At 73.3% G+C, this 55288-nt stretch carries 55 protein-coding genes (1 of these 55 cut by a window edge); 30 read left to right on the forward strand and 25 right to left on the reverse strand.

The window, feature by feature from the left end; all coding sequences use genetic code 11:
- The coding region (locus ACZ52R_RS36060) for an amidohydrolase family protein (protein ID WP_465754947.1) at window positions 1-564 on the forward strand (564 nt) is incomplete at its 5' end.
- A gap of 102 nt (window positions 565-666) precedes the next feature.
- On the opposite strand, the gene ACZ52R_RS36065 is transcribed toward ACZ52R_RS36060, so the two are convergent.
- From ACZ52R_RS36065 to ACZ52R_RS36085, 5 genes are all read right to left on the reverse strand, one after another.
- Window positions 667-2679 carry a hypothetical protein gene (locus ACZ52R_RS36065; protein WP_465626181.1) on the reverse strand — a complete coding sequence of 671 codons (2013 nt, stop codon included), beginning with the start codon at window positions 2677-2679 and terminating at the stop codon, window positions 667-669.
- 11 nt (window positions 2680-2690) lie between these two features.
- Window positions 2691-3557 carry a carbohydrate ABC transporter permease gene (locus tag ACZ52R_RS36070; protein ID WP_465626179.1) on the reverse strand — a complete coding sequence of 289 codons (867 nt, stop codon included), beginning with the start codon at window positions 3555-3557 and terminating at the stop codon, window positions 2691-2693.
- Window positions 3554-4507 (reverse strand): carbohydrate ABC transporter permease, encoded by a 954-nt coding sequence (locus tag ACZ52R_RS36075; RefSeq protein WP_465626177.1) that lies wholly within the window; start codon window positions 4505-4507, stop codon window positions 3554-3556. The genes ACZ52R_RS36070 and ACZ52R_RS36075 overlap by 4 nt, the downstream gene beginning before the upstream one ends.
- 93 nt (window positions 4508-4600) lie before the next feature.
- A complete protein-coding gene (locus tag ACZ52R_RS36080; protein WP_465754948.1) occupies window positions 4601-5038 on the reverse strand; it encodes a hypothetical protein in 438 nt (145 codons plus the stop codon).
- A gap of 98 nt (window positions 5039-5136) precedes the next feature.
- Window positions 5137-5907, reverse strand: coding sequence for an ABC transporter substrate-binding protein (locus ACZ52R_RS36085; protein ID WP_465754949.1), 771 nt, complete (start codon window positions 5905-5907; stop codon window positions 5137-5139).
- Between the two features lie 210 nt (window positions 5908-6117).
- On the opposite strand from ACZ52R_RS36085, the gene ACZ52R_RS36090 reads away from it, so the two are divergent.
- Entirely contained in the window at window positions 6118-7350 is a 1233-nt protein-coding gene (locus ACZ52R_RS36090) for an ROK family protein (RefSeq protein WP_465626173.1), read from the forward strand.
- 183 nt (window positions 7351-7533) lie between these two features.
- Here the strand turns inward: ACZ52R_RS36090 and ACZ52R_RS36095 are convergent, their stop codons facing one another.
- Entirely contained in the window at window positions 7534-9768 is a 2235-nt protein-coding gene (locus ACZ52R_RS36095) for an RICIN domain-containing protein (RefSeq protein WP_465754950.1), read from the reverse strand.
- A gap of 424 nt (window positions 9769-10192) precedes the next feature.
- Window positions 10193-11575, reverse strand: a complete 1383-nt coding sequence (locus ACZ52R_RS36100; RefSeq protein WP_465754951.1) for an MFS transporter — start codon at window positions 11573-11575, stop codon at window positions 10193-10195.
- Between the two features lie 217 nt (window positions 11576-11792).
- Between ACZ52R_RS36100 and ACZ52R_RS36105 the strand changes: the two genes are divergently transcribed.
- The 4 genes from ACZ52R_RS36105 to ACZ52R_RS36120 all read left to right on the forward strand — a co-directional run bounded on the left by ACZ52R_RS36105 (window position 11793) and on the right by ACZ52R_RS36120 (window position 15517).
- Window positions 11793-12374 (forward strand): hypothetical protein, encoded by a 582-nt coding sequence (locus tag ACZ52R_RS36105; RefSeq protein WP_465754952.1) that lies wholly within the window; start codon window positions 11793-11795, stop codon window positions 12372-12374.
- 34 nt (window positions 12375-12408) lie between these two features.
- Entirely contained in the window at window positions 12409-13521 is a 1113-nt protein-coding gene (locus tag ACZ52R_RS36110) for an alkene reductase (protein ID WP_465754953.1), read from the forward strand.
- A gap of 23 nt (window positions 13522-13544) precedes the next feature.
- Window positions 13545-14513, forward strand: a complete 969-nt coding sequence (locus tag ACZ52R_RS36115) for an NAD-dependent epimerase/dehydratase family protein (protein ID WP_465754954.1) — start codon at window positions 13545-13547, stop codon at window positions 14511-14513.
- A 161-nt stretch (window positions 14514-14674) separates the two neighbouring features.
- Complete coding sequence (locus ACZ52R_RS36120; protein ID WP_465626158.1) at window positions 14675-15517, forward strand: AAC(3) family N-acetyltransferase; 843 nt, start codon at window positions 14675-14677, stop codon at window positions 15515-15517.
- Between the two features lie 120 nt (window positions 15518-15637).
- On the opposite strand, the gene ACZ52R_RS36125 is transcribed toward ACZ52R_RS36120, so the two are convergent.
- The 5 genes from ACZ52R_RS36125 to ACZ52R_RS36145 form a co-directional block, all read right to left on the reverse strand.
- Window positions 15638-17164 (reverse strand): M1 family metallopeptidase, encoded by a 1527-nt coding sequence (locus ACZ52R_RS36125; RefSeq protein ID WP_465626156.1) that lies wholly within the window; start codon window positions 17162-17164, stop codon window positions 15638-15640.
- A gap of 186 nt (window positions 17165-17350) precedes the next feature.
- Window positions 17351-18223, reverse strand: a complete 873-nt coding sequence (locus ACZ52R_RS36130) for a sulfurtransferase (protein WP_360491608.1) — start codon at window positions 18221-18223, stop codon at window positions 17351-17353.
- A 189-nt stretch (window positions 18224-18412) separates the two neighbouring features.
- Window positions 18413-19492 (reverse strand): class I SAM-dependent methyltransferase, encoded by a 1080-nt coding sequence (locus tag ACZ52R_RS36135; protein ID WP_465754955.1) that lies wholly within the window; start codon window positions 19490-19492, stop codon window positions 18413-18415.
- A gap of 147 nt (window positions 19493-19639) precedes the next feature.
- Window positions 19640-19966 (reverse strand): hypothetical protein, encoded by a 327-nt coding sequence (locus tag ACZ52R_RS36140; RefSeq protein ID WP_360491614.1) that lies wholly within the window; start codon window positions 19964-19966, stop codon window positions 19640-19642.
- A gap of 177 nt (window positions 19967-20143) precedes the next feature.
- Window positions 20144-20761, reverse strand: coding sequence for a polysaccharide deacetylase family protein (locus ACZ52R_RS36145; RefSeq protein ID WP_465663312.1), 618 nt, complete (start codon window positions 20759-20761; stop codon window positions 20144-20146).
- On the opposite strand from ACZ52R_RS36145, the gene ACZ52R_RS36150 reads away from it, so the two are divergent.
- Both ACZ52R_RS36150 and ACZ52R_RS36155 read left to right on the forward strand, forming a co-directional pair.
- The gene (locus ACZ52R_RS36150; protein ID WP_465663311.1) at window positions 20745-21035 is read left to right on the forward strand and encodes a hypothetical protein; all 291 of its coding nucleotides are present in this window, start codon (window positions 20745-20747) and stop codon (window positions 21033-21035) included. The two genes, ACZ52R_RS36145 and ACZ52R_RS36150, sit on opposite strands and share 17 nt — an antisense overlap.
- 221 nt (window positions 21036-21256) lie before the next feature.
- Window positions 21257-22114, forward strand: coding sequence for an SAM-dependent methyltransferase (locus ACZ52R_RS36155; protein ID WP_465626149.1), 858 nt, complete (start codon window positions 21257-21259; stop codon window positions 22112-22114).
- Window positions 22115-22170: 56 nt separating this feature from the next.
- Here the strand turns inward: ACZ52R_RS36155 and ACZ52R_RS36160 are convergent, their stop codons facing one another.
- Window positions 22171-23040: an Fpg/Nei family DNA glycosylase gene (locus ACZ52R_RS36160; protein WP_465626147.1), complete on the reverse strand. Its 870-nt coding sequence runs from the start codon at window positions 23038-23040 to the stop codon at window positions 22171-22173.
- Window positions 23041-23172: 132 nt separating this feature from the next.
- Between ACZ52R_RS36160 and ACZ52R_RS36165 the strand changes: the two genes are divergently transcribed.
- The 5 genes from ACZ52R_RS36165 (at window position 23173) to ACZ52R_RS36185 (ending at window position 26618) form a co-directional block, all read left to right on the forward strand.
- Window positions 23173-23634 carry an SRPBCC family protein gene (locus tag ACZ52R_RS36165; RefSeq protein ID WP_360491629.1) on the forward strand — a complete coding sequence of 154 codons (462 nt, stop codon included), beginning with the start codon at window positions 23173-23175 and terminating at the stop codon, window positions 23632-23634.
- A gap of 98 nt (window positions 23635-23732) precedes the next feature.
- Window positions 23733-24392 (forward strand): hypothetical protein, encoded by a 660-nt coding sequence (locus ACZ52R_RS36170; RefSeq protein ID WP_465626145.1) that lies wholly within the window; start codon window positions 23733-23735, stop codon window positions 24390-24392.
- Window positions 24393-24540: 148 nt separating this feature from the next.
- Window positions 24541-25335 carry a DsbA family protein gene (locus ACZ52R_RS36175; RefSeq protein WP_465626143.1) on the forward strand — a complete coding sequence of 265 codons (795 nt, stop codon included), beginning with the start codon at window positions 24541-24543 and terminating at the stop codon, window positions 25333-25335.
- Window positions 25332-25958 carry a vitamin K epoxide reductase family protein gene (locus ACZ52R_RS36180; RefSeq protein ID WP_465626141.1) on the forward strand — a complete coding sequence of 209 codons (627 nt, stop codon included), beginning with the start codon at window positions 25332-25334 and terminating at the stop codon, window positions 25956-25958. Before ACZ52R_RS36175 ends, ACZ52R_RS36180 begins: the two co-directional genes overlap by 4 nt.
- Before the next feature lie 72 nt (window positions 25959-26030).
- Window positions 26031-26618 (forward strand): dihydrofolate reductase family protein, encoded by a 588-nt coding sequence (locus tag ACZ52R_RS36185; protein ID WP_465754956.1) that lies wholly within the window; start codon window positions 26031-26033, stop codon window positions 26616-26618.
- A 132-nt stretch (window positions 26619-26750) separates the two neighbouring features.
- Here the strand turns inward: ACZ52R_RS36185 and ACZ52R_RS36190 are convergent, their stop codons facing one another.
- Window positions 26751-27749 carry an adenosine deaminase gene (locus tag ACZ52R_RS36190; RefSeq protein WP_465663305.1) on the reverse strand — a complete coding sequence of 333 codons (999 nt, stop codon included), beginning with the start codon at window positions 27747-27749 and terminating at the stop codon, window positions 26751-26753.
- A 184-nt stretch (window positions 27750-27933) separates the two neighbouring features.
- Between ACZ52R_RS36190 and ACZ52R_RS36195 the strand changes: the two genes are divergently transcribed.
- Together ACZ52R_RS36195 and ACZ52R_RS36200 are read left to right on the forward strand one after the other, a co-directional pair.
- On the forward strand, window positions 27934-28215 hold the full coding sequence (locus ACZ52R_RS36195) for a DUF6158 family protein (RefSeq protein WP_360491647.1): 282 nt from the start codon (window positions 27934-27936) through the stop codon (window positions 28213-28215).
- A 120-nt stretch (window positions 28216-28335) separates the two neighbouring features.
- Window positions 28336-29724 carry an NADP-dependent succinic semialdehyde dehydrogenase gene (locus ACZ52R_RS36200; protein WP_465663304.1) on the forward strand — a complete coding sequence of 463 codons (1389 nt, stop codon included), beginning with the start codon at window positions 28336-28338 and terminating at the stop codon, window positions 29722-29724.
- Between the two features lie 42 nt (window positions 29725-29766).
- Here ACZ52R_RS36200 and ACZ52R_RS36205 read toward each other — a convergent pair whose 3' ends face one another.
- Both ACZ52R_RS36205 and ku read right to left on the reverse strand, forming a co-directional pair.
- Entirely contained in the window at window positions 29767-30048 is a 282-nt protein-coding gene (locus ACZ52R_RS36205; RefSeq protein WP_360491653.1) for a hypothetical protein, read from the reverse strand.
- Window positions 30049-30096: 48 nt separating this feature from the next.
- Window positions 30097-31137, reverse strand: a complete 1041-nt coding sequence (gene ku, locus ACZ52R_RS36210; protein WP_465663303.1) for a non-homologous end joining protein Ku — start codon at window positions 31135-31137, stop codon at window positions 30097-30099.
- A gap of 456 nt (window positions 31138-31593) precedes the next feature.
- On the opposite strand from ku, the gene ACZ52R_RS36215 reads away from it, so the two are divergent.
- Window positions 31594-33033, forward strand: coding sequence for an amino acid permease (locus tag ACZ52R_RS36215; RefSeq protein ID WP_465626131.1), 1440 nt, complete (start codon window positions 31594-31596; stop codon window positions 33031-33033).
- A 224-nt stretch (window positions 33034-33257) separates the two neighbouring features.
- A complete protein-coding gene (locus ACZ52R_RS36220) occupies window positions 33258-34466 on the forward strand; it encodes a helix-turn-helix domain-containing protein (RefSeq protein WP_465663302.1) in 1209 nt (402 codons plus the stop codon).
- Between the two features lie 289 nt (window positions 34467-34755).
- On the opposite strand, the gene ACZ52R_RS36225 is transcribed toward ACZ52R_RS36220, so the two are convergent.
- Window positions 34756-35544, reverse strand: a complete 789-nt coding sequence (locus ACZ52R_RS36225) for a S1 family peptidase (RefSeq protein ID WP_465663301.1) — start codon at window positions 35542-35544, stop codon at window positions 34756-34758.
- A 141-nt stretch (window positions 35545-35685) separates the two neighbouring features.
- Here ACZ52R_RS36225 and ACZ52R_RS36230 point away from each other — a divergent pair, with 141 nt between their 5' ends.
- The 6 genes from ACZ52R_RS36230 to ACZ52R_RS36255 all read left to right on the forward strand — a co-directional run bounded on the left by ACZ52R_RS36230 (window position 35686) and on the right by ACZ52R_RS36255 (window position 42632).
- Window positions 35686-36516: an EI24 domain-containing protein gene (locus ACZ52R_RS36230; RefSeq protein WP_465663300.1), complete on the forward strand. Its 831-nt coding sequence runs from the start codon at window positions 35686-35688 to the stop codon at window positions 36514-36516.
- Between the two features lie 539 nt (window positions 36517-37055).
- Complete coding sequence (locus ACZ52R_RS36235; protein ID WP_465754957.1) at window positions 37056-37730, forward strand: aggregation-promoting factor C-terminal-like domain-containing protein; 675 nt, start codon at window positions 37056-37058, stop codon at window positions 37728-37730.
- A 228-nt stretch (window positions 37731-37958) separates the two neighbouring features.
- Entirely contained in the window at window positions 37959-38963 is a 1005-nt protein-coding gene (locus ACZ52R_RS36240; RefSeq protein ID WP_465624931.1) for a glycosyltransferase family 2 protein, read from the forward strand.
- Window positions 38964-39169: 206 nt separating this feature from the next.
- Window positions 39170-42061, forward strand: coding sequence for an FAD-binding and (Fe-S)-binding domain-containing protein (locus ACZ52R_RS36245; protein WP_465754958.1), 2892 nt, complete (start codon window positions 39170-39172; stop codon window positions 42059-42061).
- On the forward strand, window positions 42058-42180 hold the full coding sequence (locus ACZ52R_RS36250; RefSeq protein WP_465754959.1) for a hypothetical protein: 123 nt from the start codon (window positions 42058-42060) through the stop codon (window positions 42178-42180). Before ACZ52R_RS36245 ends, ACZ52R_RS36250 begins: the two co-directional genes overlap by 4 nt.
- 32 nt (window positions 42181-42212) lie before the next feature.
- Window positions 42213-42632 carry a PaaI family thioesterase gene (locus tag ACZ52R_RS36255; RefSeq protein WP_465624927.1) on the forward strand — a complete coding sequence of 140 codons (420 nt, stop codon included), beginning with the start codon at window positions 42213-42215 and terminating at the stop codon, window positions 42630-42632.
- 74 nt (window positions 42633-42706) lie between these two features.
- Here ACZ52R_RS36255 and ACZ52R_RS36260 read toward each other — a convergent pair whose 3' ends face one another.
- Both ACZ52R_RS36260 and ACZ52R_RS36265 read right to left on the reverse strand, forming a co-directional pair.
- Complete coding sequence (locus tag ACZ52R_RS36260; RefSeq protein WP_360491684.1) at window positions 42707-43156, reverse strand: CBS domain-containing protein; 450 nt, start codon at window positions 43154-43156, stop codon at window positions 42707-42709.
- Window positions 43157-43231: 75 nt separating this feature from the next.
- Window positions 43232-44224 (reverse strand): slipin family protein, encoded by a 993-nt coding sequence (locus ACZ52R_RS36265; RefSeq protein WP_465624925.1) that lies wholly within the window; start codon window positions 44222-44224, stop codon window positions 43232-43234.
- Window positions 44225-44454: 230 nt separating this feature from the next.
- On the opposite strand from ACZ52R_RS36265, the gene ACZ52R_RS36270 reads away from it, so the two are divergent.
- On the forward strand, window positions 44455-45243 hold the full coding sequence (locus ACZ52R_RS36270) for a uracil-DNA glycosylase (protein WP_465624923.1): 789 nt from the start codon (window positions 44455-44457) through the stop codon (window positions 45241-45243).
- 23 nt (window positions 45244-45266) lie between these two features.
- Here ACZ52R_RS36270 and ACZ52R_RS36275 read toward each other — a convergent pair whose 3' ends face one another.
- The gene (locus ACZ52R_RS36275; protein ID WP_465624921.1) at window positions 45267-46145 is read right to left on the reverse strand and encodes a CHAD domain-containing protein; all 879 of its coding nucleotides are present in this window, start codon (window positions 46143-46145) and stop codon (window positions 45267-45269) included.
- A 159-nt stretch (window positions 46146-46304) separates the two neighbouring features.
- Here ACZ52R_RS36275 and ACZ52R_RS36280 point away from each other — a divergent pair, with 159 nt between their 5' ends.
- The 3 genes from ACZ52R_RS36280 (at window position 46305) to ACZ52R_RS36290 (ending at window position 48762) form a co-directional block, all read left to right on the forward strand.
- Window positions 46305-46979, forward strand: coding sequence for a hypothetical protein (locus tag ACZ52R_RS36280; protein WP_465754960.1), 675 nt, complete (start codon window positions 46305-46307; stop codon window positions 46977-46979).
- 174 nt (window positions 46980-47153) lie between these two features.
- Window positions 47154-47966: a DsbA family protein gene (locus ACZ52R_RS36285; RefSeq protein WP_360491699.1), complete on the forward strand. Its 813-nt coding sequence runs from the start codon at window positions 47154-47156 to the stop codon at window positions 47964-47966.
- Window positions 47967-48111: 145 nt separating this feature from the next.
- Complete coding sequence (locus ACZ52R_RS36290; RefSeq protein WP_465754961.1) at window positions 48112-48762, forward strand: vitamin K epoxide reductase family protein; 651 nt, start codon at window positions 48112-48114, stop codon at window positions 48760-48762.
- A 27-nt stretch (window positions 48763-48789) separates the two neighbouring features.
- Here ACZ52R_RS36290 and ACZ52R_RS36295 read toward each other — a convergent pair whose 3' ends face one another.
- From ACZ52R_RS36295 to ACZ52R_RS36305, 3 genes are read right to left on the reverse strand one after another with little or no spacing between them, the layout of a single operon-like run.
- Window positions 48790-49863 (reverse strand): serine hydrolase domain-containing protein, encoded by a 1074-nt coding sequence (locus tag ACZ52R_RS36295; protein WP_465624917.1) that lies wholly within the window; start codon window positions 49861-49863, stop codon window positions 48790-48792.
- A gap of 57 nt (window positions 49864-49920) precedes the next feature.
- A complete protein-coding gene (locus ACZ52R_RS36300; RefSeq protein WP_360491708.1) occupies window positions 49921-50439 on the reverse strand; it encodes a GNAT family N-acetyltransferase in 519 nt (172 codons plus the stop codon).
- A gap of 24 nt (window positions 50440-50463) precedes the next feature.
- Entirely contained in the window at window positions 50464-50898 is a 435-nt protein-coding gene (locus ACZ52R_RS36305; protein WP_465754962.1) for an ankyrin repeat domain-containing protein, read from the reverse strand.
- Window positions 50899-51295: 397 nt separating this feature from the next.
- On the opposite strand from ACZ52R_RS36305, the gene ACZ52R_RS36310 reads away from it, so the two are divergent.
- The 3 genes from ACZ52R_RS36310 (at window position 51296) to ACZ52R_RS36320 (ending at window position 53907) form a co-directional block, all read left to right on the forward strand.
- Window positions 51296-51490, forward strand: coding sequence for a hypothetical protein (locus tag ACZ52R_RS36310; RefSeq protein WP_188300502.1), 195 nt, complete (start codon window positions 51296-51298; stop codon window positions 51488-51490).
- Window positions 51491-51621: 131 nt separating this feature from the next.
- Entirely contained in the window at window positions 51622-53238 is a 1617-nt protein-coding gene (locus ACZ52R_RS36315; RefSeq protein WP_465754963.1) for a hypothetical protein, read from the forward strand.
- Window positions 53239-53532: 294 nt separating this feature from the next.
- Entirely contained in the window at window positions 53533-53907 is a 375-nt protein-coding gene (locus ACZ52R_RS36320) for an RNA polymerase-binding protein RbpA (protein WP_188300504.1), read from the forward strand.
- A gap of 177 nt (window positions 53908-54084) precedes the next feature.
- Here the strand turns inward: ACZ52R_RS36320 and fxsA are convergent, their stop codons facing one another.
- Both fxsA and lnt read right to left on the reverse strand, forming a co-directional pair.
- Complete coding sequence (gene fxsA / locus ACZ52R_RS36325) at window positions 54085-54663, reverse strand: FxsA family membrane protein (RefSeq protein ID WP_465624910.1); 579 nt, start codon at window positions 54661-54663, stop codon at window positions 54085-54087.
- 55 nt (window positions 54664-54718) lie between these two features.
- Window positions 54719-55288, reverse strand: partial view of an apolipoprotein N-acyltransferase gene (lnt, locus tag ACZ52R_RS36330; protein WP_465624908.1) — the final stretch only. It continues 1077 nt past the right edge of the window; the window shows 570 of its 1647 coding nt (coding positions 1078-1647); the start codon falls outside the window, past its right edge; it ends in the stop codon at window positions 54719-54721.

Raw genomic sequence — 55288 nt, forward strand, 5'->3', positions numbered from 1 at the left:
GACGCCGGCGCCACCGTCGCCACCCACCTCTTCAACGCCATGCCCGGCATCGCCCACCGCGCCCCCGGCCCCATCGTCGCCCTCCTCGAGGACGAGCGGGTCACCGTCGAACTCATCAACGACGGCGTCCACCTGCACCCCTCCGTCCTCGACCTCGCCTACGGCACCGCCGGCCCCGCCCGCGTCGCCCTGATCACCGACGCCATGGGCGCCGCCGGCATGGGCGACGGCCTCTACCCCCTCGGCCCCCTCCAAGTCGAAGTCAAGGACGGCGTGGCGATGCTTCCGGACGGCAGCTCCATCGCGGGCTCCACCCTCACCCTCGACCGGGTGTTCCGAAGAGCGCTCACCCTGGGGAAGCTGACCCTCGGCCAGGCCGTCGAGTCGCTGTCCGCCACCCCGGCCCGGCTGCTCGGCCTGAGCGACTCCATCGGCACCCTCGAAGCAGGCAAGCTCGCCGACCTCGTCGTGGTCGACTCCGACAGCTTCGACCTGGTCGCCGTCATGCGCCGCGGCCGCTGGATCCTCGGCGGGGAAAGGTTCCGCACGGTGACATCCGTCTGAGCCGCCCGTCTGAGCCGCCCGTCTGACCGTCCGTCTGAGTCATCCGTCTGATCAGGCCGTCCGAGCCATCCGTCCGACAGGCCGTCGGCACGTACTCCGCCGCTACCGCCAGTCGACGAGCAGCCAACCGCGGTGCGGCAGGTCCCCGTCGATGTCGACGGTGCGGCCGGTCGCGGTGGCGGCGACGCCCTCCGGAGCGGCCAGCGGGCGGAGCAGGGTGGTCTCGGTGCGGACGGGGTCGCCGGGCAGGTGCACCCGGACCCGGGCCGGGTCCGCGCTGCCGTTGGCCACGGCGAGGCGCCAGCCCTCGTCCGTCCGGGCCAGCTGCGGGATCAGGTGGGGGCCGCCGCTGACCAGTGGCAGGGTGGGGCGGTCGCCCTCCAGGTAGCGGACCATGGCGTGCAGCAGCCGCTGGCCGTCGTCGTCGTAGGGCAGCAGTTCGACGGCGGTGGCGGCCAGGACGCCGACGCGGCCCCCGAGTTCGTTGGTGACGACGCACCGGCCGGCGCCCCACACCTGGTGGTCCGGGGTCAGGACCTCGGTCCAGCTCTCGGCGTCCGCGGCCGGCCGCAGCCGGGCCAGCGCCGGCTGCGCGTTGACGCTGAGGTAGGCACCGTGACTCGCACCGGCCCCCGGCACCGGGAGCACCCGCTCCAGCGCGTAGGGGCCCGGCTGGGCAACGCTCTCGCGGCCGCCCTCGCGCTGGGCGAGTTCGTCGACGGTGACGCCGATCAGGTGCCCGAATCCGCGTGCGCAGAGGATGCGCGCGGCGGTGCCGTCCAGCAGCAGGCCGCCGGTGAGCATCCGCCGGAGCTCGGCGTCGTCGTAGGCCCGGGCGAGCCGGCCGAACAGGACGCGGACCGGGGCGTCCCCGGCGGTGACGGGGACGCCGTAGCGGAGCAGGAAGTCCGCTGCCGGGCCCGGGTCCACGGCCAGGTCGGCGAGGTCGCCGCCCCGGTCGGTGCGCACCCGGGCGGCGGCGTCCTGGCGCACCGGGAGCGCCACGCCGTGGGTGACCGGCCGGCCCGGGACGCGTTCGGCGACGAGGTCGAGCGCGGGCCGGGAGCGGCGCAGCAGTTCGGCGACGCGGGGGAAGCGCTGGGCGCGGCCGGACTGCATCGGGTGGACGTTGAGGAACAGGGCGTCCGAGCCGGCGAGTTGGGCGGTGACCAGTTCGGACCAGGTCTGGGTGTCGGACTTGGACCACGCGGTGTGCGGCCAGTTCTCGATCTCCGGTTCGCTGCGCACGTACGGCGGCCGCAGGGCCCGTTGGACCTCCAGCATCCAGACGGAGAAGCTGAGTTCGCGGCCCGGGGCGTCGCCGTAGCGGGCGAAGTGGGGCCGGTGGGTGACCTGTCCGTCGATGGCGAGCGCGTCGAAGAGGGCGGGCCAGTCGCGGCCCTCGACGGCGTGGACGCCGGGCTCGGAACTCATCAGGCCGAGCCCGGTACGGCCGCCGGACCGCTCGGAGACGGCCGCCGCGATCGCCGAGGCGACCTCCAGTTGGGCGGTGCGCCAGACCTGTTGCAGGAGTGCGCGCCAGGGGTGGGGCGCGCCGGGGGCGGTCACGGCCGCGACGAGCTGTTCCCGGGTCGCCCGCTCCCCCGCCAGGTCGGCGAACCGGTCGAGCATCAGGGGTTCGAAGCCGCCGCCCCAGGGCAGCGGGGCGTGGTTGTGGTAGCGGAAGTCGTCCTCCAGCCACAGCACTCGCAGGTCCAGGTCGGCGAAGCGGGCGTAGTGGGCGGTGATCCAGGAGCGGAAGCGCGGGCAGGCGAAGGACGCCTGCGCGGTGGCCACCGTGCCGTCCGGGCCGACCATGGGCGCGAATCCCAGGCGGTCGACGCGGCCGCGGTCCGCGTGGCCGGCGGTCACCCAGGGGTTGAGGCTGACGTCGAGCCCGGCCGTCCGCAGGACCGTGGCCGCGGCGGAGGCGGTGTCGTACCAGCGGTCCTCGGCGGCGCCGTAGGGGTGCCCGGCGTGGAACTCCTCCGCTCCGAGGAGGAGGACGACCTCGTCGACGCCGGCGTCCCGGCAGAACTCGGCCAGTTCGGCGGCCCGTTCGGCGGCGTCCGGGGTCGGGTGGAGCTGGAACCGCAGGTGGTACCTCGCGGGCACGCGAGGCCTCCTCACTTGGTGCTGCCGGCGGTGAGGCCGGAGCGCCAGAAGCGTTGCAGGGACAGGAAGAGGACGACCAGCGGGACGGCGGAGACCATGGCCGCGGTGATCACGATGTTCAGCGGCGGCGCGCCGGGTCCGAGCGCCCGCTGGGCCTGCCAGCCGACGACGCCGACGGTGACCGGCTGGAGGTGGTCGTCGGCCAGCATCAGGACGGGCAGCAGGTAGTTGGTCCAGATGGAGACGAACTGGAACAGGAAGACGGTGACCAGCGCCGGGGACATCACCCGCAGCGCGATGGTGGCGAAGATCCGCAGTTCGCCGGCTCCGTCGATCCGTCCGGCCTCGATGATCTCGTCGGGGACGGAGGCGGCGGCGTAGACGCGGGCGAGGTAGACGCCGAAGGGGCTGACCATGCTGGGCAGCAGGACCGCCCAGTGGGTGTTGACCAGGTGGAGCCGGGAGAAGAGCAGGTAGAGCGGCACGGCCAGCAGCGGCTGCGGGACGAGTACGGCGGCGAGGACACCGTTGAAGGTGAGTTCCCGCCCGCGGAACCGGTACTTGGCCAGCGCGTAGCCCGCCATGGCGGAGAAGAGGGTGCTGATGCCCGCGCCGCCGACCGCGTAGAGGGCGCTGTTGCCCAGCCACTGCCAGTAGATGCCGTCCTGGCGGGTGAACACCTGGCCGAGGTTGTCGAAGAGGGCGAAGTCGCCGAACCAGAAGCCGTTCCCGGAGAAGAGGCCGCTGCTTGTCTTCGTCGAGGCGACGAGCAGCCACCACACGGGGGCCAGGAAGTAGACGGAGGCGATGAGCAGGACGCCCAGGACGAGCCAGCGGGAGGCCGGCGGGTGCGTGCGGGGGGTGGACGGTGTGCTCACAGGGCGGCTCCGCGGCGCTGGACGAGCTTGAGGAAGCCGAAGGAGAGCACGAACGCCAGCAGCGCGAGCAGGACGGACTCGGTGGCGGCCATGGTGAAGTTGTCGGCGTCCACGGCGTTGTAGGCGGCGTAGATCGGGGTGTAGGTGCTGCTCAGGTTCGGCGCCACGTTGTGCAGGATGGCCGGCTCGTTGTAGAGCTGGGCGGTGCCGATGATGGAGAACACCGTGGTGAGCACGAGGGCCGGGCGGATCATCGGCACCTTGATGCGCCAGGCGATGCCGATGGCCGAGCAGCCGTCCATGACGGCGGCCTCGCCGAGTTCCGCCGGGATGGACTGCAGGGCGGAGTAGATGATCAGCATGTTGTAGCCGGTCCACCCCCAGGTCAGCATGTTGCCGATGGTCGGGCCGAGCATGGCGTCGGAGGTCAGGCTCAGGTGGAGGCCGAGGTGTTCGGCGGCTGCGGTGATCGGGCTGAGTCCGGGGGCCACCAGGTACGACCACATGATCGCGCCGACCACGCCGGGCAGGGCGTAGGGCAGGAAGAACGCCAGCCGGAAGAACCGCTTGAACATGGTCGACCTGGCGTCCAGGAGGAGCGCCAGGACCAGGGCCAGCAGCAGCATCAGCGGCACCTGGACGACACCGATCAGCAGCACCCGCAGCAGCGAGGCGCGGAACTCCGGGTCGCCCAGCGCGGTGGTGTAGTTGCCGAGGCCGGCGAACACCTGCGTGGGTGCCGAGAGGCCGAGGCCGGAGCGGCGCATCCGGTACAGGCTCTGGTGGACGGTGTAGCCGATGGGTGCCAGGTACAGGGCCGTGAACAGCAGCAGGAAGGGGGCCAGGAACAGGGCGGCGGTCCGGCCCCGGCCGCGTGGGCGGCGGGCGGGCCGGGCCGGCCGTTCCGGCGGGGCCTGCGGTGCTGTCCGCCCGGCGGGGGCGGTGGTCATGCGTGTTGCCTCTCCTCGGTCTGACCGGATGGTGCGGAGCCGTCATTCCGGACCCGCACCCGTGGGGGTGGTGCGGGTCCGGTCGGCGGGGCGTCAGCCGGAGACGGCCAGACCCTGCTGCTTCATGCCGGCCACGGTCTTGCGCTGCACGTCGGCGAGCACGCTCGGCAGGGTGGCGCCGCCGGTGCCGGCCTTGCCGAGCCCGTCGCCGAGGTCGGTGGAGGTCTGCGTCATGGTGGGGCCCCACTGCCAGTCGGTGGCGATGTGGGCGCTCTCTGCCTTGAAGACGTCGAAGATCACCTGGCCGCCGTAGAACGGGTCGGGCTGGGTGAGCGCGGGGTTGGTCAGGCCCGAGGTCGCGGCCGGGTAGATGCCGGTGACCTTGATCAGGGTGCCGACGCTGTCGGGGTCGGTGCTCATCCAGGCGGCGAACTCGGCGGCCTCCTTGGCGTGGGCGCAGCCCTTGAGGACGGCGGTGGCCGAGCCGCCGTCGTTGCCGTAGACCGGGTCGGCGGCGTCCCAGACCGGCATCGGGGCGACCGCCCACTGGCCGGCGCCGCTCTTGACGCTGCTCGCGAGGGTCGGGGCGTTCCAGACCGCGTTGACGTCGGTCAGGACCTTGCCGTCCGTCAGTCGGCGTAGAGCGACGGGTCGTAGCTCGGATCGGCCTTGAGGAGCTTCCTGTCCAGCAGGCCCTGCCAGAATCCGGCCACCTTCGTGCCGGCCTCGCCGGCGAGGCTCACCTGCCAGGTGTCGTTGCCGGTGCCGAACCACTTGGCGCCCGCCTGCCAGGCGAGCCCGGCGTAGTTGTAGGCGTCGTTGCCGAAGTTGCCGAGGTAGACGGTCGGGTCGGCGGCGTGCACCGTGGCGGCGTCGGCCGCGTACTCCTCCCAGGTGGCCGGCGGGGTGGTGATGCCGTACTTGGCGAAGAGGTCCTTGCGGTAGTACAGCGCCATCGGCGCGGTGTCCACGGGGATGCCGTAGGTCTGCCCGCCGATGGTGACCTGCTTCCAGGTCCAGTCGGCGAACTTCGCCTTGGCGTCGGCGGTGTACTTGGTGATGTCGGTGAGGGCGCCGGCGGCGGCGAAGCTGGGCAGCGTCTCGTAGCCGACCTGGGCCAGGCAGGGGGCGTTGCCGGCCTTCGCGGCGGTGAGCATCTTGGTGTAGCCGCCCTTGGAGCCGGAGGCGGTCTTGCCGAAGGTCACCTGGATGTCCGGGTGGGTCCGGTTGAACGCCTCCACGACCTGGTCGTATCCGGGGGCCCAGCCCCAGAGCTCCAGCTTCACGGGCCCCCCGGCGGAGCCCGTCGATCCCTGGTCACCACTGGACGAGCAGCCGACCAGGACGGTCGATGCGGTGACGACGGCTATCGCGGCGAGGGTGGTGGTTCCGGCCTTCACGTGCGTCTCCTCGGTTGGGGGACCGGGCGGTGCGTAATTCGTTCGGTTATTGTTTGAACTAACCCTGCTAAAGTCAAGAGCGGTGGCGGACCGGCCGCAGCAGCCCGCGCCACGAGTCGGGGAGCACCGCACGGCCGGCCCGGGGATGACGCGCGAGAGGAGAGGGCAATCAGCTCAGCACTGGAGGGCACCGGCGTACGGAACCTGGCGATGGCGGGACCGGCCGTCGCCCGCGACCGCTCCTCCGCCCGGCGGGCCAACCTGGGCATGGTCCTGCGACTCCTGCGCGACGACGGCCCGCGCAGCCGCAGCCGGATCGCCGAGGACACCGGCCTGCCCAAGGCGACCGTGTCCAACCTGACCGCGGAACTCCTCGACGGCGGCCTGATCCGCGAGGGCGAGGCCGAACGGGACCGGGGCACGGTCGGTCGGCCGGGACAGGCCGTGGAGATCGACGGCACCGGCGTCCACGGCATCGGCGCCGAGATCAACGTGGACTACGTCGGCCTGCTCGCCCTCAACCTCAAGGGCGAGGTGACCGCCGAGGAACGGATCCCGTTCGACGTACGGGCCGCCGGCCCCGGCGCCGTCCTCGACACCACCGCCCAGCTGATCACCCGGGGCATCGACCGGCTCCGCCGCGACGGCGGGCACATCGTCGGGGTGACGCTGGCGACGCCGGGCACCGTCAGGCTCGCCACCGGCACCGTCACCTACGCCTCCAACATCGGCTGGAGCGACGTGCCGGCGATCGCCGGCCTGCGCGAGCGGCTCGGCCCCACCGCCCCGGAGCTGCACCTGGAGAACGACGCCAAGCTCGGCGCCCTGGCCGAGTACGTCCGGGCGTCCGCCGACGACGTCCGCGACCTCGTCTACGTCACCGGCCAGACCGGCGTCGGCGTCGGCATCATCGCGGGCGGACAGCTCCTGCGCGGCACGGGCGGCTACGCGGGCGAGGTCGGCCACCTCCAGCTGGTGCCCTCCGACCGGCTCTGCACCTGCGGGCGGCGCGGCTGCTGGGAGACCACCGTGGGCCGCGGGGCCCTGCTGCGCTACGCCGCCGACCCCGGCGACATGGTCTGGGACCCGATGGTGGACCTGGAACGGCGCCTCACCGAACTGCGCGACCGCGCGCGGGCCGGGGACGCCCGCACACTGGACGCGCTGCGGCGCATCGCCGACAACCTCGCCCCCGGCATCGCGCTCCTCGCCGACATCCTCAACCCCCGACTGGTCGTGCTCGGCGGCCACTTCGCGTTCTTCGGCGAGTACCTGATCGACAGCGTGACCGACCAGGTCCGCGAGCGCGTGATGGCACCGGACTCGGGCGGCTCCGAGATCCTCCTGTCCCGGATCGGCCTGACCGGCACCATGCGCGGAGCCGCCCTGCTCGCCCTCGACGCCGTCTACCAGGACCCGACGCGAGCGATGAGCCGCGACTGAGCCGGCCCGGCAGCCCACGGGTCAGCCATAGTTCGACTCCCCGCCACAGTTCGACCCCGAGCATCGTTCGACTCCCGACCGAATCAATACCCCATCGGCACGCGCCACGTACGCGCAGGGCCCGCGGAGCGCCTCCGCGGGCCCTGCGCGTCACGGCCTGACGGCCGTCACGGTCCGGTCAGCTCAGCCGATGACCCAGTGCTGGAGGGCGGAGCCGGTGTCGGGCTGCTGGGTGACCGGCGCGCCGACGCTCTTCGACGCGGTGGTGAGCAGCAGCCCGCTCTGCTGCGAGGCGAGCGTGTAGCCGCCCGCCACCGGGGTGGCGATCCACCGCTGGTTGGCGCCGCCGGTGCAGGCCCACTGGATCACCTGGGCGCCGGCCGAGGTCGAGCCGCCGCTGACGTCCATGCACAGCTTCGACTCGGCGTTCGCGATCCGGTAGCTGCCGTCGGGCTGCCGGGTGAAGACCCAGCTCTGGTTCGCGCCGCCGTTGGGGGTCCAGGTGACGAGCTGGGTGCCCTGGCCGGTGGAGTGGCCGGGATCGTCCAGCGCCTTGCCCGAGGCCACCACCGTGCGGGGACCGTCGAGTGCGGCCGCTCCGTCGGGCGTGAGCGTCAGGGTCTGCTCGGCCGCGGTCCGCGCGCCGCCCACGGTACTTCCGGTGGTGTCCGTCCAACTCCGGGCCGGGGTGGTCTCGGTGAGCCGGCCGGCGTTCGCGGACAGGCCGAGCGCGAGGCCGCTGTAACGGTTCACGATCCGCAGCGAACCGGTCCTCGTGCCGTCGGCCGCCGTACCGGGAAGGAGGAACCACTGCTGACCGACGGTCGGCCCGCCCGCCGGAGCCGGACCGGTGGTGGGGCGGGCGCCCCAGGCGCGGCCGCCGACCGCCGAGGAATCGACGCCGAGCAGCTGCCCGGTGGCGGAGTTGGCGATCCGGTAGGAGCCGTCACCGTTGGCGGCGAAGGCCCAGGACTCCCGAGCGGAGCCGGTCGGCGCCGCCACCGAGGTGGTGGCCGAGCCCCCGGCGAGCTGGGCGAGCACCCGGCCGTCGCCGTTGGCGATCCGGTACGTCCTGCTCACGTCGACAGGAGGCGTCGCGGGCGTCGAGGAGTCGATGGTGACGTTCACGTACTCGCCGGACGCGCCGCCGGAGCACCCGAACGCGCAGTAGGTGCGGAAGGTGCGGCCGACGATCGCGGAGCCGGTGCGATTGGCGCTGTCGAGGAACCAGCGGTACCAGGAGGCGGTGTGGTAGCTCCCGCTGTCGCCGATCGGGACCCACTTCTGGGTGGAGAGGTCCGCGGTGGCGTAGTAGCGCTGGGGCGCGTTGCCGCTCTGGTCGACGGCCTGCGGCTCGCCGATGTACAGCCCGAGATGGGCGTCGTAGGTCACGTCCATGACGAACAGGGGCGAGGTCGGGGGCATCTTCCCGGCCGCGACCTGCTGGTCCGCGGTCCCCGTGGTGGCCGGGTCGTACTCCCCCGCCACCGGGGTGTAGCCGGCGGGGTTCGCGGAGTCGGCCGGCACCATGTTGCTCTCCCGGCCGCCCCGGCCGGGCTGGGACCAGGCGCCGTCGTACCACTTCTGCCAGGAGCCGGGGGCCATCTTGGCGGAGATCGGCGCGCGGGCGACGTGCTCGTGGAAGGCCTTCCAGCCGCCGCTCTTGTCCACGACGCGCGAGCCGTAGAACACGTAGAAGTACCCGGACGCGGCATCCACGAGCAGCCGCTGGTCGCCGTCGCCGTAGGAGTACGTCTGGTTCGGGAACTGGGCGGTGTCGCCCCGCTTCGTGCTGTACGGCGAGGTGATGGCGTGGTCCCTGATGCTCCAGGTCCGACCCTGGTCGGTGGAGACCGCGTAGTCGATCGCGTCGTAGTGGAGTCCGTCGCCGAACGGCTGCGGGGTGAACTCGTTGTGCACCAGCCCGTACCAGTCACCGGTGTCGGGATCGACCCAGACCCCGGACAGGTCGCAGTAGTTCTTCTGCGCGTACCCGCTGGTGCCGCCGGCGAACGTCGCCTCGCGGCCCGTGGGGCTGTTGTTGCAGCGCGCGGTCGTGTCGTTGTTCCGGTCGGTGGCGTCGGCCGGGTTCACGGCGTCGCTGATGGCACCGGAGCGGGTGGCGGTGTCGAAGTCGCTCCCGGTGAAGAAGTCCCAGTAGCGCGGGTCGTTCTTGCCGTAGAGCGCGGCCGACTGCTGGAAGTAGAAGGTGCCGTCCTTGTCGACGTACGGGACGGCCGGGGTGTCGGTCGGGTGCAGGTAGGGGGTCGGCGCTCCGACGCTCACCGTGTAGGTCGCGGTCGCGGAGGCATCGGCCGAGGCCGCGGCCCCGGCTCCGGCCGGAAGGACGGCGGGGGCCAGCAGCGCGGCTGCGGCTGTCAGGGCGACGGCGAGCCTTCGGGGTGGGGGAAGGGACACGGGTACTCCTTTGCGGGGCACCTATCGGTGCTGCCGTGGGGGAAGGGAGCCCGAGCGCGACGCGCCGGCACGAGTCACGACGGACCGGGGCCGTGTGCGCGCGAGGCTGTATCGAGACTGGGTCGATTTTGATTCACTCTGACCACTATCGCTCAACTTCGAGCAAAGGGTTGCAGAGCACTTCGGGGAAGTCAAGACCTCCAAAGCGCCCTGCCGCGACCGCTCACACCCACTCAAATCCGGGAGAACCAGGCACGATCCGGCCATCGGACCCCGCCGACCCCAGGGGCCACGGTTGAGCATTTTCGAACGTCCCCGGTGATCAAAGCTCAGCCCGTTGATCAGTCCCGCGCACCCCGGGCCTATACGTCACCGCCGCCAACGCCCCGGGCGCCCGCTGACCGGCCCGGCGGCGTCCACCGACTCAGCCGACCGCCGCGCCCGCCCGCTTCGACGGCTCGGCCGCCGAAGCCTTGGTCGCCGCCGGAGCCTCGGGCGCCGCCGGAGCCTCGGGCGCCGCCGGAGCCTCGGGCGCCGCCGGAGCCTCGGGCGCCGCCGGGCCGGTCAGGGCGGCCAGTCGGCGCAGGCTGGCCCGGCGCTGGAGCGCGCCGAGGCCGACGCTCGCCGCGCCGAGGCCCAGCCAGCCGGCCGGTCCGGCCGCCATCACCACCCCGGTCAGCAGCAGCGGGCCCACCGACTTCTGTACCGACTGGGACATCCCGGCCACCCCCAGGTACGAGGCCTGGGCACCCGGCGGCGCCAGGACGACCGCCAGCTCCCAGGAGCTCACCGACCGCATCAGCTCCGCCAGGGTGACCAGCATCGCCGCGGCCAGCAACGCGAGCGAGGCCGTCCATGGCCCTGCGCCGGTGGCGAGCGCGATCAACAGACAGCCGGCGAACAGCGTCGCCCCGTACCAGCCCACCGCCGCGGCCGCCCCGCGCGGGCCCTCCGCCAGTGCCGAGACGCGCAGTTGCAGCAGCACCACGAGCACCGTGTTGAGGACCAGGAAGACCGGGACGACGGCGTGCGGCGCGCCGGTGTGGTGGACGAGCCAGAGCGGCAGGCCGACGTTGAGGATCGAGTCGTCCAGGTTCATCGGCATGTCCAGCAGGACGAACAGCAGGTAGCCGCGGTCGCGCCAGGGGCTCGGCGCGGCGATCGGGTCGGCGGCGGGCTCCGCCCCGGAGGCCGCCGCGACCAGGCCGCGCCCGGCCGGTTCCCGGGTACGCCAGACGAGGACGGCGGCCAGGACGAAGGAGAGCCCGTTGGCCACGATCAGCGTGCGGTAGGCGGCGGTGGTGCCCACGGCGAGGCCGATCGCCGAGATGCCCGCGCCGACCGCGTACCCGGCGTTGGCCACGCTGCGGAACAGCGCCTGGTACGTGGCGCGCCGCTCGCCCGCGATCCGGGTGGCGAACAGCATCTCCAGGGTCTTGGCGGCCCGCTCGGCGAGGCAGGTCAGGGCGACGACGGGGAGCAGCGCGGCGAAGTCGTCGACGACCAGCAGCAGGCTCATCGTCCCCAGCCGCAGCAGGTGGCACCCGATCAGCAGCCACCGCACCGGCACCCGCTCGGCCGCCCGCCCGGCCAGCGGCGATCCGGCGATCCCCGCCACCGCGCCGACGCCCAGCAGCAGGCCGAGCTGCCGGGCGTCCATCCCGCACACGTAGGTGAAGTAGAGCACCGAGGCCGCCGCCCAGACGCCGGTCCCGGTCCGGTCGACGCACTGCGCCAGCAGCATGATCCGCGCGTCCCGCCCGCCCGGGGGCTTCCGCAGCTGCGCTATCAGTCCGTTCCCCCGCATGGCAGGCCCCCGTCGCACGATCGGCATCAATCTCGACATCAAGATACTTCATATCAAGACAACCATGGAACCCCCGTCCCCCGTCCCACCCGGCCACCCCCGACCCACCGGACCCTCGACGTGCGGCGGGCGGTGCGCCACACTCTCCCCAGCAGCACCCCGCGCTCCCAACGCACCGGCACGACGTCATGACCACCGCACTACGGAGAGCCTCACGGTGAGCACTCGTCAACTGCTGGAGATCGTCTTCTCGTCCGGACGGGCCGGGTCCGGCCCGGCCACCTGGGGCCAACAGGACATCTGGGACGCCGTACGCCGGCTGGCCCCGGCCGACGCGCCGCGCTACAACATCACCACCGCCGCGCCACTGGACCCCGGGCTGCCGCTGCCCGTCGTGCGCGGCGCACTGGAGCAGCTGCTGCACCTGCACGACTCGCTGCACGCGCTGGCCGCCGAGATCGCGCGGCTGACCGCCGAGGGCGTCGAACTCGCCGACCGGTCCTGCGTCTTCAACGACACCCGCGAGCTGCTCCCCGCCACCGCCGACCCCGGCGACGACCGGACCACCCTCACCTGGCCGGTCGAGTTCGAGCCGCGCCCCGGCCTGACCTACGCCCTGGACGCCCTGCAGTCCCCCGAGGCGCTCAGCCTCGCCATGACCGCGAACCCCTCCGTGCTGCCGCGCCCCGCGATGGAGCACTTCCTGTACGGCATGGAGGAGTTGATCCTCACCGAGGCGAGCGCCGCAGCCGCAACCCTCGCGACCCCGGCAACCACCGAAGGGGCCACCGGCGCTTGAACCTGACATTGATGTCAAGTTCTACCGTGCCGGCATGACCACCACCACGGAATCCCTGCTCGGCCCGTACCGCCTCGGCTCACTCGACCTCCCCAACCGCGTCGTCATGGCCCCGATGACGCGCTACCGGGCCGCCGCGGACGGTACGCCACTGCCCGTCGTCGCCGAGTACTACGCCCAGCGCGCGAGCGCCGGCCTGATCGTCACCGAGGGCATCTGGCCCAGCAGCCGCGGCCAGTCCGGCTGGTACCTCCCGGGCCTGGAGACGCCCGCGCACGTGGCCGGCTGGCGCGCGGTCACCGAGGCCGTGCAGGCGGCCGGCGGGCGGATCGTCGCCCAGCTGATGCACGGCGGCCGCCAGGGACACCCCCTCAACCGGCTGCTCGGCGACCTGCCGGCCGGCCCCTCCGCCGTCCCCGCACCGGGCCCGGTGCACGTCAGGGACGGCGGCAAGGCCGAAGCCGTCACCCCGCGCGAGATGACCCGCGAGGAGATCCACCAGGCGATCGCCGACCACGTCGGCGCCGCCCGCAACGCACTCGCCGCCGGCTTCGACGCCGTCGAACTGCACGGCGCCAACTCCTACCTGATCCACCAGTTCCTGGCCGACAACACCAACCTGCGCACCGACGAGTACGGCCCCCACACCCTCGCCGACCGCCTGCGCTTCCCGATCGAACTCGTCACCGCCGTCGCCGACGCGATCGGCCCCGACCGCCTCGGCCTGCGACTGTCCCCCGGCAACCCGCAGTTCGGCATGCACGAGGCCGACCCGGCACCGGTCTACCGGGCGCTGATCGCCGAACTCGACGGCCTCGGCCTGGCCTACCTCCACCTCACCGACAACGACGACTACCCGGCCCTGGCCGACCTGCGCCCCCGCTGGTCCGGCCCGCTGATCGCCAATGTCGGCGAGAACCGCGCCGCCACCGACCGCGAACGCGGCGAGGCGGTCCTGGCCGCCGGGCTGGCCGACCTGGTCTCCTACGGCCGCGCCTTCATCGCCAACCCCGACCTGCCGGAACGGTTCGCCGCCCACGCCCCGCTCACCCCCGTCGACCCGACCCACCTCTACGGCCGGACGGCGACCGGCCTCACCGACTACCCGAAGCTCACGGGCCACCCGACGCCCAGTCAGCTCGGTTGACACCGGGTCCTACCCTGGGCCCCATGCGGATCCTCGTCCTCGGTGGCACCTCCTTCGTCGGCCGCACGATCGTCGACGACGCCCTGCGATCCGGCGCCGAGGTCACCCTGTTCAACCGCGGCCGGACCAGCCCCGGCCTCTTCCCCGACGCCCGCCGGCTGATCGGCGACCGCGACACCGGCGACCTCACCGCCCTGCGGGACGGCCGCTGGGACGCCGTGGTGGACGTCAGTGGCTACCGCCCGCACCAGGTCGACCAGGCCATGGCCGTCCTCGGCGACCGGGTCAGCCGTTACCTCTGCATCTCCAGCCACGCGGTGTACCGGCGGGACGGCCTCGCCCCCGGCTCGGACGAGTCCGCCCCGCTCCGCGCCCCGCTGTGCGAGGCGGAGCAGCTCACCGAGGAGACCTACGGCCGGCTCAAGGTCGCCTGCGAGGACGACGTCACCGCCCGCTACGGCGACCGGGCGACCATCGTGCGGCCCGGCAAGGTGGCCGGGCCGCACGACGAGAACCGCGGGCTCACCTACTGGGCGCGCCGGGCGGCGCGCGGCGGCCGGATCGCCCTGCCCGGCCGCCCGGAGCAGCCGGTCCAGGTGGTCGACGTGCGCGACCTCGCCCGGCTGGTGCTGCGGCTGCTCCGGGACGACCGACCGGGCGCCTTCCACGCGGTCGGCCCGGCCGAGCCGACCACCCTGGGCGGGCTGATCGCCGTCTGCGCCGAGGTCGCGGGCACCGAAGTGGAGGTCGTCCCGGTGCCGCCGGAGACCGCCCCGCCGCCGTTCTTCCCGCTGGTCCGGGCCGAGCCGCTCTGGCCCGGCCAGCGGCGCAACCCCGCCCGGGCCCGCGCCGCCGGACTGCCCGCGACCCCGCTCGCCGTCACCGTCGCCGACGTGCTCGCCTGGGACCGCGGCCGCGGCGAACCGCCGCTCGGCCACGGCTTCACCCCCGAGCAGGAGGCCCGGGCCCTCGCCGAGGCGGACACCCGATGAGCCGGGGCCCGGCCCCTTCCTGACCGGTTGTCAGTGGCACCCGCTATGGTCGGCCCCGAACGATCGGACCACCACCACACCGTCGATGCATCACCGCCGCACCCGCACCGGCACCACATCCCGCAGCTCCGGAACCGACACCGGCATCACCAGGGGGCACCATGACCGCACCGGGCACCATCCCGCTCACCACGCCACTCACCACCGCCGACCTCGTGGCGGGCTGGCGCCGGGTGGGCGTCCGCGAGGGCATGGCGCTGATCGTGCACTCCTCGCTCTCCAGCCTCGGCCGGGTCGAGGGCGGCGCGGCGGCCGTGGTGGCCAGCCTGCGCGAGGCGGTGGGGCCGTCCGGCACCGTCGCGGTGCCCACCTTCACGACCGCCACGGTCAGCGACCCGGCCCCCGGGCACCCCGGGCCGCCCACCCCCGAGGTCGCCGAACTCCGGGCCGCCGTCCCGCTGTTCCGGCCCGATCTCCCCTCCCCCATGGGGGCGGTGGCGGAGGCCCTGCGCGCCCTGCCGGAGAGCCTGCGCAGCACGCACCCGCAGGCCTCGGTCGCCGCCGTGGGGGCGCACGCCCGGGAGGTCACCACCCGCCGCTCGCTCGGCTTCGCCATCGGCCGGGAGTCGCCGTTCGGCGCGCTGCACGACCTCGGCGGCCATGTGCTGCTGGTCGGCGTGGGGCACAACCGCAACACCTTCCTGCACTACGCCGAGACTTTCGCGCCGAACCGGCGGCTCAAGCTCCGGCGCTTCCCGATGGCGATCCAGGGCGAGCGGGTCTGGGTCGAGGCGCCGGACGTGGGCGACGACAATGACACCCACTTCCCGCTCGTGGGCCGGGAGTTCGAGGAGCAGGCGGGCATCCGCGAGGTGCTGGTGGGTGCCGCGCCCTGCCGGCTGGTCCCGGTCCGGGATCTCATACCCTTCGCCGTCCGCCGCCTCACCGAGCTACTGGCGGCGGACGGCCGGGGAGCAGCGGCGGACGGTCCCGCAACGGCGTAGCCCGGCCGCCCGCTCGCGCTCGAGCGGACACCCGGGCCCCGCCCGTCACCTCACCTCACCTCACCTGGCCCGACCCGGCGTCACAACCGGGGCGTCAGTGCCGCGGGTCAATGCCGCGGGTCAGTGCCGCGCGTCGTGCAGGGAGTTGGTCTCCTGGATCTTCTTCCAGGACTTCGGCTCCGCCGGCAGCTGCTCGTCGGCCTGGCCCGCGCCCGGCGCCAGCGAGGCGGCCGCCGCGGCCCCCGCCGGCACCGGCCCGGCGGCCGGCTTCGCGGCGGTGAAGAGCCAGGTCTGGAAGAGGTCGCCGAGCTTCTTGCCGGAGATCTTCTCCGCGTACGCCTGGAATTCCGGGATGGTGGCGTTGCCGTAGCGGCGCTCGGTGGGCCAGCCCTTGAGGATCCGGAAGAACTTCTCGTCCCCGACGGTGTTGCGCAGCGCCTGGATGGCGACCGCGCCCCGGTCGTACACGGCGCCCGAGAACTGGTCGTCGGCACCCGGGTCGCCCGGCTTGACGGTCCAGAACGGGTCGGCGGCCGGGTGGGAGGCGTAGACGTAGTCGGCCAGTTCCTGCGCGGTGCCCTCGTTCTCGTGCTCGGACCAGAGGAACTGCGAGTACCGGGCGAAGCCCTCGTTCAGCCAGATGTCGCTCCAGCGCGAGAGCGAGACGCTGTCGCCGTACCACTGGTGGGCCAGCTCGTGGACGACCACCGAGGTGTTGGAGCCCTTCGCGAACATCCGGGGGCTGTAGAAGACCCGGGTCTGGGTCTCCAGCGCGAAGCCGGTCGGGACGTTGGGGACGTAGCCGCCGACCGAGCTGAACGGGTAGTCGCCGAAGTAGCCGCTCAGCCAGTCGACGAGTTCGCCGGTGCGCTCGACGCTCGCCTTGGCCGCGTCCGCGTTGTCGCCGAGGTCCTTGCTGTACGCGTTGTAGACCGGCAGCCCGCTCGGCGTGGTGTCCGTCGTGACGTCGAACTTGCCGACCGCGAGCGTGGCCAGATATGTCGCCTGGGGCTTGGTCTCGCGCCAGCTGTAGCGGGTCCACCCGGCCTGGGAGGAGGTGCCGGTCAGGAGGCCGTTGCTGATCACCTGGTTGCCGTCCGGCACCAGCACCGAGACGTCGAAGGTGGCCTTGTCGCTCGGGTGGTCGTTGCTCGGGAACCACCACCAGGCCGACTCGGGCTCGCCGGCCGCCACCGCGCCGTCCGGCGTGCGCAGCCAGGCGGTGAAGCCGTACTTCTTCACAGTGGAGGGCACACCCTTGTAGCGGACCACCACGGTGGCCTGGCTGCCCTTGGCGAGCGGCCGGGCGGGGGTGACCTCCAGCTCCTGCTCTCCGCTGGTGGTGAAGGTCGCGGGCCGCCCGTTGACCCGGACCTCCGAGACGTTCAGCGCGAAGTCGAGGTTGAACCGGGAGAGGTCCTGGGTGGCGGTGGCCAGGATGGTGGTGGTGCCTTCGAGTTCGTCGGTGGCGGGCTGGTACTTCAGCCGGATGTCGTAGTGCGAGACGTTGTATCCGCCGTTGCCGTAGGTCGGGTAGTAGGAGTCGCCCGTCCCGGCCGCGCCGGGTTGGAAGTCGGATGCCGAGGCGGGGACGGCCAGGAACAGGCTCAGGGCACTGGCAGCAGAGACGATCAGCCTCTTGCGCACGTGGTCCTCCAGGGATCACCGGAACGATGGGTTGGATCGATCCTTGTCCCGGTGGTCCCCGCTCCACTCCCCCATTGTGAGATGTTCATGAAAAGAAACGCGCCGAAATGACACCGTCGCAGCAATGCCGCGACGCCGTCACCTCACCCCACTTGTCACTCCTGCCGCTCAGGCCACTCTCACCACTCAGGCCCCGAGCGTCACCGGAGCCCGCACCAGCGAGCCGTACTCCGTCCACGAGCCGTCGTAGTTCTTCACGTGCGGGTAGCCGAGCAGCTCGGTGAGCGCGAACCAGGTGTGCGCCGACCGCTCGCCGATCCGGCAGTAGGCGATCACCTCGCGCTCCGTCTCCACGCCCTTGCCCGCGTACAGTGCCCGCAGCTCCTCCGCCGACCGGAACGAACCGTCATCGTTGGCCGCCTGCGACCAGGGGATGTTGACCGCGCCCGGGATGTGCCCGGGCACCTGTGCCTGCTCCTGCGGCAGGTGCGGCGGCGCGATCAGCTCGCCCCGGAACTCGGCCGGCGAGCGGACGTCCACCAGGACCGCGTCCGCCCCTGGCTTGGCGAACACCTCGGCCTTGGCCAGCACCTCGTCCCGCAGCGCCCGCAGCTCCGGCCGCTCGGGCCCGGTCAGCCGGTAGCCGGTGTGCTGGTAGTCCATCACCTCGCCGGTGAGCTCGCGGCCCTCCAGCTCCCACTTCTTGCGCCCGCCGTCCAACAGCCGCACCGGCCCGAAACCGCGCAGCCGCAAGAGCCAGTAGGCGTACGCGGCGAACCAGTTGTTGTTGCCGCCGTACAGCACCACGGTGGTGTCGTCCTCGACCCCGGCCGCCCGCAGCAGGTGCTGGACGCCGTCGCGGTCGGCGTAGTCGCGGCCGACCCGGCTGTGCAGGTCGGTGGTCCAGTTCCAGCCGACCGCGCCGGGAATGTGGTCCCGGTCGTAGGCGGTGGTGTCCTCGTCCACCTCGACGACCCGGATCGTCCCGTCGTCCAGGTGGTGGGCCAGCCAGTCGGTGCCGACCAGCGCCTCGGGGTGTGCGTAGCCGTTGCCGGTCATCCCGTGCCCTCCTTCACTCCGCCCAGGGCTGCACGGACCGGGCCGCCGGGCGCGCACGCGCCGGCGCGCCGCGAACGGGCCGGACACTTCGAACGTACGTCTGCCGCCGCGCCCGGGCCACCCCGGCCGAAAACCGCGCCCGTCCGCCGTTCGCCACCCCGGCCGGGAACCGCGTCCGTCAGCCTCCCCTCAGGCGGCCGCCCCGTCCGGCCGCGCCACGTAGTACAGGTTCAGGATGTCCCCCTCGACCCGCTTCGCCTCGACCGACCGGAACCCGGCCTCCGCCAGCATCCGCCGCGCGGTCTGCTCGCCCCAGACCGTCCCGAGGCCCTCGCCGCCCTCGCCGAGCGAGACCGTCATGCAGTAGAAGGTCGAGAAGGTGTAGAGCGCGGGCGCCAGCGGGTGCTCGACGTTCTCCTCCAGCTTGCTGCTGGCCGCGATGTCGCCCATCAGGAAGACCCCGTCGGGCCGCAGCGCGCCCGCGACGGCGGCGAGCGTCCGGGTCGGGCGGGCCAGGTCGTGGATCACGTCGAAGGCGGTGACCAGGTCGTACCTGCCGGTCAGCTCGGCGGAGTCGGTGACCTCGAACCAGGCGTTGTGGAGGCCGAGTTCGGCCGCCGATTCGCGGGCGGCGGCGATCCCCTCGGCGGAGATGTCGATCCCCGTGAACCGGCTCGCGGGGAACGCCTTGGCGAGCACCGTGATGGCGTGGCCCTGCCCGGTGCCGATGTCCACCACGTCGATCCCGGCCCGCAGCCGCTCGGTCAGCCCGTCCACCAGCGGCACGATCGCGTCCACCAGCGCCAGGTCGTACACCCGGGCGGTCTCCTCTGCCTGCAGCCGCTGGAAGCGCGGGTAGGCGGAGTACGGCATCCCGCCGCCGGTGCGGAAGTGGCCGAGCAGGTCCTGCTCGACCTCGCCGATCATCGACAGGAACTGCATCATGGCGCCCAGGTTGTCCGGCCCGGCCGCCCGGGTCAGGGACGCCGCGTGCTCGGGCGGGAGCGCGTAGGTGCGCCGTTCCGGGTCGTACTCGACGATGCCGCCGACCACCATGCCGCCCAGCCACTCGCGCACGTAGCGCTCGTTCAGTCCGGCGGTGCTCGCGATCTCCTCGCTGGTCGAGGGCGCGAGTCCGGCCATCAGGTCGAAGAGCCCGGTCTGGTGGCCGAGGCTGGTCAGGAATCCCAGGCAGGCGTCGTTCAGCACCTGCACCATCCGTCCGGCGAAGGCCTCCTGCTTCACCGCGTCCGGTTCCCGTACGGACATGACTTCCTCCTCCGCGGCCGGGACGGCAACCCCCTCCCTGCCACGCTACGCCGCCACCCCACGAGCCCCAACAGACGGGCGGCCCGGCGATCGGTCCCTACCGATCGCCGGACCGCCCGCCCGGGAGGTCCAGCCCGTCCGTCGGCCTCAGGAGAAGATGACGGAACGCAGCTTCAGCCGGTCGCCCAGCTTCTTGCCGGGGTTCATGACGTAGAACGTGTCGCCGTTGCAGCCGAAGTCGAGGAACACCGTGGCCGTGGAGGTGGTGAAGTTCTCCGGCGCGAAGGCCGGGGCCTTCTCCGTCGCGCCGAACAGGTCGATGCACTTGCCGCTCTCCGGGTCGGCGATCCCGGCCGGGACCCCGGGGCCGACCTTGTAGAGGAAGTCGCCGGTGGCGGCGTTGGCGGACATCGGAACGGCGAGAACGAGGGCGACGGCGCTGGCGACGGCGAGAACGGTGTTGCGGAGACGCATGGGTGAGGGCCTTTCAGGTGGTACCCGGGCGGTACCTGATGAATTGGTGCGAGACCACCCTAGAAGCCAGAAATCCGCAGAAACGGTTCTTCCAATCCACCCTTTCGAGTGGTTTGAACCGAAAAGCCGCCACCTTGCCGTCCATCCCGCATGTCACTCCCCATCGATCCGTGTCGCTCAGTTCGGCGGAGCCGTGAAGGAGTACCCCGAGTCGATGAGCACCGGCAGGTACGTCTTCAGCGCCGCCACCGTCTGCGAGCGGTCCCCTCCGCCGTCGTGGTTGAGCACGATCGCCCCGGGCCGGACGTCCTTGAGGATCCGGTCGGTGATCACCGAGGTGCCCGGCCGGGCCCAGTCCCTCGGGTCCACCGACCAGCCCATGTTGCGCATCCCGAGGTCGGTGGCCACCTTGAGCGAGACCGGGGACCAGTCCCCGCCCGGCGCGCGGAACCAGGTGGGCAGCCGGCCGGTGGTCCTGTGCAGCAGGTCCGTGGTGCGCTCCAACTCGTCCTTCACCTTGGTCTCGGACAGGTGCCGTAGGTCCGGGTGGGTCCAGGTGTGGTTGGCGATGTGGTGGCCTCGGTCCGCGATCTCCCGCACCAGCTCCGGGTGCTCGACCGCGTTCTCGCCGATCAGGAAGAAGGTCGCCCGGATCCCGTGCTGCTGGAGCAGCGCCAGCACGGTGGGCGTGTGCCGGGGGTCCGGCCCGTCGTCGATGGTGAGCGCCACCACCCGCCGCGCCGCGTCCAGCTCGTACACCGGCTTGCTCTCCGCGTCCGTGAGCGTCTTGTGCACGGGCACCACGCTCGGCGCAGCGGCCGACGGGGAGGCGGACGGCGACGGGCGGGTCATCGAGGGCGAAGCGGTCGACGAGGGCACCGCCGACGGCGCGGCCGGTGCGGCGCCCGGCGCTCCCTCGGGCCCGGGCGGCGCCACCGGAAGGGCGATCTCGGCGACCCCCACTTCGGCGCCACTCTCCTCGCCGTTCCAGGGGCTCCGGCAACCGGCGGCCGCCCCCAGCAGGGACATCCCGGCCGCGACCAGCAGCAATCTTCGCGAAGTAATCTGACGATCTGACAGCATTCTGAATGCTTCCCCCGGCCGTCACCGCCCCTCCCAGGGGTAGCCCCTACAGCCCCGATCACCACTCCGACGGCCCAAGGGCGGTCGCACACACCCCGCTTCCCGGGTTCTTCCGCCGGTCTTCCCCGACCGGACGCTCGGCCTCCCGCCCGGGCCGCTACGCTGTGCCTTCCCCAGTGTGATGATCTGCCATCAGAGGACGTGGCCATGACGACAAGTCAGAACTTCCCCCAGCAGGGCCCGCAGGACGACGCCGTCGAGCCGAGCCAGTGGGAACGTTTCGGCGTCGACACCACCACTCCGCACTCCGCGCGCGTGTACGACTACTGGCTGGGCGGCAAGACCAACTTTCCGCCGGACCGCGCCATGGGGCAGGCCATCGAGCAGGCCGTGCCGAGCGTCAAGGAGATGGCCAAGGCCAACCGCGCCTTCCAGGGCCGGGCCGTCCGCCACCTGGCCCGGGAACACGGCATCCGTCAGTTCCTCGACCTCGGCACCGGCATCCCCACCTCGCCCAACACCCACGAGATCGCCGAGGCCGTCAGCCCCGGCACCCGGGTGGTCTACGTCGACAACGACCCGATCGTGCTCGCCCACGCCCGGGCGCTGATGGTCTCCAGCCCGGCCAGCCGCACCACCTACATCCACGCCGACCTGCGCAAGCCCGAGGAACTGTTCGCCGACCCGGCGCTCACCTCCACCCTCGACCTCACCGAGCCGGTCGGCCTGCTGATGATCGCCGTACTGATGCTGATCGCCGACGAGGACGACCCGTGGGGCCGGGTCGCCGCGCTGCGCGACGCCCTGCCCGCCGGCAGCTGCATCGCCCTCACCACCCCCACCCCGGACTTCGACCCGGAGGCCGTCGGCAAGGTCGCCAAGGCCGCCCGGGCCGGCGGGATGACCCTGGTACCGCGCTCCTACGACGACGTGGTCCGCTTCTTCGACGGCTGGGAGCTGGTCGAGCCGGGCGTCGCCCCGGTCCTGGCCTGGCGCCCGGACGGCGAGCCCCCGGCCGACCCGAAGGCCGCGTACTACTGGGGCGGCGTCGCCATCAAGCGCTGAGCCGCCGAACCGGTGCCGGGCAGGACGGCCGCACACCGACCCGCCCGGCACCGGGTTCACTTCAGCAGCCGCGACATCCGCCGGTCGGCCAGCGGCTTGCCCCCGGTCTGGCAGGTCGGGCAGTACTGCAGCGAGGAGTCCGCGAAGGACACCTCCCGTACGGTGTCCCCGCAGACCGGGCACGGCTGGCCGGTCCGGCCGTGCACCCGCAACCCGAGCTTCTTCTCCGCCTTCAGGTCCCCCGCCGCCAGCCCGCGCGAGCGCTCCACCGCCTCGCGCAGCGTGCTGCCGAGCGCCTCGTACAGCCGCGCCGTCTCCTCCTCGCTCAGACTGGCCGCGATCTTGTACGGCGACATCCGGGCCGCGTGCAGCACCTCGTCCGAGTAGGCGTTGCCCACCCCCGCCAGCACGCTCTGGTCCCGCAGCACGCCCTTGATCCGGTGCCGGTCGTCCCGCAGCAGCGCGGCGAAGGCGTCCAGGGTGAAGCCCGGATCCAGCGGGTCCGGGCCGAGCCTGGCCACGCCCGGCACCTCGGCCGGGTCCTTCACCACGTAGACCACGAGGCCCTTCTTCGTCCCGGCCTCGGTGAGGTCGAAACCGTCACCGGCCTCGCCCTCCAGGCGCAGCCGCAGCGCCAGCGGGTTCTTCGGGCCGGGCCGCGGCGGCTCGGCGGGCAGGCTGTCCTTCCACCGCAGCCAGCCCGCCCGGGCCAGGTGGACCACCAGGTGCAGCCCGTCGGCCTCGATGTCCAGGAACTTGCCGCGCCGGGCCACCGCGCCGACCGTCCGTCCCTCCAGCGCCGTCACCGGCGGGTCGTACGTCTTCAGCGCGCTGATCGCCACCGGCTGCACCCGGGCGATCACACGCCCGGTCAGCCGCTCGGACAGGAAGGCGCTCAGCGCCTCGACCTCGGGCAGCTCCGGCATGCGCCCAGTCTCCCCCAGCCCACCGCCCGACGCGCGCCCTGCCCGCTGCCGCAACCGCCCCTCCGCCTCCGCCGCCTTTGCCCACCCCCACCCCGAAGCGCAGGCTGGAACGGAGGGAGGTGCCGCGCCGCCATGAGCACCCTTGAGGAACAGATCGACATCGCCGCCCCCGTCCTCGCCGCCTGGGAGCAGCTCCACCGGGTGCACGACTACCCGCGGTTCGTCGACGGCGTCCGCAGTGCCCATCCGCACGGGCAGAACCTGGCGCACCTCGGGGTGGCGGTCGGCGGCGCCGAGCGCTCGGTCGACACCGAGATCACCGACCGCGGCCGGGGCCGGGTGATGGCCTGGCGGACGCTGGACTCCCTCCGGCTCCGCGGCGCGTTCGCCCTGCTGCCGCTCGACGCCCGGCACACCCGGCTGCAGATCCGGGTGGAGTACGACCCGGAGGCGGTGCACGAGGCGTTCGGCGGGCCGCGCGGCTTCGCCCAGGCCGGGGCGATCGAGCGGACGGTCCGCGAGGACCTGCAGCATTTCCGGGAGCTGGTCGAGGCCCGGGTGAGCGCCGCCGACGAGCCGCCGCAGGAGCCGTAAGAGACACATAAGCCCAGCTCAGCACAGGTGGTGAGGCTCTTCACAGAGCGCCGCCGAGCAGACCGTTCCACTTTCAACCTGTGGCAGACTCGGATGCCATGGACATCGGCCCGGTCACCAGGACGCTTCGCGCGGCGGTCTTCGCCGCGCTGGTCGTGCTGCTCGCCGGGCTCGGTCAGGTGCTGGTCACCGGCCGCGCGCTGCCGGTCGGTCCGATGCTCCTCGCCTCGGTCGCCGTCTTCGCGGTGGCCTTCGCCCTGGCGGGCCGCGAGCGCGGTTACCCGACGATCGCCGCGGTGTTCCTGCCCCTGCAGCTGGGCGCCGGCGCGCTGTTCGACGTCGCCCAGACCGCCTGTCCCTCCCTGCCGCCCGGCGCCGGGCACGGCCTGCAGCCGCTGCTGTGCGGCGGCGGTTCGCTGGGCGGTTTCCTGCTCGGCCACGGCGTCTCCCAGCAGACCGGCGTGCTGCTGCTCCTGCTGTTGCACGCGGTGATCGCGCTGGTCGGCGCGTACTGGCTGCGCCGCGCGGACGCCGCGTTGTCCGGCCTCGCCCGGGCGGTCCGGATGCTGGGCGAGTTCCTGCACCGCCACCTCCCGGCCGCCGCCCGCCGGCTGCTGCTGCTCACCGCGCCCGTCCCGGCCCGTCCGGTGGCGCGGATGCCGTTCCCCCCGGCCAGCCGCGTGCTGGTCCCCGCCGAGGACGTCGTCGTCCGTCCGGCCGTCCGGCGCGGTCCGCCGGTGTTCGCCCTGGCCGTCTGAGCCCTTCGCTCGACCCGAGCTTCCTTGCTCACCCCGGGCTTCCCCGCGCGACCCGAGCCCGCTCGCTCACCCGGCCGTCTCTCCCCGCGCAGGCCCCGACCGGCCGCGCCCGCACCCCCGCACGCCCGAGAGCACAGGACGACACCCCATGAGCAACACCCGCAAGACCGACCAGAAGACCTCCGCCACCGACCGCATGCGCAGCGCCCGCGCCCAGGCCGAGCGCTCCGACCGGATCCGCCGCCGGGTGGTGGTCGGCGTCGCCTCCGCCGCGGTGCTGGCCCTCGCGGCGGGCGTGGCCTTCGCCGTCGGCGGCTCCTCCGGCTCCGGTTCGGACGCCGCCGCGAGCGGCCCGGTGGTCGTTCCGGCGAACGCGACTGGCGACGGCGGCACGGTGATCTCCTACGGCAAGGCCGACGCCCCGCACACACTGTCGATCTACGAGGACTTCCGCTGCCCGTTCTGCGAGCAGTTGGAGACCACCACCGGCACGACCATCCAGCAGCTCGCCGACGCGGGCACGTACAAGATCGAGTACCACCTGGCGACGTTCCTGGACAAGAACCTCGGCGGGAAGGGCTCGCGCACCGCGCTGGCCGCCGCTGGCGCCGCCCTGAACGAGGGCGTGGACAAGTTCAAGCAGTTCCACGACGTGCTCTACGCCAACCAGCCGGACGAGCGCAGCGACGCCTTCGGCGACGTCAACCACGTCCTGGACCTGGCCGGCCGGGTGCCCGGTCTGAAGACGGACGCCTTCGTCAAGGCCGTCCAGGAGGGCACCTACGCGCCGTGGGCGGCCAAGGTCAACGAGGAGTTCGACAGGAGCGACGTCACCGGCACCCCGACGGTCAAGCTGGACGGCCGGAAGCTGGACGTCCTCACCGACGGCAAGGCGGCCTCGCCCGAGCAGTTCACCGCGCTGGTCAAGCAGGTGACCGGGTGACGGCCCCCTCCCCGGCCGCTGCCGTCGGAACGGCCCACGGCGCGAGCCGCCCGTTCGCCTGGCTGCTGCTGATCGGCGGCGCGGTCGGCCTGTTCGCCTCGGCGGTCCTCACCCTGGACAAGATCCGGCTGCTGAAGGACCCGTCGTACGTCCCCAACTGCAACATCAATCCGATCATCAGCTGCGGCTCGATCATGCGCAGCGCGCAGGCCGAGGCCTTCGGCTTCCCCAACTCGCTGATCGGGCTGGTGGCCTTCGGGGTCGTCATCGCGGTGGGTGCCGGGCTGCTCGCGGGTGCGACGTACCGGCGCTGGTTCTGGCTCGGCCTGCAGGCCGGGACGGTCTTCGGGGTCGGCTTCGTGACCTGGCTGATGTACCAGGCGCTCTACCGGATCGGCGCGCTCTGCCCGTACTGCATGGTGGTGTGGGCAGCGGTGGTCCCGCTGTTCTGGTACACCACGCTGCACAACCTGCGCAGCGGCGTGATCCCCGTGGGCCCGCGCCTGCGCGTGGTCGTCCGGGAGGCGGCCCGCTACCACTGGGCCGTTCCGGCGCTGTGGTACGCGGTGATCGCGCTGCTGATCCTCAACCGGTTCTGGTACTACTGGAGCACCCTGATCTGATCCGGTCCGCCGCCCTCCCGCCCCCGTCCGGAGCGGGAGGGCCACCGGACCACTCCTCCTCGTGGGGGCTTCATGCGACGCAGGATCGTCCTCTTCGTCTCCCTCTCGGTGGACGGCTACTTCGAGGGCCCGGACCACGACCTCTCCTGGCACCTGGTCGACGACGAGGTGCACACCCACTTCAACCGGGAACTCGCCCGGATGGGTGGTTTCGTCTCCGGCCGGGTGACGCACGAGCTGATGGCCTCGTACTGGCCGACCGCCGACCGGGACCCGGCCGCCGACGGCCCGATGATCGAGTTCGCGGGCATCTGGCGCGCGATGCCGAAGATCGTCTTCTCCCGCACCCTCGACCACGCCGACTGGAACACCACGGTGGTCCGCGAGGTCACCCCGGAGTCGGTCGCCGCCCTCACCGAAGGCCCGGGCGGTGACCTCTCGCTCAGCGGCGCGAACCTGGCCTCGTCCTTCCTCGACCAGGACCTGATCGACGAGTTCCGCCTCTACGTCCACCCGGTCGTGCTCGGCCGCGGCACCCTGTTCTTCCGCCCGACCGACCGCCCCACCCCGCTCACCCTGACCGGGACCCACCGGTTCACCAACGGCGTCACCCTGCTCCACTACGTCCGGGACCACGGGGCTGCCTCGGCAGCCCCGTGAGGTCGGTGAAGGCGGCCGTGCCGGAGTAGCCGCAGGCCCAGCTGGGCCGGGGGCTCCGGCGGCGGGGTGGTCCCCCGGACAGGCCGGCCAGGCCGGCCCGCCCGGGTGGGAGTGTCGGGCGATCCGCCCGCGTCAGCCCGCCGCCGGGCCGAAGGTGAACGCCTCGACCTCGGCCAGGAGTTCGGCCCGCCGTCCCTCGTCGATGAAGGAGGCGCGGAAGGAGTTGGCGGCCAGCCGGCGCAGGGTCTCCTGGTCCAGCCCGAGGGCCTCGCGGACGGCGCGGAAGTTGTCCTCGACGTAGCCGCCGAAGTACGCCGGGTCGTCGGAGTTGACGGTGACCAGCAGGCCGGCCTCCAGCATCTCGCGCAGCGGGTGGTCGTTGATCGTGTCGATGCAGCGCAGGCGGACGTTGGACAGCGGACAGAGGGTCAGCGGGATCTGCTCGCGGACCAGGCGGGCGACCAGTTCGCCGTCCTCCAGGCAGCGCAGCCCGTGGTCGATCCGTTCGACGCCGAGGACGTCCAGCGCCTCGGTGATGTACGAGGCCGGGCCCTCCTCGCCCGCGTGGGCGACACGCCGCAGTCCGGCCTCGGCGGCCCGGCGGTACACCTCGCGGAACTTCGCCGGCGGGTTGCCGACCTCGGCCGAGTCCAGGCCGATGCCCGCGATCCGGTCGAAGTACGGGCGGGCGGCCTCGAAGGTCTCCAGCGCGGACTCGGCGGACTCGTCCCGCAGGAAGCACATGATCAGCCGGGTGCTGATCCCGTACCGCTCCTCGCTGCGCGACAGCGCCCGGGTCAGACCGTCCACCACCACACCCAGCGGCACCCCGCGCGCGGTGTGCGCCTGCGGGTCGAAGAAGATCTCCGCGTGCCGGACGCCCTGCTCGGCGGCCCGTGCCAGGTAGGCGTCGGCGAGGTCGGCGAAGTCGTCCTCGGTGCGCAGCACGGCCATCAGCGCGTAGTACAGGTCCAGGAAGGACTGCAGGTCGCTGAAGGAGTACGCGGTGCGCAGCTCCTCGGCGTCGGCGTACGGCAGCTCGACCCCGTTGCGGGCCGCGAGCTCGAAGGCGAGTTCGGGCTCCAGGGTGCCTTCGATGTGCAGGTGGAGTTCGGCCTTGGGAAGCGGCATCAGCGATCTGTCCGAGCGGTAGCGGGAAACCCGAAGGTACGGAAAGATTCATCCTACGATCCGGACGGTCAACGCCGATGCTCCGCCGCGATCCGCCCCCGGGCACGCCCCGGAGCGCACGGGTGTACCGGCGACGGCCACCGGGCACCCCGTAGGAGGGGGCTTCCGCCGAGGAGGTACCGAGATGCGGCACGCCGACGCCACGCACATCCGGCCCGAGGGCATCTCCCCGCACGCTCTGGGCAATGACACGCTCCTGCACGAGCTGGAACAGCTGCACCGCACGCGCCACGAGACCTTCCTGTACGGCTCGGAGGAGGCGCTGAAGCGGCACACCCTGCGCACCGGGCAGCTGGAGGCCGAGTACCTGCACCGGTTCCCCAGCCGGCAGGTGACCGCCGGGCGGACCAGGGCCGGCGCCCGGGCCCGGGAGGCGGCGGCCCGGGTGGAGTCGCTGCCGGAGTGACGGGGCCGGTCCGCGCGCCCGGCGGGACACGCCGGGCGCGCCGTGGCGTGCCCGGAGCCCGGCCGTCGGGGAGGGTGTGAGGGCAGACGCACCGGACCCAGACCCCCTCGGGAGCCCCGTATGCCCATCGCCAGCGTCAACCCCGCGACCGGCGAGACCCTGGAGACCTTCGAACCGCTCGACGCGGCCGGACTCGAGCGGCGGCTGGCCCGTGCCGAGGCCGCCTTCCACGGCTACCGCAATTCCCCGTTCGCCGCCCGGGCCGAGCTGATGCGCCGCGCCGCCGACCTGCTGGACCAGGACCGGGAGGCGGTCGCCCGGACCATGACCGAGGAGATGGGCAAGCCGCTCGCCGCCGCCCGCGCCGAGGCCGCCAAGTGCGCGAAGGCGATGCGCTGGTACGCGGACAACGCCGAGGCGCTGCTCGCCGACGAGCACCCGGCCCCGGCCGACGTCACCGACTCCGGCGCCGCCCGCGCCTACGTCCGCTACCGCCCGATCGGGCCGGTGCTGGCCGTGATGCCGTGGAACTTCCCGTTCTGGCAGGTGATCCGGTTCGCCGCGCCGGCCCTGATGGCGGGCAACGTCGGCCTGCTCAAGCACGCGTCCAATGTGCCGCGCACGGCGGTGGCGCTCGAGGAGCTGTTCCAGCGGGCCGGCTTCCCGGAGGGCTGCTTCCAGACGCTGCTGATCGGCTCGGGCGCGGTCGAGGGCGTGATCCGGGATCCCCGGGTGGCCGCGGTGACCCTCACCGGCAGCGAGCCGGCCGGGCGGGCGGTCGCCGCCACCGCGGCCGACGTGGTGAAGAAGGCGGTGCTGGAGCTGGGCGGCAGCGACCCGTTCGTCGTCCTGCCGAGCGCCGATCTGGACGCGGCGGTGCAGACCGCCGTCCGCGCCCGGGCGCAGAACAACGGCCAGTCCTGCATCGCCGCCAAGCGCTTCATCGTGCACACCGACGTCTACGACCGCTTCACCGCCGGCTTCGCCGAGGCGATGCGGTCACTGCGCGTCGGCGACCCGATGGACGAGGCCACCGACGTCGGCCCGCTGGCCAGCCGGCAGGGCCGGGACGACCTGGAGGAGCTGGTCGAGGACGCCCGGACGCACGGTGCCCGGGTCGAGTGCGGCGGCGGGCGCCCGGAGGGCTGGGACACCGGGTACTTCTACGAGCCGACGGTGCTGACCGGCATCACCCCGGCCATGCGGATCCACCAGGAGGAGACCTTCGGGCCGGTGGCCACCGTCTACCGGGTCGCCGACCTGGACGAGGCGGTGGCGCTCGCCAACGACACCCCGTTCGGCCTCAGCTCCAACGTCTGGACCCGGGACGAGGACGAGCAGGAGCGCTTCGTGCGCGACATCCAGGCCGGCGGGGTGTTCTTCAACGGGATGACCGCCTCCCACCCGGCACTGCCGTTCGGCGGCGTCAAGCGCTCCGGCTTCGGGCGGGAGCTGTCCGGGCACGGGATCCGGGAGTTCTGCAACGTCACCACGGTGTGGATCGGCTGATCTCTCCCGGAGCCCCGTTCACCCCGGCGCTCACCGGCCGGGTCAGGCCGCGATCCGGTGCCTGCCCCGGCCGGGCGTCATCCAGCGGGCGATCACGCCGACCATCGCGACGACGGTACAGCCCCAGAAGATCGCCATCAGCACCAGCATCGGCGTCAGGCTCACCTGGGTGGCGACCATGCCGAGCCCGACCGAGAGCGCGATCATGAACGTCACCACGGTGGGGCTGAGGGTGAGCAGCCAGTTCCAGGCCCGGTGCCCGAAGCCCTGGTTTCTCTGGGCCTCGGGGCCGGCTTCGACTTCCTTGTAGGTCAGCAGGTCCATCGGGATCGCCTCCAATGCTGGACGGGAGGGAAAGGCCTGGCCCGGGGGTCAGGAGGCCCTGCGGGGAGCCGTGGACTTCCGGCTCGTGGTCTTCTTCGCCGCGGGCGTCTTCTTCGCCGTGGTGCTCTTCTTCGCCGTGGTGCTCTTCTCGGCGGTCCGCTTGGCAGTCTGTTCGGTGGTCCGCTGGGCGGCGGGGGCGCTCTTCTTCGCGGCGGCGCGCTTGCGCGGAGTGGGCTTTTGCTCCTCCGCCGAAGCCGGCTCCGCCTCCGATTCCGCCTCCGCTTCCGGTTCCGCTTCCGCCGCCGGTCCGTGGCCGCCCTTGGCCCGCTTGAGGCTGCTGCGCAGCGCCTCCATCAGGTCGATCACGTTGTCCGGCGCCTCGCCGGGCTCCTCCTCGTGCGGGATCTCGACGCCCTCCAGCCGCGCGGTGATCACCTGCTGCAGCGCCTGCTGGTAGTCGTCGTGCAGCTGGGCCAGGTCGAAGTCCTCGGAGAGGGTGTCCATCAGCGACCGCGCCATCTTGAGCTCCTGCGGCCGGACGGTGACGTTCTCCTCGGGCGCGATCCCGGCCGCCGGGCGGACCTCGTCGGGCCAGATGCAGGTCTGCAGCACCAGCGTGTTGTCGTGCACCCGCAGCACCGCGGGCGACTCCCGGGTGCGCAGCGCGATCTTGGTGACGGCGATCTGCCCGGACTCGGTGAGCGCGTCGCGCAGCAGCGCGTACGGTTTGGCGGCGGCCTTGTCGGCGACACCCACGTAGTAGGCCTTGGAGAACATCAGCGGGTCGATCTCGCCCTCGTCGACGAAGGCCAGCACGTCGATGACCTTCTTGCTGGGCAGCGGCAGGTCGGCGAGGTCCTCGTCGCTGAGCGTGACGGTCCGCCCGTCGGGGGACTCGTAGCCCTTGGCGATCTCCGCGTACGGGACCTCCTTCTCCTCCTGCTCGCAGTACCGCTTCATCCGCACCCGGCCGCCGTCCTTGGCGTGCACCTGGTGCAGCGGGACGTCGTGCTCCTGCGTCGCGGAGTAGAGGTGGACGGGGATGCTGACCAGCCCGAAGCTGATCGTCCCCTTCCAGGTGGTCTGCATGGGGTCGCTCCTGTCCGGCGCCGGGAGCCGACGGCCGCCGGGAACCGGCGATCACCGGGAACCGAGGGCGCCGAGCACGCTCGGGAGCGCTCCGACGAATGCCCCGAGAATCCCACTCTGCCCGGGTTTGCCCCGATCGGCCACACCGGGCCGCCCACGGGCCGAGGGAGGTCGATGCGGATGACCGCCCGCACGGAGGCGACCACGCTCCGCTGAGGGGATCTGAGCTCGCCCGGCCTCCACCCACCTGACGCTGCGTCAGATCTGAGCTTTCCGGACCCCTGTCGCACCCGCTCTGACCTGGCCTTTTGTGTCCGGTAAGCGAACAGTTATCAATGCCTTGTTCCGATACTCGGGCGTAGAAGTTAGGTTGCACCGCAATGCGCGGGTCTGTCCCCCCACCCTGTGGCGACGAGCCCGGGGTCGCCGCGCTGGAAAGGCACAGGGCACCCCTAGATGAGTGCGAACACCACCAAGTCGGCGGCAGCCGCCCAGGTCCCCCACCAGGCGGGGCCGCACGGGCACGGCGGAGACGGCAACCTGAAGGCCGGGCTCAAGAACCGCCACCTGTCGATGATCGCCATCGGCGGCGTGATCGGCGCCGGCCTCTTCGTCGGCTCCGGCGCGGGCATCGCGTCCACCGGCCCCGGCATCCTGCTCTCCTACGCACTGGCCGGCGCGCTGGTCGTGCTGGTGATGCGGATGCTCGGCGAGATGGCCGCGGCCGATCCGCAGAGCGGCTCCTTCTCGGCGTACGCGGACCGCGCGCTGGGCCGCTGGGCCGGGTTCTCCATCGGCTGGCTGTACTGGTTCTTCTGGGTCGTGGTGCTGGCGGTCGAGGCGACGGCCGGCGCGAAGATCCTCAACCAGTGGGTGCCCGGCGTGCCTCAGTGGGGCTGGGCGCTGATCGTGATGGCGGTGCTGACCGCCACCAACCTCTTCTCGGTGGCCTCGTACGGCGAGTTCGAGTTCTGGTTCGCCGGGATCAAGGTGGTCGCGATCGCCGCCTTCCTGGTGATCGGCCTCCTCGCCGCCTTCGGCCTGCTGCCCGGCACCCACGCGGTCGGCACCAGCAACCTGACCGGCCACGGCGGCTTCCTGCCGCACGGGGTGGGCGCGGTGTTCACCGGCATGCTGACCGTCGTCTTCGCCTTCATGGGCAGCGAGATCGTCACCCTGGCCGCCGGCGAGTCGGAGGACCCGCAGAAGGCGGTCACCAAGGCCACCAACAGCGTGATCTGGCGCATCGGCATCTTCTACCTGGGCTCGATCCTGCTCGTGGTCACCCTGCTGCCCTGGGACTCGGCCGAGGTCAAGGCCAGCCCGTACGTGGCGGTGCTGGACCACATCGGCATCCCGGGCGCCGGCCAGGTGATGGACGTGATCGTGCTGACCGCGGTGCTATCCTGCCTCAACTCCGGGATGTACACCGCCTCCCGGATGGCCTTCTCGCTCGGCCAGCGCGGCGACGCCCCGAAGGCCTTCGCGAAGGTGACCGACCGCGGCGTGCCGCGGGTGGCCATCCTCTCCTCGGTGGTCTTCGGTTTCGTCGCGGTCTTCTTCAACTACACCTCGCCGGACACGGTGTTCGCCTTCCTGCTCAACTCCTCCGGTGCGGTCGCGCTCTTCGTCTGGCTGGTGATCTGCGCCACCCAGCTGCGGATGCGCAAGATCATCGAGCGGGAGATGCCCGAGCGGCTGACCGTCCGGATGTGGCTGTACCCGTACCTGACCTGGACCGCGATGGGCATGATCGGGTTCGTCATGGCGTACATGTTCACCGACGCCGACGGGCGCAAGCAGATGTACCTGTCGCTGGTCGCCGCGGCGATCGTGCTCGCGGCCTCGGCCGTGGTGGGCCGCCGGCGGCGGGCCGCGGTGGCGGCGGAGTCCTGACCCGTCCGCACCGCGCGGGAACGCCGGGCCCGGGAGCCGCTACGGAGGCTCCCGGGCCCGGCGCCGTTTCCCGGGCCCCCGCCCTGTCGGCACGATGGCGACACGGTGGCAGCACGACACCGGCAGGACACTGACGCGACATCGTTTGACCAAGGCACGTCAAGGGGGATACCTGGGCATGGCGCTCCCCCACGAGCGCTCCCCCACCCTCTCCGGGAGACCCCGTGCCGCCCCTGCCCACCCCCACGCCACCCTCGCCGTCCCCACCCCGCTCGGAACCAGAGTCCGCGCGCCAGCGCTTCGGCCGTCGGCTGCGCCACTGGCGCGAGGCCCGCGGCCTCAGCCAGTCCGAGCTCGGCCGGCTGCTCGGCTACCACAACTCGCTGATCAGCCGAGTGGAGAACGCCCGGCGCTGGCCGCCGCCGGGCATGCCCGCCCGGGCCGACGAACTCCTCATCGCCTGCGGCGAGTTGGCGGAACTCTGGCAGACCGTCCGGCAGGAGCGCGAACGCCTCGGCGAACTCGCCGTCGCCATCCGGACACCGCTCGCCGCCGACACCGCCCCACCGGACGCCGCCACCGTCGAGGTGCTCGCCCAGCTGCTCGCCGTCTACCGCACCGCCGCCGACCGGATCGGCGGCGAGGAACTGGCCGCCGTCCTGGAGCACCACGCCCGCACCCTGGCCGGCTGGCAGCACACCGCCCCGCCCGAGAGCCTCGCCGCGGTCCGCTCGCTCGCCGCCCAGTACGCCGAACTCGCCGGCTGGGCCCACTTCGAGGGCGACCGCCGCGCCCGCGCGCTCGGCTGGTACGCCACCGGCCTGGAGTGGGCGCGCGCCACCGGCGACCAGGCCACCACGGCCGCGCTGCTCACCCGGCAGAGCACCCTGCACTGGTGGCGCGGCGACCCGGCCACCGCCCTCGCCCTGGCCGAAGCCGCCCGCACCGCCGCCCCGCCCCTGCCGGGGCTGCGGGCCTGGACCGCCGTCGCCCGGGCCCACGCCCACGCGCTGGCCGGCGAGACGCCGTACGTGCACCGGGCGCTGGCGGACGCCCGGCGGCTGACCGCGGCCGCGCTGCGCTCCGGCGAGCCGGCGCCCTGGGCGGCGCGCGCCGAGCTGGTCCTGGCCGTCGCCCACGGCACCTGCCAGCGGGACCTCGCCGCCCACACCGGCCACACCGCCCGCGCCCGCACCACCCACGCCCGCACCGCGGCAGCCCGGCTGGAGGCCGTGCTGCGAGTCCTCGACCCGGCCGCCCACCCGCGTGACCACGCGCTGGTCACCGCCCGCCTCGCCGGCGCCCACGCCCTCGCCGGCCACCGCGAGGCCGCCGCGGCCCTGCTCGCCCGCCTGCCCCGGAGCCCGACCGGCCGCACCACCGGCCGTGTCGCCCGCGAGCAGCGGCGGGCCGAGGAGTGGCTGCGCAGGTGAATGCCCGGGCAGGGCGGTACCTGCCCGGGCATGGCGGCGGTTCGGTTCAGGCGGTCCGGTTCAGGCCGTCCGGTTCAGGCGGTCCGGTTCAGGCCGTCCGGCGCCGCGCGGACCGGGCGAACGCCCGGTGGAACGGGCCGGTCGGCGAGGCCCGGCCCCGCCGAAGGACGGCGGGGCCGGCCACCACCTGCGGGAGTGGTGGCCGACCCCGCTTCACCGGTTCGACCCGGCCGACCGACCCTGCCGGGTCGGCTCGGAGGTCGACTCGGAGACCGGCACGGAGACCGACTCAGAGACCGGCCGCCGCGGCGGCGATGTCGGCCGCGTAGGTGCTCACCTGGGTGTAGATGCCCGGGTAGCCCGCGCGGGCGCAACCGTTGCCCCAGCTGACGATGCCGACCTGGACCCAGCGACCCGCCGTGTCCTTGCGGACCATTGGGCCGCCGGAGTCACCCTGACAGGTGTCGACACCGCCCTGGGCGACGTAGCCGGCGCAGAGCGAGCCGGCGGTGTTCAGGCCCGGGTAGGCGCCGGCGCAGGTCGCGTCGTCGACGAACGGCACGGTGGCCTTGAGCAGGTACCGCTGCTGGGCGCCGCCCTCGCTCGCCGCACCCCAGCCCATGATGGTGAAGGTGCCGTTGTCGTAGGCGCTGGAGGTGGCGATCGGCAGGGTGCTGACCTGGCTGCTGTTCACCGGCGAGGCCAGCTTGATCAGTGCCCAGTCGTCGCCGTTCTCGGCACCGGTGAAGGCGGGCGACTGGTAGACGTACGACGAGCGGACCTTGATCGCGCTGCCGCTGCGCAGGTCGACCGCGCCGACGGTGGCGGTGATGCTGCTGTCGGCACCGGTGCCGTCGACGCAGTGGGCGGCGGTCAGCACGATCTGCGAGGTGTAGAGCGCGCCGCCGCAGCCCATCGAGAGCCGCACCATGAACGGGAACTCGCCCTGCGCCGCCCGTGTGCCGCCGACCACGGTCGGCGACGGCGCGGGCGAGGCGGCGGCGGGCAGCACCAGCACGCCGGCACCGAGCACCAGACCGGCCAACAGGCTGAACACTCTGCCGAATTGACGCTTCATCAGTCTCCTCCTTGCAGGTGGGGGAAGACCGAGAGTGGCCCGGCGGACGGCATGGCAGGAGGGGCGCGGCCTTGCCGGTCGAAACTGGCAGGAACACGGCAATGCGGGGTTCCGGCTGCGGAGGCCCTAGGGTGATCGCCCATGCGGGATCTTGCGGCGGGGATGAAGTACCTGGTCATGGGCCAGAAGTGGGTGGGCCGACACGGCCGCTGGTGGGGCTTCGGGATGCTGCCGGCCCTGCTCACCCTGGTCGGCTACGTCGTCGCGCTCGTCTTCCTCGGAGCCTGGTCCAAGGACCTCGCCGACTGGGCCACCCCGTTCGCCGACCACTGGGGCTCACCCTGGCAGGGCCTGCTGCGCGACGCGCTCGCGGCGATCGTCTTCGGCGGCGGCCTGCTGTTCTCCCTCCTCACCTTCACCGCCGTCACCCTGCTGGTCGGACAGCCCTTCTACGAGGCGCTCTGCGCCAAGGTCGACGAGACCGAGGGCGGCGCACCCACCCCGCCGGACACCCCGCTCTGGCGCGAGCTGCTGATCGCGGTGCGGGACAGCGTCTACGTGCTGGTGCGCGTGGCCGCGTTCGGCGTGGTGCTGTTCGCCTGCGGGTTCATCCCGGTGGTCGGACAGACGGTGGTCCCGGCGCTCGGCTTCCTGGTGTCCGGCTTCTTCCTGACCGTCGAGCTGACGGCCGTCGCCCTGCAGCGGCGCCGAGTGCCGCAGCCCGAGCGGATCCGGCTGCTGCGCGCCCGGCTCGGTCTGGCGCTGGGCTTCGGCACACCGCTGGTGCTGGCCTTCCTGGTGCCACTGGTGACGGTGCTCGCCATGCCGGGTGCCGTCGCCGGCGCCACCTTGCTGGCCCGCGACCTCGTCCCGACCACTGAGGAGGAGGAAGCGGCGGAGGAGGGGCCCACCCCCACCTTCCCCGCTCCCACCGCACAGCCCGCTCCCGGAAACCCGTACGCGACCCCCTGAGGTCGTGACCGTCCGGTCACTCTGCGCCGAAGTCGGCCCGCCCGGCGTGTGAGGCCGCCCACAGGGGGATCGGCGTCTACGACCCTCGCTAGTGGACGGGTGACGGGCCGGCTCCGGCCGGGCGCCGGTGCCGCACCCGGTCCGGGGTTGGCCCGGCGGCACCCCGCCTGAAGAACGCAGGCCACCGCGACTGCCACCCTTGCGTTCCTCCGATGCGTGCGCTGCTTGACCCTCGGGTTCGCAATCCGGACAAATCACCTCAAATCTACCGTCGCGCTTTCGCATGACCGCCGTGGGGTTACTACGTGACGTAGTAGCGCGCGCCTTTGCCACCCGTCTCGAGCCCTGCCAAGAATGGCCAGTCGCCAGGCAGCGCGGCCGACCCCCGGTCCGCCGCGCAGCCCGCCCGCCCCGCCGCTTCACCCGGGGCGCCACGGCCGTCCCGGACGGCCGCGCGGGCCCCGCTCACCCGGAGCCCGTGCGATGCCCCGTGCCCGGCAAACCGGCGCGGGCCCCGACGGAGAAGGAACGCCCGCTTCATGCAGCTCAGCCATGCCCGCCGCAACTCCCTGATCACCGGTATCGCCACCCTCGTGGTCGCGAGCGCCGCCACCGCCGCCCTCGCCATCCCGCAGGCCGGGAACACCGTCGAGGCCGCCGCACCCGCGGCCGCCGTCTCGGTGGACGGCAAGCCGGTCACCGACCAGGCCCAGGCTGACACCGCTGCCGCTGCCCAGCAGGCCGCCCAGGCCGCCCAGGCCAAGGCCGACGCGGACGCCGCCGCGCAGGCGCAGGCCCAGGCCCAGGCCCAGGCGCAGGCGCAGGCCGAGGTCGAGGCGAAGGCCCAGGCGGACGCCAAGGCCAGGGCCGACGCCGAGGCCGCCGCCTCCCGCTCCCAGGAGCGTCCGAACCTCGCCGCCGCCTACTCCGGCACCCCGCAGCAGATCGCCGCGCAGATCGTCCCGGCCGGCCAGCTGCAGTGCTTCAGCAACATCGTGTTCCGCGAGAGCAGCTGGAACCCGCTGGCCGTCAACGCCTCCTCCGGCGCCTACGGCCTGGTCCAGGCCCTGCCGGGCTCCAAGATGGCCTCCGCGGGCGCCGACTGGCGCACCAACCCGGCCACCCAGATCAAGTGGGGCCTGGACTACATGAACACCCGCTACGGCAGCCCCTGCGGCGCCTGGTCGTTCTGGCAGGCGCACCACTGGTACTAAGCCGACCCTCCGGCTCGGCTTTCCCGGCTCGGCACTCCCCGCCCGATCCTCCCGGCCCGCGACGCACTCCGCGTCGCGGGCCTTGCGGCATCTGTCGCCTGACGTGGACGCGTCCGGAAGGCGACGTGAAGATATGGCGTACGGTCGTACGATTTGCCGCCAATTGCTCGTAATTACGCACCGTCAGGGCTTTGCCACGGTTCGCGCGCCCTCTTACGCTCCGGCGTCATGCCCTCACCGCTGATCAGCGTCGTACTCTCCGCCTACGACCAGCACAAACAGCTCGCCGATTGCCTGGACTCGCTGCTCGCGCAGTCCCTGGCCGACGTCGAGGTGATCGTGGTCGCCGACCGCTCGCCCGAGACCGCCGGCGAGCTCGCCGACGCGTACGCGGCGCGGCATCCGCGGGTGTCGGCGCTGCACCTGAACGCGTCGGTCGGGGTCGGGGTGGGCCGGAACGCGGGGGCGGCGCGGGCGAGCGGCGAGTACCTGCTGTTCCTCGACGCCGACCACCTGCTGCCCCGGGACGCGCTCCAGACGCTCGCCGACCGGCTCAAGCAGACCGGTCCGGTGGACGTCCTGCTGTTCGGCCACTCCCGCCGCCACCAGGACCGGGACTGGCCGGGCGGGGCCGAGGCGCTGCTCGCCGAGGCCGGCCCCGAGGTGTTCGCGCCGTTCGACCGGCCCGCGCTGTTCGGCGCGCCGCCGCTGAGCTGGGACCGGCTGATCCGCCGCGGCCACTGGGAGGGGCTGGGGCTCGCCTTCCCGACCGGCCGCTACGAGGAGGTCCCGGTGGTGCACGCGGCCCTGCTCGGCGCGCAGAAGGCCGCCGTCCTGCCGCGCGAGTGCGTCCAGCTGCGCCGCCGGGAGACCGTCCACCCGGCCGGCGGGCCCGGCAGCAGCGTCTTCGACCTGTTCGAGCAGTATGAGCGCAGCTTCGCCCTGCTGGAGGACCTGCCGCACCTGTACGCGGTGCGCGACGCGATGTTCGTCCGGATGATCCGGCACTACCTGTTCGTCTTCGACCTCGCCGGCTGCGTCTCCCGGGCCGAGCGGCCGCAGTTCTTCCACCGGGCCGCCGAGCACCACCGCCGCTTCCAGCCGCCGGGCCACCGCCGGCCGGGCGGCCGCGAGGGGATCAAGTTCTCGCTGCTGGCCGGCGGCGCCTACCCGGCGTTCGAAGTCGCCAAGCTCTCCCACATCGCGCGCGGAACCCTCACCGGGCGGAAGTAAGCCGGCTGCGGGGTCGGGCACAGAGTCGGGCGCGGGGTCGACCGGGGGGTCGGGCGCGGAGTCGGGCGCGGAGTCGGTGATCACGGCCGCGGGAGGGTCACCCGACACTCCGTCGGTGGTACCCCCGTCGCGCCCGGTACCCGGGCGGCGCCCCGGCTGCGATCATCGGCGGAGCCGTGTCCGCCGCACCGCCCGGGAGGTCCCTGGTGAGCCGTCCGTCCGCCGTCCCCGGGGCCGCGCTGGCCCGTGAGCTGGCCGCCGTCCTGCGCGGGGAGGTCCGCTTCGGCGCCGCCGAACGGACCGTCTACAGCCACGACGCCTCCAACTACCGGCATCTGCCGCTCGGCGTGGTCAAGCCCGCCGACCCGGACGACGTGCGCACGACGCTGGCGCTGTGCCGCGAGTACCGCGTGCCGGTGGTGCCGCGCGGCGCCGGGACCAGCATCGGCGGGCAGGCGATCGGCCCGGGCGCGGTGGTGCTGGACTTCCGCCGCCACCTCGGCGAGGTCCTGGAGATCGACCCGCAGGCCCGTACCGCGCGCGTGCGGCCCGGCACCGTCCTGGACGACCTCCAGCGCGCCGCCAAACCGTACGGGCTGCGCTTCGGCCCGGACCCGTCCACGCACAGCCGCTGCACCATCGGCGGCATGATCGGCAACGACTCCTGCGGCTCGCACTCGCTCGCCTGGGGGCGCACCACCGACAACGTCGAGCGGCTGGAGCTGCTGCTCGCCGACGGCACCGAGCTGACCGTCGGCGGCCGGCTCGGCTCGCAGGAGCGCGCGGCGCTGCGCGCCCTGCCCGGCCGGGTCGGCGAACTCCACACGCAGCTCCAGGAGTTCACCGACCGCAACCTCGCCACCATCCGCCAGGGGATGCCGCGGCTGCCGCACCGCACCTCCGGCTACCCGCTGGACGCGCTGCTGCCCGAGCACGGCCACGACCTCGCCCGGGCGCTCACCGGCACCGAGGGCACCTGTGCGCTGCTGCTCGGCGCCACCGTCCGCCTCGTCGAGGACCCGCCCGCGCGCGCCCTGGTGGTGGCGGGCTACCCCGACGAGGGCGCCGCCGCCGACGCCGTCCCCGCGCTGCTGCCGTTCGGGCCGCTGACCGCCGAGGGCATGGCGGCCGACCTGATCGCCGCGCTGCTGGCCGCCGGCCCCCGCCCACCCGCGCTGGACCGGCTGCCCGCCGGGGAGTGCTGGCTGTTCCTGGAGACGGGCGGCGCCACCCCGCTGGAGGCCTACCAGGCCGCGCGCCGGCTCGCCGACGCGGTGCGCCGCGAGCGTTCGGCCACCGTCGCCCTGGTCACCGACGCCGCCGAGCAGCGCCAGCTGTGGGCCGTCCGGGAGGCCGGCGCCGGGATCGTCACCCGGCTGCCCGGGGGCGCGGAGGCCTGGCCCGGCTGGGAGGACTCCGCCGTCCCGCCCGAGCGGCTCGGCGACTACCTGCGGGACCTGCGCGCCCTGCTGCGCCGGCACAGCCTGCGCGGCGTCCCGTACGGGCACTTCGGCGACGGCTGCGTGCACCTGCGGATCGACTTCCCGCTGGACCAGCCCCAAGGGGTGCTGGTCTTCCGGGAGTTCCTGGAGCAGGCGGCCGATCTGGCGGTCTCGTACGGCGGTTCGCTCTCCGGCGAGCACGGCGACGGGCAGGCCCGCGCCGAACTGCTGCCACGCATGTACCCGCCTGAAGTCATCGACCTGTTCGGCGAGTTCAAACGGATCTGGGACCCGGAGAACCTGCTCAACCCGGGCGCCCTGGTCGACCCGCGCCCGCTCGACGCCGACCTGCGCTTCGTCACCGCCCCGCGCCGCCCGCTGCCGCTCGCCCTGCCGTACGAGCAGGACGGCGGGAGCCTGGCCAAGGCGGTGCACCGCTGCGTGGGCGTCGCCAAGTGCGTGGACCCGACCACCGGGGTGATGTGCCCGAGCTACATGGCCACCGGCGAGGAACGGCACTCCACCCGGGGCCGGGCGCGGCTGCTCGCCGAGATGCTGCGGGGGGACGCGATCCCCGACGGCTGGCGGTCCGAGGAGGTCCGGGAGGCGCTGGACCTCTGCCTGAGCTGCAAGGGCTGCGCGAGCGACTGCCCGGTGCACGTCGACATGGCGACCTACAAGACGGAGTTCCTGTACCAGCACTACCGGCACCGGCCACGCCCGCGCTCGCACTACTCGATGGGCTGGCTGCCGCTCTGGCTGCGGGCCGTCGCGCTCGCGCCCGGGGCCGCCAACACACTGGCCCGCTCACCGCTCGGCGGGACGCTCAAGCGGCTCGGCGGGATCGACCCGCGCCGGGTGCTGCCGGTGTTCCCGCCGCAGACCTTCACCGCCTGGTACCGGCGGCACCGCGCCACGCACCCGGCACCGGCGGGCGCACGGCCGGTGCTGCTGTGGCCGGACACCTTCTCCGACCACCTGCAGCCGAACGTCCTGCGCTCGGCCGTCGAGGTGCTGGAGCACCTGGGTTTCGACGTCCGGCTGCCCTCGGGCCCGGTCTGCTGCGGCCTCACCTGGCACTCAACCGGCCAACTCGGCACCGCCCGCCGGGTGTTGCGGCGCAGCCTGCGGGTGCTGGCGGCGGACGGGCTCCAGGCCGACACCCCCGTGGTCGGCCTGGACCCCAGCTGCACGGCCACCCTGCGCGAGGACCTGCCCCGGCTGCTCGGCCCGGACGGCCGCCCGCTCGCCGAACGCACCCGCACCTTCGCCGAGTTCATCGACGAGTACGCCCCGGACGCCCCACTCCCGCGGATCCCGCTGGACGCCGTCACCCAGACCCACTGCCACCAGCACGCGGTGCTCGGCAGCGCCGCGGACCGTCGGGTCGAGGCCCGACTGGGCCTGCACAACCGGGTGTTGGATTCCGGCTGCTGCGGGCTGGCGGGTAACTTCGGCTTCGAAAGCGGGCACTTCGAGGTGTCCGAGGCGATCGCCGAGCGGGTGCTGCTGCCCGAGGTCCGGGCGGCCGGGCCGGAGACGGTGGTGCTGGCGGACGGCTTCAGCTGCCGCACCCAGATCGCCCAACTCGCCGACGGCAGGCAGGCGTTGCACCTGGCGGAGCTGATCGCCAGGGAGCTGCGCCACCCCGAGTGACTACGCGCGCCCGGCGAGGAAGGCCCCGACACCACCGGCACCCCGACCTGGTCGGTCCGGTGGACCTGCGCGCGGCGCTCCACCGCCACCTCGACACCCTGGCCGCGCCGACCTCCTGACACCGCGCCAACACCCCCGCCACAATGGCGCGATGACCCTCACCACCGCCGAGGCGGACAAGCTCCTGGCCGACCACTTCGCCCCCTGGGTGCAGGCTCTCGGCCTGTCCGCCGTCGAGACCGGCGAGCGGCACGCCGTGCTGCGGCTGCCCTGGTCCGACCAGCTCGCCCGCGAGGGCGGCGGGCTGTCCGGCCAGGCGCTGATGGCCGCCGCCGACACCGCCTGCGTGGTCGCGATCTCGGCCGCGCGCGGCGGCTTCGGCCCGATGACCACCGTCCAGCAGTCCACCACCTTCCAGCGGGCGGTCGTCGGGCAGGACGTCCTGGTGCACGCCCGGATCACCAAGCTCGGCCGCCGGATCGCCTTCCTCGACATCACCCTCACCCCCGAGGGGGCCGAGGGAACCGAGGAGCCCGCCGCCCACGCCACCACCGTCTACGCCCTGGGCTGACGCCACGGCTGCGGCCCCGCCCGGCGAGGGCGGGGCCACAGCCCGCGTGCGTACGGCGGTTGCGTACGGCGGTGTCAGCTCAGGGCGGTCGGCGAGGGCGCCTCCTCCGCGCAGACCGCCGACACGAACTCGGCCACCCGGGACTGCGGCATACCGCGCGCGATGTCCGCCTCGCTGATCATGCCGACCAGCTTGTGCTCCGGGTGGTTGATCACCGGCAGCCGGCGCACCTGGTACTGCTCCATCACCCGCAGCACCTGTTCGCAGTCCTCGTCGGCCTCCACCGTCATCGGCCGCCCCTGCGCCAGCTCGCCCGCCGTCACCGCCGCCGGGTCACGGCCCTCGGCGACGCAACGCAGCACGATGTCGCGGTCGGTCACGATGCCCAGCAGCTTGTCGCCGGGCCCACAGATGGGCAGGGCGCCCACGTCACGTTCCCGCATGATCCGGGCGGCGGCGGCGAGCGTCTCGTGCTCGCGGATGCACTCCGCGCCCGGGTGCATGATGTCGCTGGCTTTGGTCATGGTCCGCCTCCTGACCTGGCTTCCTGCCCCTGTCCATCGTGGTCCGGGTGTGTGGCCGACGCCACCGGGCGCCGGTCAGGGCTGCGGTTCCGGCTCGGCTCCGGCGCCGCGCCCGGCACTGCCGTCCGGCGATTCCGCGGCCTCCACCGGCGAGCGCTCCAACAGATCATCGAGCCGCGGGAGTTCGTGCGGGGGCGGCTCCTTGTCGAGTTCGACCTCGGAGACCTCCCCGCTCTTCACGGCCTCCTCCGCGGCCTTCGCCCCGGCGGCGACCGCGGCGGCCGTCAGCAGGTTCCGCTGCTGGACCTCGGTCGAGCTGTCCAGGAAGCGCAGCAGTTCCACCGGGAAGGGCAGCACCAGCGTCGAGTTCTTCTCCGCCGCCACCTCCACCACGGTCTGCAGCAGCCGCAGTTGGAGGGCGGCCGGGGTCGCGCTCATCACCGCCGCCGCCGCCGACAGCCGCTCGGAGGCCTGGTACTCGCCGTCCGCCGTGATGATCCGCGCGCGGCGTTCCCGCTCGGCCTCGGCCTGCCGGGCGATCGAGCGCTTCATCGACTCCGGCAGCGCGACGTCCTTGATCTCCACCCGGTCGATCTCGATGCCCCAGCCCAGCGCCGGGCTGTCGATCATCAACTCCAGCCCCTGGTTGATCGGTTCCCGGTTGGCCAGCAGATCGTCCAGCTCGCTCTTGCCGATGATCGAGCGCAGCGAGGTCTGCGCGACCTGGGAGATCGCGAAGTTGTAGTCCTGCACGTTGACCGTCGCCTTGACCGGGTCCACCACGCGGAAGTAGACCACCGCGTCGACCCGCACGGTCACGTTGTCCCGGGTGATGCCCTCCTGCGCCGGGATCGGCATCGTCACGATCTGCACGTTCACCCTGCGCAGCCGGTCCGCGACCGGCATCAGGGCCACCAGCCCGGGCTGGCGCACCTCGGCGCGCACCTTCCCGAATCGGAACACCACGCCCTTCTGGAACTGCTGGACCACCCTGAGGCTCATGGCCGCCCAGAGCGCCCCCAGCCCGGCCAGCCCCCCGAGGACCCCCAGCACCGCATCGACGATCATCGCGGCCTCCTCGCGGCCTGCGCGCACACCGGCGTGTCCGGCCACCGCCGGCCCGGCCGGGCCGGGGGCCACCGGAGCAACTGCCTCCACGCTACGTCTGCCCGGCCGCGGCCGGATCGAACCGGATATACCAGAAGGAAGACGGATATAGCGGGGTGAACCCCTCAGAGCAGGCAGGAACCGTCAGGAACCCCCGAGCCCGACGCGGCCGACCCCCTAGGATCGGGGCCATGCCGCCCACGGCCACGCCGCAGTCCCCCGCCGACGATCCCGGCGACCCCCGCCACCCCGCCGAGGCCGCCGCCCGGGTCACCGGACTGGCCGCCCTGGACCGCGTGGTCACCGGCTGCCGGGCCTGCCCCCGCCTGGTCGCATGGCGCGAGGAGACCGCCCGCACCAAGCGCCGCGCCTACCAGGACTGGGACTACTGGGCCCGGCCGATCCCCGGCTTCGGCCCGCCCGACGCCCCGCTCGTCCTGGTCGGCCTCGCCCCCGCCGCCCACGGCGCCAACCGCACCGGCCGGATCTTCACCGGCGACCCCTCCGGCGACCTGCTCTACGCGGCGCTCCACGACCTCGGGCTCGCCAACCGCCCGCACTCCGTCCGCTACGGCGACGGCCTGGAGCTGTACGGCGTGCGGATCACCGACCCGGTCCGCTGCGCCCCGCCCGACAACAAGCCGAGCACCGCCGAACGCGACACCTGCCGTCCCTGGATCACCCGCGAACTGCAGCTGCTGCGCCCGACCGTACGGACCGTGGTCGCCCTCGGCGGCTTCGCCTGGCAGGCCCTGCTCCCGGTGATCGCGGACGCCGGCTGGCAGGTCCCCCGGCCCAGGCCCGCCTTCGGCCACGCCGCCCGGGTCGACCTTGCCGCCCGTGACGGCGGCCCGCCGCTGCGGCTCTACGGCTGCTACCACGTGAGCCCGCGCAACACGAACACCGGCCGCCTGACCACCACGATGCTGCGCGACCTGCTGCGCGAGGCGGCCCGCTCGGCGGGGCTCAGCCCCGCGTAGCGCGGGCCGCCCGGGCCGAACGGCTACCCGAACCGGGTGAGCTTGCGTTTGCCCGCCCGCTTCCACACCCCCGGCAGACGCTCACGCGCCGCCGCCTCCACGGCGAGCTGGCGGCCGTACAGGGCGCCGTAGCCGAAGCGCTCGGAGGCGGCGACCGGCTGGGCGGCGAGGGTGGCGGCGGCGACCACGGCGTCCTGGTGTTCGCCGAGGACGTCCTGGACGGCCTTCATCCGCCGCACGTAGCGCTCGGCCCGCGCGCCGGCCGCCGGGGTGGCGGTCTCACCGGCGTAGCGGGCGCGCTTGGCGGCCTTGCGGGCGTCGTGGAGGGCGTGGTCGCGGTCCTCGGAGTCGGCGGCGAGGGCCGCCCGGACGCGGCCGGCGGTGCGGTCCTGTTCGCGGGCGGCGATCCGGGACAGCTCGGGAAGGGCGGGACGGGCGGCCCGGCCGCGCAGCGGCGGGTCGGCGAGGAAGGCGGTGAGGGCGTCGCCGAGGGCCCGCCGGCGTGGGCTGTCGAGGGCGGCGGCTACCTCGGGCCGGACCCGGCGGTACTCGGTCTCGCCCCACCGCTCGAGCGCGGCGGCGACCCGCTCCGGCCCGCACTCGGCGGGCAGCTCACGGGCCTGGGCGGCCAGCCGTTCGGCGAGCACCTCGAGGTCGCGCGCGCCGCCGAGGGCGGCGCCCAGCCAGCGCAGCTCCGTGACCAGCTCGTCCGTCGCGCCGGGGGTGAAGAGCCGTCGGAAGGTCCGCAGGGCGCTGCGCAGCCGTCGGCAGGCGACCCGCATCCTGTGCACGGCGTCCGGTTCGTCGGCCCGGACGGCGTCGTCCAGGCCGGCCAGCACCGCTGCCTGGGCCTCGACGCGGGCCAACAGCACCTGCCCCACCGTGGTCTCGGGTTTCGCCATGCGCGTCCATCCCCTCGTCGGGGCCGCCGGGAACTCTTCCCAGGCTAGTCCGGCCGCGGCCGGTGTCGACCCCACGTCCCGTTGAGGGCGCGTCAGGAGTAAGGGCAAGGGCCCATGCGCCCTCGTGCCGGGTGTGAGCGTCATGGCATACTCCGGAGCGTGACGACCTCCACCCATGCGACCAGGGCCCTGCGGGCCGCGGTGTTCACCGCGCTCGCCGTGCCGATGGCCGCGTTGGGCCAGGTGGTCATCACCGGCCGCCCGCTGCCGCTGTCGCTGGTGGCCTCGGCGGGTGTCGCCGTCTTCCTGGTCGCGGCCGCACTGGCCGGCGGGGAGCGGCGGTTGCTGCACATCTCCGCCGTGATGGTCCCGGTCGAGCTGCTGCTCAACACCACGTTCAACCTGGGCCAGACCGGCTGTGGGCCGGTGCTGTCCGCGCAGGTCCCCGCGCGCGGGGTGAACCTGCTGGTCTGCGGCGGCGGTTCGATGGACGGGTCGCTGCTCGCGGGGCCGTTGGGCCACGCCGGGCAGTTGGCGCCCGCCGTGACCCAACTGCTGCTCCTGCTGGTGCACCTGGTGATCGCGCTGGCCGCCGCCGTCTGGCTGCGGCTGGGCGACTCGGCCCTGTCGGGCCTGGCCCGGGCGCTGCGCGCGCTGCGCGAGTCGCTGGCCCGGCCGTTGCGCGCCCTGCTCGTCCTGCTGGTCCCGGCCCCGGCGCGCCCGGTGCTGCGGGTCCCGCTGCCGGTGTCGGACCGCGCGCGGCCACGCCGCGAGGACGTGGTGCTGAGCCCGGCTCCCCGGCGTGGCCCGCCGGCTTTCGCGCCTGCCTGCTGATCGCTTCCGTACCGGGTCCCTCCCGGACGCCGATCGTTTCTTCCGTACCCGGCCGGACCACGGCCCCCGTACGCCCGCAGGCAGTGCGCACGACTCCCGCGTTCCCCCGACCCCGCCGCACCCGGTGCGGTTCCCCGCGCGCACCCGCGCGCCGCGTACAGGAGTTGAATTCCCATGGTTCAGGCCCCCGGCAAGCAGCAGGCCCAGCGCATCAGTGTCCGTGAGCGGATCCAGGAGGCGCAGCGCCGCGAGCAGCAGGCCGCCAAGCGCCGTCAGCGGATCGTCGTGACCGTCTCCGCGGTTGTCGTGCTCGCCCTCGCGGGCGGTGTCGCCGTCGCGATCGACTCGGCCTCGAACAAGGACGACAAGGGCTCCGCGGCCGCCACCTCGGCCGCGCTGGTCGTCCCGGCCAACGCCGGCGGCCCGGACGGCACGGTGATCACCTACGGCAAGGCCGACGCCCCGCACACCATGGAGGTCTACGAGGACTTCCGCTGCCCGATCTGCAAGCACTTCGAGGCGGCGAACGGCGAGACCGTCAAGAAGCTCACCGAGGACGGCCAGATCAAGGTGGAGTTCCACCTGGCGGCCTTCCTGGACAAGAACCTCGGCGGCAAGGGTTCGCGCACCGCGCTGGCCGCCGCGGGCGCCGCGCTGAACGAGGGCGTGGACAAGTTCAAGCAGTTCCACGACGTGCTGTACGCCAACCAGCCGGACGAGCGCGAGGACGGCTTCGGCGACGTCAACCACATCCTGGACCTGGCCGGCCAGGTGCCCGGGCTGAAGACGGACGCCTTCGTGAAGGCGGTCACCGACAAGACCTACGCGCCGTGGGCGGCGAAGGTCGCCGACGCGTTCAACGACAGCGGGGTGACCGGCACTCCGACGGTGCAGGTGGACGGCAAGCCGGTCACGCTGTTCAGCGGCAAGGCCGTGGTCTCGCCGGAGCAGTTCACCGCCCAGGTCAAGCAGGCCGCCGGCCTGTAGTCCAGCCCGTAGTCCGGCCCGTAGTCCGGCCCGTAGTCCGGCCCGTAGTCCGGCCCGTAGCAACGCCCTTCAGCACGGCACCACCGGCCCGGCCGAACTCCCGGCCGGGCCGGCCCCTCCCAGTCAGCCTCCGGAGTGTGCTGCCATGTCCGCCACTGCCACCGTGCACCTCTCCAGTCCCGCTCCCGACGCCGCCGGACGGGCCCCGGTCGGGGCGAGCCGGGCCTACGCGGTCCTGCTGTTCCTCGGCGGCCTGATCGGTCTGGCCGCCTCGGCCGTCCTGACCTTCGACAAGCTCCGCATCCTGGAGAACCCCTCCTACATCCCCAGCTGCAACATCAATCCGGTGATCAGCTGCGGCTCGGTGATGCGCACCGAGCAGGCGGAGGTCTTCGGCTTCCCGAACCCGCTGCTGGGCCTGGCGGCCTTCGGCGCCCTGGCGGCGATCGGGGCGGGGCTGCTCTCCGGTGCCGCGTACCGACGCTGGTTCTGGCTGGGCCTGCACGCGGGCACCGCGCTGGGTGTGGTGTTCGTGCACTGGCTGGTGGACCAGGCGCTGTACGAGATCGGCGCGCTGTGCCCGTACTGCATGGTGGTGTGGGCGACGGTGGCGGCGCTGTTCTGGTACACGACGCTGCACAACCTGCGCAGCGGGGTGATCCCGGTGGGCCCCCGCCTTCGGGTGGTCGTGCGGGAGGCGGCCCGCTACCACTGGGCGCTGCCGGTGCTGTGGGCGGCGGTGATCGCGCTGCTGGTGCTGAACCGGTTCTGGTCCTACTGGAGCACGCTCCTCTGACCGCCCGTCACCCCGCGCGGGCCGTCCTCATCCGAACACCAGCCGGCGGTAGGCGTTGCGCAGGTCGGTCAGCGGCTGGGTGACCCGGTCGTAGTGCACCTTGTTGGTGAGCAGCAGCGCCCAGCGGCCGAGCCGCCGGGAGACCCAGAAACCGGTGCCGGTGAAGCCGTAGTGGACGAAGGTGCCCTCGGCCGGCTCGGTGCCGGGGGCGTACAGCCAGGACAGGCCGCGGGCGGGCCGCAGTCCGCCGGTCTGCTCGCGCAGCGACTCCTCGATCCACGCCCCGCCCCAGGCGAGTCCGGGCGGCGGGGCGAGCACGGCGGTGAGGAAGCGGGCGAGGTCGCGGGCGGTGGAGAAGGCGCCGGCGTTGCCGGAGACGCCGCCGAGCAGCCGGGCCGAGGGGTCGTGGACGACGCCGCGCAGGGGTGCGCCGGCCCGCTCGTCGTACTCGGTGGGGGCCGTGCGGTCGGCGAGCGCGGGGCCGAGCGGCCCGAATCGGGTGTCGGCCATGCCGAGCGGGTGCCAGGCCCAGCGCGCGGCGAGTCGGTCCAGCGGGGCGCCGCCGAGGTCCTCGACCAGGTAGGTGAGCAGGACGGCGGCGCGGTCGGTGTACTCGACGGCGGTGCCGGGCGTCCGGTGCGCCGGTGCGGCGGTCACCCCGGCCCGGATCGCCGCGGGGTCGCGCCCGTAGAGCTGCTCGAAGCGGGTGTACGGGAGCAGCCCGGCCGTGTGGGCGAGGAGGTGCCGGGCGGTCACCGCGCCGGCGGGCCGTCCGGCGGCCGGCGGCCACCAGCGGCCGAGCGGCTCGTCCAGCGGCAGCCGGCCGGACTGCCGGAGCGTCCCGGCGCAGGGCCAGAGTGCGACGATCTTGGTGAGGCTGGCGAGGTCGTACAGCGTGTCCGGCCCGGGCGCGAGCCGCGCGTACGGGCCCTGCCCGAGCACGCCGTGGCTGCCGCCGCCGAGCGTGCCCCCGGCGTCGCCGACGGCCCAGACGGCGCCCGCCCCGACGGTGCGCACGCCCTCGCGGACCAGCCGGTCCAGCTCCCCGCCGGGCGCGGCCAGGGCGGGGAACCGGTCGACTCCGGGTGCTCGGTGGCTCATCCCATCCCCCAGGGCCGGTCGTCAGGGCGACCGGAGCCTACCCGGCCGGGCGGCCGCTCAGACCGCCGCGGCGAGCTCCTTGCCGAGGCAGACGGCCAGCGGGTGGTCCTTGTAGTAGCCGAACTTGCGGACCGCCGTGTAGCCCTCGGACTTGTAGAGCGCGATGGCCTCGGGCTGCTGGGTGCCGGTCTCCAGGATGAACCGGGTACGGCCGGCCTCGACCGCGGTCTGCTCCAGGCGGCGCAGCAGCGCCCTGGCCAGGCCGCGGCCGCGGGCGTCCGGGACGACGAACATCCGCTTCAGCTCGGCGTCGCCCTCGCGCAGCGCGTCCGGGCCGCCGGCCTCCTTGGCCCGCCAGCCGCCGCAGGCGACCGGGCGGCCGTCCAGGTAGGCGATCAGGAACAGCCCGGCCGGCGCGTCGAAGTCCTCGGCGTGCATCTCGGTGAAGTCGGGGTCGCCGTAGCGGCGGACGTACTCCTGCTGCACCTCCGCCGACAGTGCCTGGGCGTCGGCGTGGGCGAAGCCGGTGATGCGGAAGTCGACGGTGCCGGTGTCCTGGGTGGCGGTGGTGTCCATGGTTGAAAAGCCTACGATCTCCGCTCAGCGAGCCTCGAACCGGGCGACCAGGTCCTCCTTGCCGAACATCCGGGCGGTGTCGAGGGCGCTCGGGGTGCCGGCCTGCGGGTCGGCGCCGCCGGCCAGCAGGGCGGCGAGCACGTCCTCGGCGCCCTTGAAGACGGCGCCGGCCAGCGGGGTCTGGCCGCGGTCGTTGGCGAGGTTCGGGTCGGCGCCGTGCCGGAGCAGCGTCTCGACGGTGGCGGCGTGGCCGTGGTACGCGGCGAGCATGACGAGGGTGTCGCCGCGGTCGTTGGTGAGGTCGGCCGGGGCGCCGGCGTCCAGGTAGGCGGCCAGGGTGTCGGTCGCCCCGGCCCGGGCGGCGTCGAAGATCTTCCCGGCCAGCGCGATCACCTCGGCGTCGGGGGCGTCGGGGGCGTCGGGGGCGTCGGCGGGCTGCTGGCTGGCGGCGTCGGTCATGGCGGGCGGCCTTTCCGGTCGGGTCGTCGGGCGGTCTCGGGGCTGCGCCCAGGGCACGGTAGCGGCCGCTGCCGGAGCGGGCCAGCCGGTGTCCGTGATCCGGATGACGGTCGGGGCCCGCGACGACACGCGGCCACGCGGGTCGCGCAGCCATTCGAGCGAACTTCCCGGACCCCCCGGAAGCTTCCCGCCCACCCCCCGGGAATGCCTTGACGCACCGAATCCCACGGCGACCGGTCCCCACCCCCGCCGGTTCGCATACCGCCGTCCGGCGTCCGGAACGGTATTGAACGGCAGAACCACCCATTTGCCCCGTTCCATCATCTATTACTTTTTGTCACGATTAACGCACTTTCCGTAACACCCCCCGCTTGTCCCCCCTCCCGAGGAGCGGATCGTGATCCTCTCGATTTCCGGCATCGTCCTGTTTGGCACCATCGCCTTTCTCTTCTTCCGCCGGGACGGACTGAAGGTCTCCCACGCCATCGTCTGCGCCCTGCTCGGCTTCTACATCGCCGGCTCGTCGATCGCCCCCAGCATCACCGCGGGCGGCGCCAGCCTCGCGAGCCTGCTCAGCGGCATCAGGTTCTAGCCGCTGCCACTCCCCCGTACCGGCCCGGGCGCGGATCCCACCGCCCCCGGGCCCCGTCGTACCCCACTTCCGCACCCCGCCCGTCGCACCCCACCCGTCCCAACCGTCCCACTCGCCCGGGGAGTCAAGGAATGCCGCTCCACCGCCACCTCAGCAAGGGCCGCGAGATCGCCCGGACCGCCGGGGACCACGCCTCCGACATGTTCGCCCCGCTCTCCGTCATCGGGCGCGGCATGCGCCACCACGTCGCCTGGGCCAAGGGCCGCTGGCAGGCCACCCCCAAGGAGCGCCGCGGTCCGACGGTCTTCCTGACCGCCGCGATGCTGGTCGGCATCTACCTGCTGCCGCACGGCCTGCTGTTCGCCCTGATCGCCCTGATGGCCAGCGCCGCCTGGGCCGGCCGGGGCCCCAAGGGGCCGTCCGCCCCGCCCGCGCCGGACGTCGCCGACGTCAAGCTCGGCGCCCTCTACGCCGCGCTCACCCCGTACCTGTGCGGCCCCGAGGACGCCAACCCGCTGTACCACTTCGAGGGCAGCTACAAGAACGCCTTCGGCTCCTGGGAGTTCGACGGCGAGGGCCGGCTCTCCCGGCTGGAGCTCGACTACCCGGCCTACTTCACCGACACCGAGCCGGCCGCCCGGGCCCGGATCGAGCAGGTCGTCCAGGGCAAGGCGGGCCGGGCCCGCGAGTACCGCTTCGACTGGGACGAGGAGTCCAACCGGCTGCGGATCGCCGCACTCGCCCCGCTGCCCACCGACGTCGTCGCCCAGCGCTTCGTGGCCGCCCCCGGCGAGATCGTGCTGGGCTTCACCGACGAGGACGGCTCCGCCCGGACCATCCCGGTCACCCAGGGCGGCACGACCGTCCCGCAGCCGCCGGTGGTCTGGCGCACCGGCCCGCGCTCCTCCGAGCCGCACCTGCTGGCGCTCGGCGTCACCGGCTACGGCACGTCCAGCCTGCTCCGCTCGATCGCGCTGCAGGCCCTCCCGTACGCCGACCTGGTGGTGGTCGACGGCGCGGGCACCGGGGAGCACGCCTGCCTGGTGAACCGGCCCGGCGTGCACACCGTGGAGACCAGCCTGCACGGCGCGCTGGCCGCCCTGGAGTGGGCCGCCCAGGAGACCGACCGCCGGCTCACCGCGCTCAACGCCGCCCGGCACGCCGGCTCCGCCCCGCCCGAGGACGCCACCCGGCCGCTCTGGCTGCTGCTGGACCACCCGACCGAGCTGAGCGAGCTCGCCCAGGCCGAGGGCCGCCCCGACCCCCAGGACCTGCTGGAGCTCCCGCTGCGGCACGGCCGGGCCGCCCGGGTCACCGTGGTGATCGCCGACGACATGGAGGCCCGGGACCGGATCACCCCGACCGTCCGCGCCACCACCCGGGCCCGCGTGGTGCTCGGCCCGGCCGGCCCGGACGACAGCCGCGCCGCGCTCGGCGCACCGCTGGACATCGTGCCCGCCGCACAGGCCCCGGTCGGCCGCGGCTACGCTCGGATCGGCAACGGCACCCCGGTCCGGCTGCAGGTGCCCGCCACCGTCGACCCGCTGGACGACGAGGCCCCGGCCCAGCTGCGGGACGCGGTCATCGCCCTGCTGCCGCACCGCGACACCCGCACCGAGGCGGCCGCCGGCGTGCCGCCCCGCCCGGAGCGCCCGCCGCTGGTCGCCCCCGCCGATCCGGCCCCGCAGTCCCGTCCGGTCGACCTGGCCAAGGGCGAACCGATGATCCGCTCGCGCCCGATCTCCTGACCCGCCACGGCTCCGGATCGGGTCGGGGCCGGGGGCGGCGGAGGCTGTCGAAACCCGTCCCGGTAGGCTCGTCACAGAAAGTCCGCACGATCACCAGATGTGAAATAGGTGACACCTGGGGTGATATCACCGGCCAGATGTGACAAATCGGGCGCAGGTGGGTACAAACAGGGGCGGCACAACAGACGACGCATGTCCCGGGACGGGAATCTTCGTCGGAAGCCGAGCGTTGACCGAACGACGAAGAACAGCGACCACTAGTCCTGTGGGCCATAAGCCCGGGAGGCACGATTCATGAGCGAGCGAGCTCTCCGCGGCACGCGACTCGGGGCCACTAGCTACGAGACCGACCGTGGTATCGATCTGGCTCCCCGCCAGACCGTCGAGTACGCATGTCAGAACGGACACCGATTCGAGGTTCCTTTCTCGGTCGAGGCGGAGATCCCCTCGACCTGGGAATGTCGCTTCTGTGGCCAGGAAGCAGCACTTCTCGACGGTGACGAGCCGGAGGAGAAGAAGACCAAGCCGACGCGCACCCATTGGGACATGCTGATGGAGCGCCGGACGCGCGAGGAGCTGGAGGAGGTGCTGGCCGAGCGGCTGGCCGTGCTCCGCTCCGGAGGGATGAACCTCGCGGTACACCCGCGGGACACCCGCAAGAGCGCCTGACATCGCTCCCGCCCCGCGCGGGAGGACGCGAAAAGGGACCCTGGTTTCCAGGGTCCCTTTCGCGTTGTCCACGCTCGGGTGGCTGACGGCTCGGGTGGCTCGGCTGAGGCTCAGGGCCAACTGGCCCGCGGCCGGGTGGCCCCGAGCCGGCCCCGTCCGAGGGGCCGACGGCCCGCGTCAGCCGGTGATCGGCGGACGGTAGGTGGTGTCCGGGCCCTGCGGGCCGCGGGGGCCGGCCTCCGGCTCGACGACCTCGCCCTGGATCACCTTGCCGTCCGGGCGGTGGATGCGCAGCTGCTCCTGCAGCCGCACGGCGTCCGCGAGCGGGCCGGCGCCGACGACGCCGGTGCTGTGCAGCGCCTTGTCGGTGAGCCGGCGCCCGGCCGCCCGCCACAGCGCCCGGGTGGGCGGGAACAGCAGGGTCAGGGCCACCAGGTCCGACAGGAAGCCGGGGACGATCAGCAGGACGCCCGCCAGCACCGTCATGCTGGTGCCGGTCTGCGGCTGCTCGGACTGCGGGTCCTTGCTCTGCTCGATCGCCGCCGACAGCGCCTTCAGCCCGGCCCTCTTGATCACCGAGCCGCCGATCAGGGCGCCCGCGATGAGCAGCAGCAGGACGGTGAGCCCGCCCAGCCACGAGCCGACCTGGACCAGCAGCCAGATCTCCAGCACCAGCCAGGCGGTGATCAGCAACGGCAGCACCCGGCGGAGCCTTCCGCGCGGGGCCGGACGGGTGGGGGCAGCTTGCTGGGTCACGGTACGAATCCACTCCAGGCGGTGCTCTGCGCGCCGCACGGGAGGTCCGGGCCGGCTACGGCACCACCTGGTCCAACGAATCCTGCTCGGCCGGTGTTCCGGCGGCGGCCTTCCTGCGGCGTCCGACCAGCACTCCGGCGGCGCAGGCCAGCAGGCCGCCGATCGCCAGCGTCCACTCCGGGGCGACGCCGACCCGGTCGGCCACCGTGGTGCCGTCGCGCAGCGGGACGGTCGCCGACAGCTCGGCGGGGGTCAGCTCCTCGGTGCGCTGCTGGACGGTGCCGTCCGGGGAGATCACCGCGCTGATGCCGCTGGTGGCGGCGATCAGCACCGCCCGGCCGTGTTCGACGGCCCGCAGCCGGCTCATCGCGAGCTGCTGCTCGGGCTGCCCGGTCCTGGCGTAGGTCGCGTTGTTGGTCTGGACGACCAGGACGCGGGCGCCGCTGTCCACGGTGTCGCGGACGATCTCGTCGTAGGCCACCTCGAAGCAGATGACGTCGCCGATCCGGGCCGGGCCGAGCTGCATCACGCCGTTGTGGTCGCCGGGGTAGAAGTCCCGGGCGACCCGCTGGAGGCGGGTGATCACCTTCATCAGCTGGGCGCGGAAGGGGACGTACTCGCCGAA

Source organism: Kitasatospora sp. NPDC034023 (assembly GCF_055575795.1).

Excerpts from the sequence above, each read along its gene's own strand:
- ACZ52R_RS36080 (WP_465754948.1), bottom strand. The coding sequence starts at position 5,038 with ATGCCGGTCTGGGACGCCGCCGACCCGGTCTACGGCAACGACGGCGGC.
- ACZ52R_RS36275 (WP_465624921.1), bottom strand. The coding sequence starts at position 46,145 with ATGGCGAAACCCGAGACCACGGTGGGGCAGGTGCTGTTGGCCCGCGTC.
- ACZ52R_RS36240 (WP_465624931.1), top strand. The coding sequence starts at position 37,959 with ATGCCCTCACCGCTGATCAGCGTCGTACTCTCCGCCTACGACCAGCAC.
- ACZ52R_RS36115 (WP_465754954.1), top strand. The coding sequence starts at position 13,545 with ATGCGGATCCTCGTCCTCGGTGGCACCTCCTTCGTCGGCCGCACGATC.
- ACZ52R_RS36155 (WP_465626149.1), top strand. The coding sequence starts at position 21,257 with ATGACGACAAGTCAGAACTTCCCCCAGCAGGGCCCGCAGGACGACGCC.
- ACZ52R_RS36140 (WP_360491614.1), bottom strand. The coding sequence starts at position 19,966 with ATGCGTCTCCGCAACACCGTTCTCGCCGTCGCCAGCGCCGTCGCCCTC.
- ACZ52R_RS36230 (WP_465663300.1), top strand. The coding sequence starts at position 35,686 with ATGCGGGATCTTGCGGCGGGGATGAAGTACCTGGTCATGGGCCAGAAG.
- ACZ52R_RS36315 (WP_465754963.1), top strand. The coding sequence starts at position 51,622 with ATGCCGCTCCACCGCCACCTCAGCAAGGGCCGCGAGATCGCCCGGACC.
- ACZ52R_RS36255 (WP_465624927.1), top strand. The coding sequence starts at position 42,213 with ATGACCCTCACCACCGCCGAGGCGGACAAGCTCCTGGCCGACCACTTC.
- ACZ52R_RS36300 (WP_360491708.1), bottom strand. The coding sequence starts at position 50,439 with ATGGACACCACCGCCACCCAGGACACCGGCACCGTCGACTTCCGCATC.
- ACZ52R_RS36200 (WP_465663304.1), top strand. The coding sequence starts at position 28,336 with ATGCCCATCGCCAGCGTCAACCCCGCGACCGGCGAGACCCTGGAGACC.
- ACZ52R_RS36175 (WP_465626143.1), top strand. The coding sequence starts at position 24,541 with ATGAGCAACACCCGCAAGACCGACCAGAAGACCTCCGCCACCGACCGC.
- ACZ52R_RS36260 (WP_360491684.1), bottom strand. The coding sequence starts at position 43,156 with ATGACCAAAGCCAGCGACATCATGCACCCGGGCGCGGAGTGCATCCGC.
- ACZ52R_RS36305 (WP_465754962.1), bottom strand. The coding sequence starts at position 50,898 with ATGACCGACGCCGCCAGCCAGCAGCCCGCCGACGCCCCCGACGCCCCC.
- ACZ52R_RS36160 (WP_465626147.1), bottom strand. The coding sequence starts at position 23,040 with ATGCCGGAGCTGCCCGAGGTCGAGGCGCTGAGCGCCTTCCTGTCCGAG.
- ACZ52R_RS36285 (WP_360491699.1), top strand. The coding sequence starts at position 47,154 with ATGGTTCAGGCCCCCGGCAAGCAGCAGGCCCAGCGCATCAGTGTCCGT.
- ku (WP_465663303.1), bottom strand. The coding sequence starts at position 31,137 with ATGCAGACCACCTGGAAGGGGACGATCAGCTTCGGGCTGGTCAGCATC.
- ACZ52R_RS36110 (WP_465754953.1), top strand. The coding sequence starts at position 12,409 with ATGACCACCACCACGGAATCCCTGCTCGGCCCGTACCGCCTCGGCTCA.
- ACZ52R_RS36235 (WP_465754957.1), top strand. The coding sequence starts at position 37,056 with ATGCAGCTCAGCCATGCCCGCCGCAACTCCCTGATCACCGGTATCGCC.
- ACZ52R_RS36190 (WP_465663305.1), bottom strand. The coding sequence starts at position 27,749 with ATGCCGCTTCCCAAGGCCGAACTCCACCTGCACATCGAAGGCACCCTG.
- ACZ52R_RS36295 (WP_465624917.1), bottom strand. The coding sequence starts at position 49,863 with ATGAGCCACCGAGCACCCGGAGTCGACCGGTTCCCCGCCCTGGCCGCG.
- ACZ52R_RS36135 (WP_465754955.1), bottom strand. The coding sequence starts at position 19,492 with ATGTCCGTACGGGAACCGGACGCGGTGAAGCAGGAGGCCTTCGCCGGA.
- ACZ52R_RS36320 (WP_188300504.1), top strand. The coding sequence starts at position 53,533 with ATGAGCGAGCGAGCTCTCCGCGGCACGCGACTCGGGGCCACTAGCTAC.
- ACZ52R_RS36225 (WP_465663301.1), bottom strand. The coding sequence starts at position 35,544 with ATGAAGCGTCAATTCGGCAGAGTGTTCAGCCTGTTGGCCGGTCTGGTG.
- ACZ52R_RS36170 (WP_465626145.1), top strand. The coding sequence starts at position 23,733 with ATGGACATCGGCCCGGTCACCAGGACGCTTCGCGCGGCGGTCTTCGCC.
- ACZ52R_RS36195 (WP_360491647.1), top strand. The coding sequence starts at position 27,934 with ATGCGGCACGCCGACGCCACGCACATCCGGCCCGAGGGCATCTCCCCG.
- ACZ52R_RS36120 (WP_465626158.1), top strand. The coding sequence starts at position 14,675 with ATGACCGCACCGGGCACCATCCCGCTCACCACGCCACTCACCACCGCC.
- ACZ52R_RS36290 (WP_465754961.1), top strand. The coding sequence starts at position 48,112 with ATGTCCGCCACTGCCACCGTGCACCTCTCCAGTCCCGCTCCCGACGCC.
- ACZ52R_RS36130 (WP_360491608.1), bottom strand. The coding sequence starts at position 18,223 with ATGACCGGCAACGGCTACGCACACCCCGAGGCGCTGGTCGGCACCGAC.
- ACZ52R_RS36265 (WP_465624925.1), bottom strand. The coding sequence starts at position 44,224 with ATGATCGTCGATGCGGTGCTGGGGGTCCTCGGGGGGCTGGCCGGGCTG.
- ACZ52R_RS36270 (WP_465624923.1), top strand. The coding sequence starts at position 44,455 with ATGCCGCCCACGGCCACGCCGCAGTCCCCCGCCGACGATCCCGGCGAC.
- ACZ52R_RS36100 (WP_465754951.1), bottom strand. The coding sequence starts at position 11,575 with ATGCGGGGGAACGGACTGATAGCGCAGCTGCGGAAGCCCCCGGGCGGG.
- ACZ52R_RS36185 (WP_465754956.1), top strand. The coding sequence starts at position 26,031 with ATGCGACGCAGGATCGTCCTCTTCGTCTCCCTCTCGGTGGACGGCTAC.
- ACZ52R_RS36075 (WP_465626177.1), bottom strand. The coding sequence starts at position 4,507 with ATGACCACCGCCCCCGCCGGGCGGACAGCACCGCAGGCCCCGCCGGAA.
- ACZ52R_RS36090 (WP_465626173.1), top strand. The coding sequence starts at position 6,118 with ATGGCGGGACCGGCCGTCGCCCGCGACCGCTCCTCCGCCCGGCGGGCC.
- ACZ52R_RS36205 (WP_360491653.1), bottom strand. The coding sequence starts at position 30,048 with ATGGACCTGCTGACCTACAAGGAAGTCGAAGCCGGCCCCGAGGCCCAG.
- ACZ52R_RS36165 (WP_360491629.1), top strand. The coding sequence starts at position 23,173 with ATGAGCACCCTTGAGGAACAGATCGACATCGCCGCCCCCGTCCTCGCC.
- ACZ52R_RS36215 (WP_465626131.1), top strand. The coding sequence starts at position 31,594 with ATGAGTGCGAACACCACCAAGTCGGCGGCAGCCGCCCAGGTCCCCCAC.